The 57095-nt window shown below is 63.7% G+C and carries 51 protein-coding genes and 1 pseudogene (2 of these 52 cut by a window edge); 25 read left to right on the plus strand and 27 right to left on the minus strand.

Going from position 1 to position 57095, the window contains the following annotated elements:
• The 6 genes from NLY33_RS07065 to NLY33_RS07090 all read right to left on the minus strand — a co-directional run.
• Positions 1-1157: the 5' portion of a M3 family metallopeptidase gene (locus tag NLY33_RS07065; RefSeq protein WP_023688838.1), read on the minus strand. It extends 898 nt beyond the left edge of the window; 1157 of the gene's 2055 nt are visible here — the first part of the coding sequence; the start codon lies at positions 1155-1157; its stop codon lies beyond the left edge, outside the window.
• A gap of 88 nt (positions 1158-1245) precedes the next feature.
• Positions 1246-1659 carry a hypothetical protein gene (locus tag NLY33_RS07070; RefSeq protein WP_023688839.1) on the minus strand — a complete coding sequence of 138 codons (414 nt, stop codon included), beginning with the start codon at positions 1657-1659 and terminating at the stop codon, positions 1246-1248.
• Between the two features lie 67 nt (positions 1660-1726).
• Positions 1727-2371, minus strand: a complete 645-nt coding sequence (locus NLY33_RS07075) for a carbonic anhydrase (RefSeq protein ID WP_023668613.1) — start codon at positions 2369-2371, stop codon at positions 1727-1729.
• Positions 2372-2518: 147 nt separating this feature from the next.
• On the minus strand, positions 2519-3283 hold the full coding sequence (locus NLY33_RS07080; RefSeq protein WP_023693218.1) for a DUF429 domain-containing protein: 765 nt from the start codon (positions 3281-3283) through the stop codon (positions 2519-2521).
• Positions 3280-4164, minus strand: coding sequence for a pyridoxal kinase PdxY (gene pdxY, locus NLY33_RS07085; protein WP_023688841.1), 885 nt, complete (start codon positions 4162-4164; stop codon positions 3280-3282). The genes NLY33_RS07080 and pdxY overlap by 4 nt, the downstream gene beginning before the upstream one ends.
• 133 nt (positions 4165-4297) lie before the next feature.
• A complete protein-coding gene (locus tag NLY33_RS07090; protein ID WP_023693217.1) occupies positions 4298-4549 on the minus strand; it encodes a hypothetical protein in 252 nt (83 codons plus the stop codon).
• A gap of 163 nt (positions 4550-4712) precedes the next feature.
• On the opposite strand from NLY33_RS07090, the gene NLY33_RS07095 reads away from it, so the two are divergent.
• The 7 genes and pseudogenes from NLY33_RS07095 (at position 4713) to ppa (ending at position 9761) form a co-directional block, all read left to right on the plus strand.
• Positions 4713-5345: a LemA family protein gene (locus NLY33_RS07095; protein ID WP_023681434.1), complete on the plus strand. Its 633-nt coding sequence runs from the start codon at positions 4713-4715 to the stop codon at positions 5343-5345.
• Between the two features lie 239 nt (positions 5346-5584).
• The gene (locus NLY33_RS07100; RefSeq protein ID WP_198020358.1) at positions 5585-6355 is read left to right on the plus strand and encodes a TPM domain-containing protein; all 771 of its coding nucleotides are present in this window, start codon (positions 5585-5587) and stop codon (positions 6353-6355) included.
• A gap of 49 nt (positions 6356-6404) precedes the next feature.
• A pseudogene (locus NLY33_RS07105) lies at positions 6405-6860 on the plus strand (TPM domain-containing protein); the annotation flags it as partial.
• Positions 6861-6895: 35 nt separating this feature from the next.
• The gene (locus NLY33_RS07110; RefSeq protein ID WP_023704974.1) at positions 6896-7786 is read left to right on the plus strand and encodes a TPM domain-containing protein; all 891 of its coding nucleotides are present in this window, start codon (positions 6896-6898) and stop codon (positions 7784-7786) included.
• 6 nt (positions 7787-7792) lie between these two features.
• The gene (locus NLY33_RS07115) at positions 7793-8431 is read left to right on the plus strand and encodes a TPM domain-containing protein (RefSeq protein ID WP_023704973.1); all 639 of its coding nucleotides are present in this window, start codon (positions 7793-7795) and stop codon (positions 8429-8431) included.
• Positions 8432-8598: 167 nt separating this feature from the next.
• Positions 8599-9105 (plus strand): GNAT family N-acetyltransferase, encoded by a 507-nt coding sequence (locus tag NLY33_RS07120; protein WP_023668622.1) that lies wholly within the window; start codon positions 8599-8601, stop codon positions 9103-9105.
• Positions 9106-9227: 122 nt separating this feature from the next.
• Positions 9228-9761, plus strand: coding sequence for an inorganic diphosphatase (gene ppa, locus NLY33_RS07125; protein ID WP_023668623.1), 534 nt, complete (start codon positions 9228-9230; stop codon positions 9759-9761).
• Between the two features lie 218 nt (positions 9762-9979).
• On the opposite strand, the gene NLY33_RS07130 is transcribed toward ppa, so the two are convergent.
• Together NLY33_RS07130 and NLY33_RS07135 are read right to left on the minus strand one after the other, a co-directional pair.
• Positions 9980-10576, minus strand: a complete 597-nt coding sequence (locus tag NLY33_RS07130; protein ID WP_023704972.1) for a hypothetical protein — start codon at positions 10574-10576, stop codon at positions 9980-9982.
• Positions 10577-10831: 255 nt separating this feature from the next.
• A complete protein-coding gene (locus NLY33_RS07135) occupies positions 10832-11449 on the minus strand; it encodes a TetR/AcrR family transcriptional regulator (RefSeq protein WP_023698744.1) in 618 nt (205 codons plus the stop codon).
• A 73-nt stretch (positions 11450-11522) separates the two neighbouring features.
• Here NLY33_RS07135 and NLY33_RS07140 point away from each other — a divergent pair, with 73 nt between their 5' ends.
• Together NLY33_RS07140 and NLY33_RS07145 are read left to right on the plus strand one after the other, a co-directional pair.
• Entirely contained in the window at positions 11523-12806 is a 1284-nt protein-coding gene (locus tag NLY33_RS07140) for an MFS transporter (RefSeq protein WP_023835196.1), read from the plus strand.
• 273 nt (positions 12807-13079) lie between these two features.
• The gene (locus NLY33_RS07145) at positions 13080-14654 is read left to right on the plus strand and encodes an alkaline phosphatase D family protein (protein WP_023704969.1); all 1575 of its coding nucleotides are present in this window, start codon (positions 13080-13082) and stop codon (positions 14652-14654) included.
• A gap of 47 nt (positions 14655-14701) precedes the next feature.
• Here the strand turns inward: NLY33_RS07145 and NLY33_RS07150 are convergent, their stop codons facing one another.
• The gene (locus tag NLY33_RS07150; protein WP_245262865.1) at positions 14702-14980 is read right to left on the minus strand and encodes a hypothetical protein; all 279 of its coding nucleotides are present in this window, start codon (positions 14978-14980) and stop codon (positions 14702-14704) included.
• 197 nt (positions 14981-15177) lie between these two features.
• Between NLY33_RS07150 and typA the strand changes: the two genes are divergently transcribed.
• From typA to NLY33_RS07165, 3 genes are all read left to right on the plus strand, one after another.
• Positions 15178-17007 carry a translational GTPase TypA gene (gene typA, locus NLY33_RS07155; protein WP_023681424.1) on the plus strand — a complete coding sequence of 610 codons (1830 nt, stop codon included), beginning with the start codon at positions 15178-15180 and terminating at the stop codon, positions 17005-17007.
• Positions 17008-17250: 243 nt separating this feature from the next.
• Positions 17251-17997, plus strand: a complete 747-nt coding sequence (locus tag NLY33_RS07160; RefSeq protein ID WP_023704967.1) for a M48 family metalloprotease — start codon at positions 17251-17253, stop codon at positions 17995-17997.
• Positions 17998-18049: 52 nt separating this feature from the next.
• Complete coding sequence (locus NLY33_RS07165) at positions 18050-18256, plus strand: hypothetical protein (protein ID WP_023688850.1); 207 nt, start codon at positions 18050-18052, stop codon at positions 18254-18256.
• A gap of 17 nt (positions 18257-18273) precedes the next feature.
• On the opposite strand, the gene NLY33_RS29620 is transcribed toward NLY33_RS07165, so the two are convergent.
• The 3 genes from NLY33_RS29620 to NLY33_RS07175 all read right to left on the minus strand — a co-directional run bounded on the left by NLY33_RS29620 (position 18274) and on the right by NLY33_RS07175 (position 20276).
• Positions 18274-18621, minus strand: coding sequence for a DUF1062 domain-containing protein (locus tag NLY33_RS29620; protein ID WP_488473621.1), 348 nt, complete (start codon positions 18619-18621; stop codon positions 18274-18276).
• Positions 18506-18817 (minus strand): DUF1062 domain-containing protein, encoded by a 312-nt coding sequence (locus NLY33_RS29625; protein ID WP_488473744.1) that lies wholly within the window; start codon positions 18815-18817, stop codon positions 18506-18508. Before NLY33_RS29625 ends, NLY33_RS29620 begins: the two co-directional genes overlap by 116 nt.
• A 424-nt stretch (positions 18818-19241) precedes the next feature.
• Positions 19242-20276, minus strand: a complete 1035-nt coding sequence (locus NLY33_RS07175) for an L-idonate 5-dehydrogenase (protein ID WP_023704966.1) — start codon at positions 20274-20276, stop codon at positions 19242-19244.
• 143 nt (positions 20277-20419) lie between these two features.
• Here NLY33_RS07175 and NLY33_RS07180 point away from each other — a divergent pair, with 143 nt between their 5' ends.
• Complete coding sequence (locus NLY33_RS07180) at positions 20420-21031, plus strand: LysE family translocator (RefSeq protein ID WP_023681421.1); 612 nt, start codon at positions 20420-20422, stop codon at positions 21029-21031.
• Between the two features lie 26 nt (positions 21032-21057).
• Here NLY33_RS07180 and NLY33_RS07185 read toward each other — a convergent pair whose 3' ends face one another.
• A complete protein-coding gene (locus tag NLY33_RS07185) occupies positions 21058-21621 on the minus strand; it encodes a peroxidase-related enzyme (protein WP_023681420.1) in 564 nt (187 codons plus the stop codon).
• A gap of 131 nt (positions 21622-21752) precedes the next feature.
• On the opposite strand from NLY33_RS07185, the gene NLY33_RS07190 reads away from it, so the two are divergent.
• The gene (locus tag NLY33_RS07190; protein WP_023704965.1) at positions 21753-26540 is read left to right on the plus strand and encodes an NAD-glutamate dehydrogenase; all 4788 of its coding nucleotides are present in this window, start codon (positions 21753-21755) and stop codon (positions 26538-26540) included.
• A 262-nt stretch (positions 26541-26802) separates the two neighbouring features.
• Positions 26803-28182: an MFS transporter gene (locus NLY33_RS07195; RefSeq protein ID WP_031196429.1), complete on the plus strand. Its 1380-nt coding sequence runs from the start codon at positions 26803-26805 to the stop codon at positions 28180-28182.
• Between the two features lie 44 nt (positions 28183-28226).
• Here NLY33_RS07195 and purH read toward each other — a convergent pair whose 3' ends face one another.
• From purH to NLY33_RS07210, 3 genes are all read right to left on the minus strand, one after another.
• Positions 28227-29843 carry a bifunctional phosphoribosylaminoimidazolecarboxamide formyltransferase/IMP cyclohydrolase gene (gene purH, locus NLY33_RS07200; protein WP_023704964.1) on the minus strand — a complete coding sequence of 539 codons (1617 nt, stop codon included), beginning with the start codon at positions 29841-29843 and terminating at the stop codon, positions 28227-28229.
• A 106-nt stretch (positions 29844-29949) separates the two neighbouring features.
• Positions 29950-31674 carry a heparinase II/III family protein gene (locus NLY33_RS07205; protein ID WP_023704963.1) on the minus strand — a complete coding sequence of 575 codons (1725 nt, stop codon included), beginning with the start codon at positions 31672-31674 and terminating at the stop codon, positions 29950-29952.
• Positions 31675-31890: 216 nt separating this feature from the next.
• Positions 31891-32748 carry a helix-turn-helix transcriptional regulator gene (locus NLY33_RS07210; protein WP_488473620.1) on the minus strand — a complete coding sequence of 286 codons (858 nt, stop codon included), beginning with the start codon at positions 32746-32748 and terminating at the stop codon, positions 31891-31893.
• Between the two features lie 159 nt (positions 32749-32907).
• On the opposite strand from NLY33_RS07210, the gene NLY33_RS07215 reads away from it, so the two are divergent.
• Positions 32908-33759, plus strand: a complete 852-nt coding sequence (locus tag NLY33_RS07215) for a phytanoyl-CoA dioxygenase family protein (RefSeq protein ID WP_488473743.1) — start codon at positions 32908-32910, stop codon at positions 33757-33759.
• A 19-nt stretch (positions 33760-33778) separates the two neighbouring features.
• Here NLY33_RS07215 and NLY33_RS07220 read toward each other — a convergent pair whose 3' ends face one another.
• Both NLY33_RS07220 and htpX read right to left on the minus strand, forming a co-directional pair.
• Positions 33779-35164: an RsmB/NOP family class I SAM-dependent RNA methyltransferase gene (locus tag NLY33_RS07220; RefSeq protein WP_023704960.1), complete on the minus strand. Its 1386-nt coding sequence runs from the start codon at positions 35162-35164 to the stop codon at positions 33779-33781.
• Positions 35155-36180: a zinc metalloprotease HtpX gene (htpX, locus tag NLY33_RS07225; RefSeq protein ID WP_023704959.1), complete on the minus strand. Its 1026-nt coding sequence runs from the start codon at positions 36178-36180 to the stop codon at positions 35155-35157. Before htpX ends, NLY33_RS07220 begins: the two co-directional genes overlap by 10 nt.
• Before the next feature lie 105 nt (positions 36181-36285).
• Between htpX and NLY33_RS07230 the strand changes: the two genes are divergently transcribed.
• A complete protein-coding gene (locus tag NLY33_RS07230; RefSeq protein WP_023688862.1) occupies positions 36286-36492 on the plus strand; it encodes a DUF1674 domain-containing protein in 207 nt (68 codons plus the stop codon).
• 86 nt (positions 36493-36578) lie between these two features.
• Here NLY33_RS07230 and NLY33_RS07235 read toward each other — a convergent pair whose 3' ends face one another.
• Positions 36579-37244: an HAD-IA family hydrolase gene (locus tag NLY33_RS07235; protein WP_023704958.1), complete on the minus strand. Its 666-nt coding sequence runs from the start codon at positions 37242-37244 to the stop codon at positions 36579-36581.
• A 180-nt stretch (positions 37245-37424) separates the two neighbouring features.
• On the opposite strand from NLY33_RS07235, the gene NLY33_RS07240 reads away from it, so the two are divergent.
• Complete coding sequence (locus NLY33_RS07240; protein WP_023693194.1) at positions 37425-38294, plus strand: transglutaminase-like domain-containing protein; 870 nt, start codon at positions 37425-37427, stop codon at positions 38292-38294.
• Positions 38295-38681: 387 nt separating this feature from the next.
• Complete coding sequence (locus NLY33_RS07245; RefSeq protein ID WP_023704957.1) at positions 38682-39950, plus strand: class I SAM-dependent methyltransferase; 1269 nt, start codon at positions 38682-38684, stop codon at positions 39948-39950.
• A gap of 66 nt (positions 39951-40016) precedes the next feature.
• Here the strand turns inward: NLY33_RS07245 and NLY33_RS07250 are convergent, their stop codons facing one another.
• Both NLY33_RS07250 and acs read right to left on the minus strand, forming a co-directional pair.
• The gene (locus NLY33_RS07250) at positions 40017-40754 is read right to left on the minus strand and encodes an MOSC domain-containing protein (protein WP_023704956.1); all 738 of its coding nucleotides are present in this window, start codon (positions 40752-40754) and stop codon (positions 40017-40019) included.
• A 9-nt stretch (positions 40755-40763) separates the two neighbouring features.
• On the minus strand, positions 40764-42719 hold the full coding sequence (gene acs, locus NLY33_RS07255; protein ID WP_023704955.1) for an acetate--CoA ligase: 1956 nt from the start codon (positions 42717-42719) through the stop codon (positions 40764-40766).
• Between the two features lie 305 nt (positions 42720-43024).
• Between acs and NLY33_RS07260 the strand changes: the two genes are divergently transcribed.
• Entirely contained in the window at positions 43025-43297 is a 273-nt protein-coding gene (locus NLY33_RS07260) for an usg protein (RefSeq protein ID WP_023668649.1), read from the plus strand.
• A 181-nt stretch (positions 43298-43478) separates the two neighbouring features.
• On the opposite strand, the gene NLY33_RS07265 is transcribed toward NLY33_RS07260, so the two are convergent.
• On the minus strand, positions 43479-44513 hold the full coding sequence (locus NLY33_RS07265) for an aldo/keto reductase (RefSeq protein ID WP_023704954.1): 1035 nt from the start codon (positions 44511-44513) through the stop codon (positions 43479-43481).
• Positions 44514-44556: 43 nt separating this feature from the next.
• Positions 44557-45738: an MFS transporter gene (locus NLY33_RS07270; protein WP_286439538.1), complete on the minus strand. Its 1182-nt coding sequence runs from the start codon at positions 45736-45738 to the stop codon at positions 44557-44559.
• 123 nt (positions 45739-45861) lie between these two features.
• Between NLY33_RS07270 and NLY33_RS07275 the strand changes: the two genes are divergently transcribed.
• On the plus strand, positions 45862-46770 hold the full coding sequence (locus NLY33_RS07275) for a LysR family transcriptional regulator (protein ID WP_023704953.1): 909 nt from the start codon (positions 45862-45864) through the stop codon (positions 46768-46770).
• Positions 46771-46821: 51 nt separating this feature from the next.
• On the opposite strand, the gene NLY33_RS07280 is transcribed toward NLY33_RS07275, so the two are convergent.
• From NLY33_RS07280 to NLY33_RS07290, 3 genes are all read right to left on the minus strand, one after another.
• A complete protein-coding gene (locus tag NLY33_RS07280) occupies positions 46822-47871 on the minus strand; it encodes an aldo/keto reductase (RefSeq protein WP_023709697.1) in 1050 nt (349 codons plus the stop codon).
• A 144-nt stretch (positions 47872-48015) separates the two neighbouring features.
• On the minus strand, positions 48016-48270 hold the full coding sequence (locus NLY33_RS07285; protein WP_023704952.1) for a type II toxin-antitoxin system Phd/YefM family antitoxin: 255 nt from the start codon (positions 48268-48270) through the stop codon (positions 48016-48018).
• Positions 48271-48358: 88 nt separating this feature from the next.
• On the minus strand, positions 48359-49021 hold the full coding sequence (locus NLY33_RS07290; RefSeq protein WP_023704951.1) for a YggS family pyridoxal phosphate-dependent enzyme: 663 nt from the start codon (positions 49019-49021) through the stop codon (positions 48359-48361).
• A gap of 148 nt (positions 49022-49169) precedes the next feature.
• Between NLY33_RS07290 and leuS the strand changes: the two genes are divergently transcribed.
• Both leuS and NLY33_RS07300 read left to right on the plus strand, forming a co-directional pair.
• Complete coding sequence (gene leuS / locus NLY33_RS07295) at positions 49170-51812, plus strand: leucine--tRNA ligase (protein ID WP_023704950.1); 2643 nt, start codon at positions 49170-49172, stop codon at positions 51810-51812.
• Positions 51799-52395, plus strand: coding sequence for an LPS assembly lipoprotein LptE (locus tag NLY33_RS07300; RefSeq protein ID WP_023704949.1), 597 nt, complete (start codon positions 51799-51801; stop codon positions 52393-52395). The genes leuS and NLY33_RS07300 overlap by 14 nt, the downstream gene beginning before the upstream one ends.
• A gap of 89 nt (positions 52396-52484) precedes the next feature.
• Here NLY33_RS07300 and fsa read toward each other — a convergent pair whose 3' ends face one another.
• Positions 52485-53141: a fructose-6-phosphate aldolase gene (gene fsa, locus NLY33_RS07305; RefSeq protein ID WP_023684088.1), complete on the minus strand. Its 657-nt coding sequence runs from the start codon at positions 53139-53141 to the stop codon at positions 52485-52487.
• Between the two features lie 90 nt (positions 53142-53231).
• Between fsa and NLY33_RS07310 the strand changes: the two genes are divergently transcribed.
• Complete coding sequence (locus tag NLY33_RS07310) at positions 53232-55415, plus strand: primosomal protein N' (protein ID WP_023704948.1); 2184 nt, start codon at positions 53232-53234, stop codon at positions 55413-55415.
• A gap of 279 nt (positions 55416-55694) precedes the next feature.
• On the plus strand, positions 55695-57095 hold the 5' portion of the coding sequence (locus NLY33_RS07315) for a TonB-dependent receptor (RefSeq protein WP_023708218.1). It continues 804 nt past the right edge of the window; only the first 1401 of its 2205 coding nucleotides appear in the window; its start codon is at positions 55695-55697; its stop codon lies off the right edge, out of view.

Below are 57095 nucleotides of genomic sequence, written 5' to 3' on the forward strand. Positions count from 1 at the left end.
AAAGTGATGCCGAACAGTTTTGTGGCGACGTCGAAGCAGGCGTCGATGATGCGGTCGAGTTGCAGATAGGGTTTCAGTTCCGCCTCGTCGAAGGCGAATTTTTCGGCGCGCAATTTCTCCTGGTAGAAGCGCCAGTCCCAGGCGGCGAATTTTTCGTTGCTGCCTGCCTTGGTCGCCAGCCGCTCCAGCTCCTTCTGGTCGGCGGCGGCCTTCTCCAGCGCTTTCTCCCAGACCGGGTCGAGGAGGTCGTGCACCGCCTTCGGCGTCTTGGCCATGGTGTCGTCGAGTTTCAGCGCGGCGAACGAGGCATAGCCTAGCAGCCTGGCCTTTTCGGCGCGCAGTTTCAGCATGTCGCGCACCACTGCGGTGTTGTCGCTGGCGCCGCCATTCTGGCCGCGCATGGTGAAAGCGCGGAAGGCGCTCTCGCGCAGGTCGCGGCGTTCGGAGAAGGTCGTGAACGGCTCATAGATAGAGCGCGACAAGGTGACTGCGTAGCGGCCTTTCTGGCCGCGCGTCTCGGCGGCTTCGGCCATCGAACTCTTCACGAAGTCCGGCAGGCCCGCAAGATCAGCCTCGTCGAGGAAAAGCGCCCAGTCGCGCTCGTCGGCCAGCACGTTCTGGCCGAAGGTCGTGCCGAGCGAGGACAGCTCCTCGCTGATGTTGGCCAGCCGCTTCTTGCCGTCGGCGTCGAGTTTTGCGCCCGATCGCACAAAGCCTTTCCAGGTCTTCTCCAGCACCCGCAGCGTCTCGGCGTCGAGTTTGAGCGTCTCACGGCGCTGGTAGAGATCGTCGACGCGGGCAAACAATTTCTCGTTCATCGAGATCGCCGAGAAATGCCTCGACATTTTTGGCGAGATATCGCGCTCCAGCGCCTGGATCGCATCGTTGGTGTGGGCGCCGGCCCGGCACCAGAAGATCGACGAGACATGGTCGAGCGGCTCACCGGCGAGCTCGAGGGCTGCCAGCGTATTCTCGATGGTCGGCGCATCCTTGTTGCCGGCGATCGCATCGATTTCGGCCTCATGTGCCTTCAGCGCCGCGTCGAACACCGAGGAGAAATCGTCGTCGCCGATGCTGGCAAAATCCGGCAGGCCGAGCGGCCCTTGCCATTTGGTCAGCGGATGGGCGGCGAGATCGACGGTTTTCGTGGACGGCATGGGGGATCTTTCGATGATTGGCGGAGCTTGCTGACCGATGTAGGGCGATGACTGGCGCGGCGCAACAGCGCGGCCGTTCAAGCCCGCGTCAGAAGCCGTCGCAATTTTCCGCGATCGCCGCTTGCGAACTGGCGGTGATGCGGTTGCCGGTGACGGCGAACGTCTCCTGCATCAGCATGTCATTGTTGGGGAAATCATAGCAGGCGATGACAGTTGTGACGCCGGCCTCGCTCTTTTCGACGCGATGCCGGATTGCGGCGCCGGCGACCGCGCCCTTCCATTCGTCGATCGACGCGATGAACTCCTGCTTCGACTGTACGACGCCGAGATCGTCGAGCTTGATGCGGACATCGTCGGCGAGCAGGTCCGACAATTCGGTGCGATCGGCGACCAGCAGCGCCGAATACCAGCGGTCGATAATGGCGCCGTCATCGGAGCGGGCAGGGACGAGCGAAATCAGCAGCGCCGCTACGGCGAAAGCGATCGCAGGCCAAACCCGCATTCTTGCCTCCTCTTATTTGACCATGCCCTTATCCGAAAACCGGTTCCCACTTTTCGGGATCATGGGTCTACGTCAAATCCGGCCGCTCGAAGTCGCCGGTGTCCTTGTTCATCACCCAGAGCTCGCCGGTCGAGATGTCGAACCAGGCGCCATGCAGCGACAGCCGCCCCTTGCCTTCGAGGATGGAGACGCAAGGGAAGGTCCTGAGATTGGCGATCGAATAGCGGATGGAAATCCGCTCCAGCGCCGTCTGCCGTTCGGTTGTCGTCATGAACGTGCTGGACGAAACGGTTTCGGCCGCCGGCGCGATCAGGCTCATCCATTTGCCGATGAAGTCGCCGGGCGACAGCGGCGCCGAATTGGTGTCGAGCGCGGCGCGGATGCCGCCGCAGCGGCCATGGCCCATCACCACGATGTTTTTCACCTTCAGGCTCTGCACGGCGAATTCGAGCGCGGCCGAGGTCGAGTGGAACTCGCCGTCCGGCGCATAGGGCGGCACCAGATTGCCGACATTGCGCAGGACGAACAGTTCGCCCGGACCGGCGTCGAAGATCGCCTCGGGGGCAGAGCGGGAATCGCAGCAGGCAACGATCATGGTTTCGGGCGCCTGCCCCTCGCGGGCAAGCTCGCGATAGCGTCCGCTCTCGGTGAGATAGCGGCCATTCATGAAGTTGCGGTAGCCGGTCCAAAGATGTTCGGGGAGATGGGGCATGGGCTAGGGATGAAGCCTTTCGGGGTTAGCGACGGCAGCTCATTTCAAGTTAGAAAGGCTCTAACGGCAAATGCCCGTCGCGGGCAATGCCGAATTGCGGATGGCTTCGTCGCAAATCGCCATGCCGCACGCATGGCGCCGCTTGCCTCACGCCCAGATCGCCAGGGGAATGCCGAAACGGTCGGCAAGCGGCGGGTCGGGAAACGGCGTTGCCTCCCCGCCGGCAATGCGTCCGGCAATCAGCATCATCGCTGCGGCGTCGAGGAAATCGTCGGCGGCAGCACCGCGTTGCGGCGGCTGGTCAAGGAAAGCTCTGGTATAGCCGTGCCGGCAGAGCAGTGCCTTGCGTTCTTCCATCCCGGCCGGATTGACGGCGCCCTTGATCTTCTTCGGCAGTGTCATCGGTTTTTCGCCGTTCAGCCGGCAGAAGGCCACTTCGGGATGCGATTCGAAGACGCGGCGGCGCAGTTGCGGACGTGCGATCAGCAGCGCGTCGATCTCGCGTATCTTGGCAAAGATGCCGAAGGCCTGGATCGAGACGCCGCGTGGCGGATCGGAGGTCGCCTTGGCCACCTCGCTGGCGCGCCGATGTGCCTCATACCAGGCCTCGACCGTGGTGAAGCCGCTGGTGTCGGCGTAGAGGGCCGGGCGGGACGGGATAGAGAAGACGCTGGATTGCCGTGCTCCGAGCATTGGCCGTACCAAGGTCTCCGGCCCGCGCCCGCCTCTTTTCGAGACGTCCGGCAGGCCGATCGGCATGTCGACGACCACTGTCGCATCGGCGGGCAAGGCGTCGAGCAGGGTCGCAAAGCTGGGAAAGACGCGGACTGACGGCGCGGCATCCAGATCGCGGCGGACGGCGATCCAGCCGGCCTTGCAGCCGTCGACGCCGACGACCACGGTCGAGGTCACGCCCGGCGGTCCCGCCCCGGATGCGTGAGGTGGCGCAGTTGCACCATCGCCATCGGATGCGACAGGCTCTGGGCATCGGTTTCAAGCTGCAACTCGTCGCCGCCACGCTTGGCGGTTCGCGCCAGGATTTCGTAGACGGCGGCGGTGGTCGATTGCAGCGCCTTGATCGGCGGCTGCCCCGACAGGATGCGGGCGAGGTAGACGGCCGCAGTCAGGTCACCGAGGCCATTCGGCGGCTTGTCGATGAGGCGGTGTTCGGCCAGCAGCGCCTGGGTGCCGTCAAGCAGCAGATTGCCGGTGCCGCCGGTCATCATCGACTGTGCCGACGTCACCAGCATTGTTGACGGTCCGGCATGGAGGGCGGCCGAGATCACCGATTTCAGATCGGGCAAAGGCGCGCCGGCCATCCACTCCAGCTCATAGCGGTTGGGGGTGGCGATGTCGGCGATCGGCATCAGCCGGTCGCGCATCGCGGCGGCCGTCGGCTCGGGCACATAGAGCCCGCCGGAATCGCCCATCACCGGATCGCATATATAAATCGCGTCCGGCGTCTTGGCCTTGACCGCCGCAACCAGCGAGGCGACGGCCTCGGCCTGGCCGGCCTCGCCAAGATAGCCCGACAGCACCGCGCCGACCTCACCCAGCCAGGGCGCGCGCTCGAGATCGGCCATCAGCGCCTTGAACTGGTCGAGCGGCGGCACGATGCGCGTGGCGCGGCCATGGCCCGGATGCCAGGGCAAGATGACCGTCGGTACCGCCCACACGGGAAAGCCCAGCGTCTCCAGCGCAAACACGGCGGCGCGGTTGCCGACCGAGCCGCGGGCGACATGGCTGGAAATGACGATGACCGCGCGCGGCGCGTCGGCTTTTTCGCGGTTCATGGAAAATCCTAGATACGGATAATTTTTCGTTGAATCGTCATCCTGATCTATCTCTTTGGTTGGAGGATGATCTCCGGACAAAACGGTTCCCGTTTGTCCGAGAAAACCGGTTCCCACTTTTCAGGATCATGCTCTAGCTGCCCCGGGAGACGTAGTACACGAGCCAGATCAAAAGGCCGAGGGCGACGATGAGCCCAAGTGCGCGACCGATGCGGGTGCCCCAGACCTCGATCGGATCGGATCGGTCGGCCTCCGCTGCGGTAACATGATCGCGCGCGCCTTTCGCTGCCCGTGACACCAGCGATGCGCCGCCAAGGCCGCCCTCGTTCGCCACGCGCTCGATAATGCGGCGCGATTCGCTGTCATCGTCGTGGCGTTCCGCCATGATCCTGTCCTGTTTGCCGGCAACCATACCGTGTTCGCGCGATCAATCACAGGGCCTCGCCGGCGCATGAATGCGCGCCAGGAATGCGCGCCAGCGGCAGACATTTTCTTGAGCGCGGATTGTGCTAATGCTTCGCATGCAACTTCTGTCGAGGGACCTCACCATGTTTGCCCAGCGCCTTGCCTTCCCTTTCCGCAGTCTGCCGGCCGTGCTGATGATGGCCGTCGTGCTGCCTCTGCTCGCCGGCTGCGGCTTCAACACCATCCCGACGGCGGAGGAAAACGCCAAGGCGGCATGGAGCGAGGTGCTGAACCAGTATCAGCGTCGGTCCGACCTCATTCCCAATTTGGTCGAGACGGTGAAGGGCTATGCCTCGCATGAAAAGGACACGCTCGATGCGGTGGTCGAAGCGCGCGCCAAGGCGACGCAGATCACGGTGACGCCGGAAACGCTGAAGGACCCCGAAGCGCTCAAGAAGTTCCAGGATGCGCAATCAGGGCTGACCAGCGCGCTGTCGCGGCTGATCGCGGTGTCGGAGGCCTATCCCGACCTCAAGGCCAACCAGAATTTCCTGGCGCTGCAGGCGCAACTCGAAGGCACCGAGAACCGTATCGCCGTGGCGCGGCGCGACTACATCCTGGCGGTCAAGGATTACAATCTGACGCTGAGGACCTTTCCGTCGGTGCTATGGGCAACCTTCTGGTTCCGCAGCAACGAGCCCTTCGCCAACTTCACCGTCGAAGAAGACAAGATGCAGCCGCCGAAGGTCGATTTCGGCACGAAGCAGGGCGGGTGATGACGTCTGGGTGAGCTTGGCCTTTGCCAGCCTTGCGTTCCTTCACACCCCCCTCTGTCCTGCCGGACATCTCCCCCTCAAGGGGGGAGATCAGCTGTCTTCTGTCCTTGCGCCAAATATCAGCGTTGCCGGCTGAGCGTCGGCAGCGAGATTGCCAATCTCCCCCCTCGAGGGGGAGATGTCCGGCAGGACAGAGGGGGACGCGAAGGAACGCCAACCTTGGTGTTCTTCTCGCCTTTCTGGCCGTCTTCCTGCCCCTCACCGCCTTCGCCGCCGACCTCCCCGCGCTGACCGGCCGCGTCGTCGACAATGCCGGGATCATCGATGCAGGCACCAAAGCCGCGCTCACCCAGAAACTCGCCGACTTCGAGACCAGAGGCTCCGACCAGATCGTCGTCGCAACCATCCCCAGCCTCGACGGCGAGGAGATTGAGCCTTACGCCAACCGGCTGTTCCGCTTCTGGAAGCTCGGCCAGGCCAAGGAAAACAACGGCGTGCTGCTGCTGGTGGCGCCGAACGACCGCAAGATGCGCATCGAGGTCGGCTATGGGCTGGAAGGCACGCTGACCGATTTGCACACCAAGCTGATCATCGAAAACGACATGGTGCCGGCGTTCCGCGCCGGCGATTTCTCCGGGGGCATTTCCAAGGCCGTCGACGACATGGTGATGGTGCTGGAAGGCAATCCGGAGGAATTGGAGGCGCGCGGCGAGCGCAACCAGAAGCCGCCCATCAATACCGACAATCTGTTCTTCGGCGTCTTCATCAGCATCTGGGCAATCATCTTCTTCGGCAGCATGGCCGCCTCCATCCTGCCGCCGATCTTCGGCCAAAAACTCGGTCCCGGCCGCTATCGCTGGCTCGGCATGACATTCGAGCCGGGCCGGCGGTCGTCCAGCGGCGGCTGGTCTTCGGGCGGGGGCGGCTGGTCGTCGGGTTCAAGCGGTGGTGGCGGCTTTTCCGGCGGCGGCGGTTCGTCCGGCGGCGGCGGCTCCTCGGGAAGCTGGTGACGAGATGACAACACGCATCGCCAATCCCTGGCATGGCCGCTTCGCCACGATGACCGGCGCTGCCTTGCTGGTCTTGCTCGTCAGCTTCGCGGCGCTGGCGGCGGAACTGCCCGCCCTCACCGGTGGTGTCGTCGACAATGCAGGCATCATCGACGCTGCGACCGAGGCGGCGCTGACGCAGAAGCTGGCCGATTTCGAGACCAAAGGCTCCGACCAGATCGTCGTCGCGACGGTTCCCAGCCTCGACGGCGAGGAGATCGAGCCTTACGCCACCCGGCTGTTCAACGCCTGGAAGCTCGGCCAGAAGGCCAAGAACAATGGCGTGCTTCTGCTGGTGGCCGTGAACGACCGCAAGATGCGCATCGAGGTCGGCTACGGGCTGGAAGCCACGCTCACCAACCAGCACGCCACACGGATCATTGAAGGCATGGTGCCGGCCTTCCGCGCCGGGGATTTCTCCGGCGGTATTTCCAAAGCGGTCGACGACATGATCATGGTGATCGAGGACGGTCATGGTGGTTGAGGGGAGCTGGTGACGGCATGACAGTACGCGTCTTCAATCCGCCAAAACCTGGCCGCGCAGCCGCGACGATCGGCATCGCCTTGTTGACGATGCTCGCCATGCTGTTCGTAGCCTTGGCGGCAGACCTGCCGGCACTCACCGGGCGGGTGGTCGACAATGCCGGTATTATCGACGCCGCGACCAAGGCGGCACTAACGCAGAAGCTCGCGGATTTCGAGACCAAAGGCTCCGACCAGATCGTCGTCGCCACCATCCCCAGCCTGGACGGCGAGGAGATCGAACCCTACGCCAACCGGCTGTTCCGCTTCTGGAAACTCGGCCAGGCCGGCGAAAACAACGGCGTGCTTCTGCTGGTGGCCAAGAACGACCACAAGATGCGCATCGAGGTCGGCTACGGGCTGGAAGGCACGCTGACCGACCTGCACACCAAACTGATCATCGAAAATGACATGGTGCCGGCGTTCCGCGCCGGTGATTTCTCCGGCGGCATTTCCAAGGCCGTCGACGACATGGTCATGGTGCTGGAAGGCAACCCGGAAGAGCTGGAGGCGCGCGGCAAGCGCAACCCGGCCGACCACAGCACGCCCGTCGATCCTATAGTCGCGGTCTTCCTGATCCTGTGGGCGGCGATGTTCTTCGGCGGCCTGGCGATGGCCTTCCTGCCGCCGATCTTCGGCACCAAGCTGTCGCCGGGCGTGTATAAATGGCTGGGCATGACCTTTCGCTACGGCCAGGGGCCGAGCGGATCGTCCTCGGGCTCCAGCAGCTGGACAACAAGTTCGTCGTCGGGCAGCGGATGGTCATCGGGAAGTTCGGGCAGCAGCTGGTCTTCGGGCTCAAGCAGCGGCGGCGGGTTTTCAGGCGGCGGCGGTTCGTCTGGCGGTGGCGGGTCTTCAGGGAGCTGGTGAGAGAAGATGGCAACACGACCGATCAGCCCACAGGACCATGAGCGCATCGCCACCGCGATCCGCGCGGCCGAGGCCAAAACCGACGGCGAGATCTACTGCGTCGTTGCGCATGCCAGCGACGGCTATTTCTTTCCCGCCGCCTTCATGGCGACATCAGGCATGCTGATTGCCAGCCTCGCCGTCGCTTATGGGCTGGAAGCCTGGTGGCTGTCGATCCGGCTGCCGCATTTCGTCATTGTCCAACTGCTGGCACTGGCCTCGGTGTTGGTGCTTTTGTGGGCGCTGCCGGGCTTGCGCATCCATCTGGTGCCGCGCCGGCAGCGTTATCAGGCGGCACATCACAATGCGCTCAGGCAGTTCCTCGCCCGCAATGTCCACCGCACCACGGCGCGCACCGGCGTGTTGGTCTTCGTGTCGATCGCCGAGCGTTATGCCGAAGTGGTCGCCGATTCGGGCATCGACAGCAAGGTCGGCCAGCATGTCTGGGACGGCGTGCTGCGCGATCTCCTGCAGCATGCCGGTGACGACCGGCTCGCCGACGGCTTCGTCAAGGCGATCGGGCAGGTCGGCGCGGTGCTGGCCGAGCATTTCCCGGTGACGTCGGGCGATGCCAATGAACTGGACGATCATCTCGTCGAGATCTGAAAAGCCAGCACGCGCTACCCGGACGGACGCCTGACCGCGCCGGCTGGGTGCGTTTCCAGGCAGGCTTTGCCCATTGTCAGCAGTGTCGCGATCGGCTGTGAGAAAGCGGTCGGCGGGCTGACCTCGACTCTTGCAAATGGCCGATGCGGGTTTATGGTTAACAAATCATGAATACGCTGAGCATCGACATCAGGAAAGCCGAACCGCGCGACGCTGGCGCCATTGCGGACGTGCACCAGCAGGCTTGGGAGGGCGCCTATTCCGGCATCATCCCGCATCGCTCGCTGACCTCGATGATCAACCGCCGCGGCGCCGACTGGTGGGCCAACGCCATCCGCCGCGCCGCCACCGTTCTGGTGGTCGAGATCGGCGGCACCATCGCCGGCTATGCCACGATCGGCAAGAACCGCGCCCGCGAGCTGAAGCAACAGGGCGAAATCTACGAACTTTACCTGCGTCCGGAATATCAGGGCATCGGGCTCGGCAGCCGGCTGTTCAAGGCGGCGCGGGCGCGGCTTGCCGACCACGGGCTGAAGGGAATGGTGGTGTGGGCGCTGGAAGACAACCAGAACGCACTTTCCTTCTATGCCGGCGCGGGTGGCCGTGACGTCGCCGAAGGCGTCGAGATTTTCGAGCAGAGGGCGCTCAAGAAGGTCGCCTTCGTCTGGGAATGACCGGCTTCGGTTACAAATCATCATAAACCGTGCGCTTCCGTTAGCGCTTCGCACCAATCGCCGCATTGCACCATGCTGCGCCGCCCGCTATCGATCTTGGACATCGAGAGAGGGATTTAAGCATGCGAATCGAAGCCATTGCCATCGGAAAGAACCCGCCCGAGGACATCAACGTCATCATCGAGGTGCCGATCGGCGGCGAGCCGATCAAGTACGAGATGGACAAGGAGGCCGGCACGCTGTTCGTCGACCGTTTCCTGCACACCTCGATGCGCTACCCCGGCAATTACGGTTTCGTGCCGCACACGCTCTCGGGCGACGGCGACCCGATTGACGTTCTGGTCTGCAACACCCGCGCGCTGGTGCCGGGCTGCGTCATCAATGTGCGGCCGATCGGCGTGCTGGTGATGGAAGACAATGCCGGCCAGGACGAGAAGGTCATTGCCGTGCCGTCGCCGAAGCTGACGCTGCGCTACGAAAACGTCACCGAATACACGCAGCTGCCCGAGATCACCCGCGACCAGGTCCAGCACTTCTTCGAGCACTACAAGGATCTCGAGCCCGGCAAATGGGTCAAGATCGAAGGCTGGCACGATTCCAAATACGCCAAGAAGATGATTGTCGACGCGATCGCACGGGCGAAGGCGGCAAAGTAGCGCCGAGAGAGGCCTGCGTCTCGTTCAAGTAAGCGGCAAACGCCAGCGCGAGGCACCCCCCTCTGGCCTGCCGGCCATCTCCCCCTCAAGGGGGGAGTCGCAACGGCTTTCGTCAATTTTCAGCGCCGAAAGAAAAGCGCCGCCAGCGAAGCTGCCAATCTCCCCCTTGAGGGGGAGATGCCCGGCAGGGCAGAGGGGGGTGCCTTGCACCCACGTGACTAGTTATCCACCCGACCAAACGCCGGCACGTTGCCGATGACGGTGTGCTTGTCCTTGCCACAGGCGAAACTCTTCGCCTTTTCGTCGGCCAGCTTGCGCGCCTGGTCATTGGCCTGCGGGTTGCCGGTGGCCAGCACGAGGCCGATGGTGCAGCCGTCGCGGGCTTCCATCTGGGCGACCTTGGCGACGAGCAGCACTTCGGTCGGCTTGTTCTCGTCCTCGGGATTGCTGATCGAGCGGCGGTGGATGACGGCAAAGGGAACGGCAACGTCGCCCTTGGCCTCGATGCGCCACTCGACCTTGGCGCCGGACGAGTTGAAGCCGGAAAAGCTCTCCCAGACCGAGGTCATGTCGCCGCCGGGCGGAAATCCGTAGAACAGCGATTCACGGGCGTCGTCATAGGCGATCAGCACGGGATAGCCACGATAGCCGGAGCAGGCGAGTTCGGCCCATTCGCCGTCGCCTTCCTGCGCCTGCGCATAGGTGACGCAGTCCTTTTGCGAGTCGAGGTCGGTGTAAACGCTTGATATGCCGTCGGCATGGGCGGTTTGGGATAGGGCGGCGAGGGCGAATGGAACAAGCAGCAGGGTTCGCATGCGGACGTCTCCCGTGAAGTTCGCCCCAGCCTATCGCCAAATCTGCGGCCGGCCTAGCGTGCCAATCTCAACGTTGGCGCCGCCCAAATCGCCCTGCCGGGCAATTCTCCCCCTGAACGGGAGAAAGTGGCCGGCTGCGCCGCTGGCGACAACCTTGCAACGCTGGCAATTGGCGAAATCGTGATGAGAGCGTTCCTCGCCCCATTTCCGGGAAAGGATGCCGGCAGGTGAGGGGCGGCGCCAACGTTCGAAATGTTATTTCTTCAAGCTCGCCTCGATCAGCAGGTCGGCGTTGCGGGCGACCGCTGCCGCCGGGCCTCCGAGGCCGAAGAGCTGGCCGCTGATATAGGCGCCTTCGATCAACAGCAGCAGGCCGTCGCCGAGCGTGTCAGGGTCTTTAGCGCCCATCGCTGCGGCCATGGCGCGCAGGCGGTGGCGCAGCTCCTGCTTGTTGGCCTCGCTGACGACACGCGCCGGATGGCCATGTTCGGGATATTCCACCGCCGCGTTGGTCATGCCGCAGCCGCGATAGTCCGGCCTTTGCGTGCGCTTGCCGACGCGAGTCAGAAAAGCCCTGAGCTGTGCCCGCGGGTCGCCGGGATGGGCAGCCACGGCTTCGTCGAAACGCTCCCAATACTCACGGTCATATTGCCTGAGATAGGAAGCGGCGAGCTCGTCCTTGGAGGGAAAGCTGCGGTAGAGGCTGGGCTTGGTGACGCCGGCGCGCTTGACGATTTCGTCGACGCCGATCGCCCGGATGCCGCGGCGGTAGAACAGGTCGTAGGCCACGTCGAGGATTTTCTTGGCAGCCTTGGGCGGTGCGGCTGCATGACCGTCCTTGATGGTCAGTTCAATATTTTTGTCCGTTGGCATGGTATGACTCGATTGACGTGTTACCGATCGGTACGTATACATGTCCTCACCCTGCAACGTACCGGTCAGTAACATGATAGCTCAATCCCGTCCCTTTGGCCAGCGCTACGCTTTCGTCGTGGTTGGCGTCATCTTCCTTTGCCTGTTGATCGCGGCCGGGCTTCGTTCCGCACCCTCGGTGATGATGCTGCCGTTGGATAAAAGCTTCGGCTGGGGGCGCGATACGGTTTCGATTGCCGCTGCGATCGGCATCTTCCTTTACGGCCTGACCGGGCCGTTTGCCGCCGCATTGATGGAGCGTATCGGCTTGCGCCGAACGCTGCTTGCCTCGCTTGTGATCATGTCGGGCTCGACCGCGCTCAGCCTGCTGATGACCGAGCCATGGCACCTGTTCCTCACCTGGGGCGTGTTTTCCGGCATCGGCTCCGGCGCGGTCGCCACCGTGCTCGGCGCCACCATCGTCAACCGCTGGTTCAAGACCAATCGCGGCTTGGTGATGGGGCTGATGTCGGCCTCCAGCGCCACCGGCCTCTTGGTGTTCCTGCCGCTGCTGGCATCGCTCGCCCAGTCGGGCGGCTGGCAGCCCGTCGCTACCGCCGTCTCGATCGCCACCGCCTGTCTTCTGCCGCTGGTCTGGCTGTTGGTTCCGGAGCGTCCCGCTTCGATCGGCATGGTGCGCTATGGCGCCGGGGCCGATGACGTGCCGCCGGTATCGCCGGCATCGCAAGGCAATTTCCTGGCGCATACGCTCAACACGCTGCGCCGCGCTGCCGGCACCCGCGTCTTCTGGTATCTGTTCGCCACCTTCTTCATCTGCGGCTTCACCACCAACGGGCTGGTCGGCACGCATCTGATCTCCTTCTGCGGCGATATGGGCATCCCCGAGGTACAGGCCGCGGGCCTGCTGTCGCTTATGGGCATTTTCGACCTGATCGGGACGACGCTCTCGGGCTGGCTCACCGACCGTTTCGACCCGCGCAAGCTGCTCGGCGTCTACTACGGCATTCGCGGTCTGGCGCTGATCTATCTGCCCTATTCCGGCTTCTCGGCGACCAGCCTGATCATCTTCGCGGTGCTCTACGGTCTCGACTGGATCGCCACCGTGCCGCCGACGCTCAGGCTCGCCAACGAGGCCTTCGGTGACCGCAGCGGCCCGATCGTGTTCGGCTGGATCGTAGCCGGCCACCAAGTCGGCGCCGCCACCGCCGCCGCCTTCGGCGGCACCATGCGCGAATTGCAGGGCAATTACGAACTGGCCTTCCTGATCGCCGGCATGACGGCGATCGTGGCCGCGTGTCTGTCGCTGCTGATCAATACGAGCAGGCCGGCTTTCGATCCGGAGCCGCAAGCGGCGTAAGGCGCTGGGCGCTAATCTCCCCCCTTGAGGGGGAGATGGCCGCAAAGCGGCCAGAGGGGGTCGGTCCGACGGGGCTCAGCGTTCTTTGTGACGAAAGAGGAAGTCGGCGCTTCACGCGCGGCGACCCCCTCTGTCGCCTTCGGCGACATCTCCCCCTCAAGGGGGGAGATCACTCGCCTGTTCACTGTTATCAAAACTTCATCTTTCCGAGATGCGGCTGAAACATTGAAGCAGGACGCTGGTGGCGAACGTTCAAGCCATCAGGAGACAGCCATGAACAAGCTTTCGTTGACCCGCCGCGCTTTCGTCACCTCTGCCAGCGCCGCCGGTCTGCTCGGCGCATCGGGGCTCGCTTTGCCCTATTATTCGCGCGCCAGCCAGCGCCCGGCCTTCACCCATGGCGTCCAGTCCGGCGATGTCGATGCCTCGAGCGGCATGGTGTGGACGCGCACCGACCGGCCTTCGCGCGTCATGTTCGAAGTGTCGTCGACGGAAAACTTCGCCAATGCGACGCGGCTGGCGCCGCTCGATACCTCGCCGGCCAGCGACTTCACGGTCAAGCGCCTGCTTACCGAACTCGCCTCCGACCAGGATATCTTCTACCGGATGACTGCCGCCGACCTGTCGGATATCAACGCCGTTTCCGAACCGATCGTCGGCCGTTTCCGCACAGCACCCGCCTCGAAGCGCGACATAAAATTCGCCTGGTCGGGCGACACGGCCGGCCAGGGCTGGGGAATCGATGAGACCGGCATGAAAACCTACGCCACCATCGCCAGGCACACGCCGGATTTCTTCCTGCATTCCGGCGACACCATCTATGCCGATGGCGCCATGAAGGACGAGGTAGACCTGCCTGGCGGCGGCAAGTGGAAAAACGTCGTCCTGATCGACGGCAAGCGCAAGGTGGCCGAGACGCTGGATGAGTACCGCGACCAGTGGAAATACAACATGATGGACAAAAACGTTCTGGCCTTGAGCGCCATCTGCCCGACCTTCTACCAGTGGGACGATCACGAGGTGCTGAACAACTGGTCGGATTCGAAGAATCTCGGCGCCGACAGCCGCTACACCGAAAAATCCATCCATGTGCTCGCGGCGCGTGCGGCGCGCGCCTTCCATGAGATGACGACGATCCGCTACGAGCCGTCCGAGCCCGGCCGCGTCTACCGCAAGATCGCGCATGGGCCGCTGCTCGACGTGTTCTTCCTCGACATGCGCTCCTATCGCGGCCCGAACGGCGCCGACATGCAGGAGGACATGACGCCGCAGTCACGCATGCTGGGCGAACAGCAGACGAAATGGCTGAAGCGCGAGCTGACGAATTCCAGGGCGACCTGGAAGATCATTGCCGCCGACATGCCGCTCGGCCTCGTCGTCTGGGACGACGGCGCCAAGAAGGTCGGCGCGGAAGCCATCAGCAATGGCGACAATGGCCTGCCCAAAGGCCGCGAGCTCGAGATCGCCGACCTGTTGCGCTACATCAAGACTGCCGGCATCACCAACACGGTCTGGTTGACCGCCGATGTCCACTACACGGCGGCGCACTATTACAACCCCGACAAGGCGCGGTTCCAGGATTTCAATCCTTTCTGGGAATTCGTCTCGGGCCCGATCCACGCCGGTACCTTCGGTCCCAATGATTTCGACATGACCTTCGGCCCGGAGCTGAAATTCATCAAGGCGCCGACCACCGAACAGGGCCAGAACCTGCCACCCTCGGCCGGCCTGCAGTTCTTTGGCCTGGTGGACATTTCAGGGGCGACAGAGCAGCTGACCGTGCGGCTGATGGATCGCGACGACATCGAGCTTTACAAGGTGACGCTCGATCCGGTGCGGTCGGCGTAAGCCTTTGGGCCGGTGCGAAGGATCGCTATGCCTGGAATGGGCAGCCGTCAGTCCGGGTAGCAAACCGTCGGAATCTTCGGCCACACCGCGCTGTCGCAGCCTGCAACCCGCTGCCTCTGCTTGAAAGAGGCGCTGACCGGGCCGGTGACCACGGGGTCGACGCCATCAGGGGCGTCGGCAAACATCTGCTCGGCCGTCCGGTCGGGCGACGAAGCCGGATTGGCTTCCTTCACCGTGGCGGCCGATTGAGCGGCATTGGCCGCCAGCACGGCAGCGAATGCGACCGAAGCGATGAGGGGCCAAAATCGGTTGAGTTTGTCGGTCATGAATTTCGAACTACCCGGGCCCAGAAAGGTTCCCGCCTTGGTTAACAAAACCATCTCACACCGAGATGCTTAAGATTTGATGAGTATTTGGTGGTGCGCCTCCTCTTTCGCAATTGCGAAAAACCCTGTATGAGCCGCGCAACCGAAAGAGGCGGCGCCTTCTGGCCTGCTGCCTGCAACGCTCCCGAGACCACAAAATGAAAATTCGTAATATCGCGATCATCGCGCACGTCGACCATGGAAAAACCACCCTCGTCGACCAATTGCTGCGGCAATCCGGTTCCTTCCGCGACAATCAGCGCGTCGCCGAGCGCGCCATGGATTCCAACGACCTCGAAAAGGAACGCGGCATCACCATCCTGGCCAAGGCGACCTCGGTCGACTGGAAGGACACCCGCATCAACATCGTCGACACGCCCGGCCACGCCGATTTCGGCGGTGAGGTCGAGCGCATCCTGTCGATGGTGGATTCGGCGATCGTGCTGGTCGACGCCGCCGAAGGCCCCATGCCGCAGACCAAGTTCGTCGTCGGCAAGGCGCTCAAGGTCGGCCTGAAGCCGATCGTCGTCATCAACAAGATCGACCGTCCGGACGCCCGCCACGTCGAAGTGGTCAACGAGGTGTTCGACCTGTTTGCAGCGCTTGACGCCACCGACGAGCAGCTCGACTTCCCGATCCTCTACGGTTCTGGCCGCGATGGCTGGGTCTCGGAAAATCCGGAAGGCCCGAAGGACCAGGGCCTGGCGCCGCTGTTCGACCTCGTCATCAAGCATGTGCCGGAGCCGACCGTTCATCCCGGCCCGTTCCGCATGATCGGCACCATCCTGGAAGCCAATCCATTCCTCGGCCGCATCATTACCGGCCGTATCGAGAGCGGCACGCTGAAGTCCAACCAGGCGGTCAAGGTGCTGCACCATGACGGCACCCAGATCGAAACCGGCCGCATCTCCAAGATCCTCGCTTTCCGTGGCCTCGAGCGCCAGCCGATCGAAGAGGCGCAGGCGGGTGACATCGTCGCCATTGCCGGCCTGTCCAAAGGCACCGTCGCCGACACGTTCTGCGACCTGGCGGTGACCGAGGCGTTGCATGCGCAACCGATCGATCCGCCGACCGTGACCATGTCTTTCCTGGTCAATGATTCGCCGCTCGCCGGCACTGAAGGCGACAAGGTGACCAGCCGCGTCATCCGCGACCGCCTGCTGCGAGAAGCCGAAGGCAATGTCGCGCTCAAGATCGAGGAATCGCCCGACAAGGATTCGTTCTTCGTTTCCGGCCGCGGCGAATTGCAGCTGGCCGTGCTGATCGAGACGATGCGCCGCGAAGGCTTTGAAATCGCCGTGTCGCGTCCGCGCGTCGTCATGCAGAAGGGCGAGAACGGTGAATTGCTGGAGCCGGTCGAGGAAGTCGTCATCGACGTCGACGAGGAGCACGCCGGCATCGTCGTGCAGAAGATGTCGGAGCGCAAGGCCGAGATGGTCGAGCTGCGGCCTTCGGGCGGCAACCGTCAGCGCATCGTCTTCCACGCGCCGACGCGCGGACTGATCGGCTACCAGTCGGAACTGTTGACCGACACGCGCGGCACCGCCGTGATGAACCGGCTGTTCCACGCCTACCAGCCCTACAAGGGCGAACTGCCGGGCCGCACCAACGGCGTGCTGATCTCCAACGAACAGGGCGAGGCAGTGGCCTATGCCATGTGGAACCTCGAAGACCGCGGCCCGATGGTCATCGACCCGGGCGTCAAGGTCTATCAGGGCATGATCATCGGCATCCATAGCCGTGACAACGACCTCGAAGTGAACGTGCTGAAGGGCAAGAAGCTGACCAACATCCGCGCCGCCGGCAAGGACGAGGCGGTGAAGCTGACGCCGCCGATCCGCATGACGCTGGAGCGCGCGCTGGCCTGGATCCAGGACGACGAGCTGGTCGAGGTGACGCCGAAGACCATCCGCCTGCGCAAGCTCTATCTCGACCCGAACGAGCGCAAGCGCTTCGAGAAGTCGGCCAAAGTGGTCGGCGCGGCGTAACGGTTTTTGTTTTGGCGAGATGGGGACGACCCAACCCATCGTCTCGCCGAATGGGACAGGCTTCCCACTGGGAGCAGCCTGGCGCCCAGCCAGCCCAGCGGTGTCTCTTCAAAGGACCACAGCGGAAGCTCATAGTGTCATGATATTCTCATTCCTCTCACTCCTCCGCACGGTATGCTAGCTGTGGGTGGAGGCGAGGAAACGGGTGTGCGAAATGCCGTTCGGGATTTCGTGCGGAGTCTTATGCAAGACGACACGCGGCGAAGGCTCGCAGCCCACAAAAAGCTTGTTGGATTTGGCAACGCGGCACTGCCGGCGATCGAGTATGAGCTGGCAAAGATCGATCTGGGTAAGGTTTCCCATCGCGAAGTTTCAACGGTTGTGGCGGGCCTCGCTACTGCCCTGCACGATATTAACGAAGATGCATCTCGACGATATATTTCGGATTCGCTTGCAGGACCGATAACTCCCCTTATGCGCGCTGCGCTCCGCAGCATCGTTCGCTTTGCGATGGACGACTGGCTGCGGTCTTCAGTTGGCGACATCACTGTTCTGGAGCATGGCAAGCTCGACAGTGGTTTGGAGGCGGCGCGGCACATTGGCCACTGGCTTGCAAATGTACCTGCAGCCGATCTGATTGGCATTTCGCGAATCTATATAATCCCGGAAATCCCCGAACCCGAGTTCGCCGGCACTTACCTCCAGACAGTATCGGTCATCGAGATTGTCTGGCGACGCCCATCCAAACATTGGATTGGCAACGCATTTCGCAGATTCATGATCGAGAAAACGCTCTATCACGAAATAGGCCACCATGCGCTGCAGCATGTCGAAATGGGACAAGACCCCGATCAGGAAAAGCAGGCAGACCGCTACGCATGGAAAATGATGCGCAGGGCACATCCCAATCTATGGATGCTTACTTTTCCTCTGCGGTTCCTTGGCGCGTCTGAACGACGGAAAAATGCCAAGGAGTTGGAAGCCGTATAGGATGCGTTTCGAAAGGTCGGCCAAGGTGGTCGGTGCAGCTTAAGGGCGCGCAATGAGCGACAAACTGGTCACGGCTGCGGTATTCGACAATCGGCCCGAGGCCGCGGTCTGCATATCGATGCTTCAAGCCTACGGGATTTATGCATTTTCGGCGCATCTCGATACGAGCGGGCAAAGCCTGACCCATGTGCAGGTCGCCGACAGCGATCTCGAAGCGGCCAAGGGTTTGATCGCTTCGACCTCTGAAGAGAGCGATTAACCCCTGGCCGCAGCGGCTCATCCTCCGGCCGCCGAGATGATGACTTCGCGATCCGCTTCGCCGGCTAGGTCGATGCGGATGGTCGTCCCCTCGCGAGCCGGCTTGCGCAAAGCCTTGGCTCCCTCCGGAAAGACGATCAACACCAGCTTCTCCTCCAGTGCCTGAAGCCGCGACCGCGAGATGCCGAGTTCGCCGGCGAGCAGACGGTCGAGCCGCAGCGATGTCGGCATTTCCAGCCCAAGCCTGATTTCAAGCGCGGCTGCGGGTCGGCCTTCGCCGCCGAGCCGGTGTTTGTGAACGGCGACATCGGGAAACTCCTCGACGCGGCCGACCCGGTTTCGCAAAGCCACGACATCGAAGGACATGGCGGCGGGCGAGGGCCGGATCGTTGCTTTCGAGCGCTGCCAGCAGCGCGGGTTCGATGTCGCGGCGGTTGCAGCGTTCGAAAATGCCGAAATTCCACGAATTGTCGCAGTCGATGCAGCGATAGATCAGCCAGACATCAATGCGTTTGCCATTGGCGTTGACGCGGAATTTGTCGCTGCAGCGATAGGCTTTCACGGCGCCGCAGCGGTTGCAGTGGATCAGGGGTCGAGGTGCGATTTCGGGCGTGATTGCCCAGTGGATAGCGAGATGTTGGGACAAGCCGGAAGACCTTCCAGTGTGGAAGTTCTTCAGGTCGGCAATGGCGAGATGCCCATGCGGGCACGGCGTGGCGAGAGCTAGCTATGTCGGAAATCAGCTGTCACGGGCGGCAAAGCGCGCGACAACGGTTCAGCAGTGCCAAACCGGTCTCGAACCGCCGCCTGAGGAACACGTGAAATGGAGCAGGCACCGCTTAATGCGGCGCCCTGCCAAGTGTGATCAGGGGAGTTGGCGAGACCGGCGGTTACTGAGGCAAAATGAAGCTCGAAATGAATGTCGGGACGGTTCTTCTAGCGGCAAGACGCCGAGCGGGCAAGGTTCATAGGGTGTCTCGCCCTGCTCAGGCGAAGGCGATCTGTACCTTCATCGATTTGTTGCGGTCGCCGGCGATCTCGAAAGCCGCAACCGCCTCGTCCATCGGATAGATGCCGGTCAGCAGCGGCTTGACGTCGACGCGACGGTTGTTGATCAGATCGACGGCCAGCGCGAACTCGTCGTGGAAACGGAAGGAGCCGCGCATTTCGATCTCCTTGGCGACGATGAGATTCTGAGGCAGCGACATGTCGCCGCCTAGGCCGAGCTGCACGAGCACCCCGCGCGGCTTCAGCACATCGAGCCCGGCTCGCACCGCGCGCTCATCGCCGGAGCATTCGAACATGACGTCGAAACTGCCCTTCTCGACATTGTAGCCAGCGAGCTTGTCGGCATCTGTGGCGACATTGATGGTGCGGTCGGCGCCGATCTCGTTGGCCTTGGCCAGAACCGCGTCCATGACATCGGTGACGACGATCTCACGCGCGCCGTGGACACGTGCGGCAAGGATGCTGAGCGCACCGATCGGCCCGCAGCCGGTGACCAAGACCCGCTTGCCGAGCAGCGAGCCGGCGCGGTTGACGGCATGCAGCGTTACCGCGAACGGCTCGGCAAAGGCGGCTTCGTTGATGGAGACATGGTCGGCGATCTTGTGGCACTGCCAGGCCTCGGCGGCGAGGCACTGGCGGAAGGCGCCCTGTATATGTGGCATCGGCATGGCGCTGCCGTAGAATCGCATGTTGAGGCATTGGTTCTGCACGCCCTGCAGGCAGTACCGGCACGCATTGCAGGGCCGGCTGGGCGAAATCGCGACGCGGTCGCCGACGGCAAGGCTGGAAACGCCGGCGCCAAGTGCCTTCACCGTGCCAGCGACCTCATGTCCCAGAATCATCGGCTCGCGCAGGCGCACCACGCCGAAGCCGCCATGATTGTAATAGTGCAGGTCCGAGCCGCAGATGCCGCCGGCCTCGACCGATATTTCGACCTGTCCGGTGCCCAGCACGCCCGGATCGGACTCTTCGATGCGCAGGTCTTTTGCCGCGTGGATGACGATTGATTTCATAGCCGCGATCCTTTCTCAAACCACTGGCGCGGGCAAGGTCCGGCCGCTGAAATTTGCCGCGTCGGCTGGCCCATCAGGCTGCAGGATGCCAAATCGCCAGCGATCGGATATCCTTTGCCACCCAACGCTCGAAGGGCTCCGTCATGCACCTCACCTCGCTCCTGATCTTCGCCGCCGCTCTCTTCGTTGCCGCCGGCTCGCCCGGCCCATCGATCGCCGCACTGGTTGCCCGCGTCATCTCGAAGGGCTTTCGTGACGTGTTTCCGTTCCTGCTCGCCATGTGGATCGGCGAGGCCATCTGGCTGTCGCTGGCGGTGTTCGGGCTGGCGGTCGTGGCGCAGACCTTCCATTTCGCCTTCGTCGTCGTGAAATGGATCGGCGTCGCTTACCTCGCCTACCTCGCCTTCAAGATGTGGACCGCACCTGTCGACGCAAAAGAAGGCGAGATGCCGCGCGAGGATTCGCCGGCAAAACTGTTCTTTGCCGGCATGGCGGTGACGCTCGGCAATCCCAAGATCATGATGTTCTATCTGGCGCTGCTGCCGACGATCATCGACCTCGCTTCGGTGAGTGTCATCGGCTGGGTCGAACTGACGGCGACGATGGCGGTGGTTCTGATCGCCATCGATCTCGCCTGGGTCGTCGCGGCCTCACAGGCGCGCAAGCTGCTCAAAAGCAGGCGCGCCATGAAGATCGCCAACCGAATCAGCGCCACGACGATGGCCGGCGCTGCCGGGGCCATCGCGGCGCGTTGACCTCTCCTACGAGGAGAAGGAAACTTTCACCTCGCCATGGCGTGGTATTCGTCGTTCGGCCGCATGTCGATGGCCGCCGCCACGCGGTTCGACATGTTGAAGAAGGCGGCGGTCGAGGCGATGTCCCAGATGTCGCGGTTGGTGAAGCCGGCGTTGCGCAGTGCTTCCCTGTCCGCCTCGACGATCTTTGCCGGCTCTTCCGTCAGCTTGACGGCGAATTCGAGCATCGCCGTCTGTTTCGGTGAAAGATTGGCAGCGCGGAAGTTCATCACCATCATCTCGCCGAGAGCCGGATCGCCGGAGAGCTGGCGCACCGCCGCGCCATGCGCGGTCAGGCAATAATAGCAATGGTTGATCGAGGAGACGACGACCGCGATCATCTCCCGCTCCAGCTTCGACAGGCCGGATTCACCCAGCATCAGATCATTGTAGGTGTCGGTAAAGGCGCGCAGCTTCTTCTCGTCGAAGGCATAGGCAAGAAGCACGTTGGGAACCAGGCCGAGCTTTTCCTCGCATTTGGCGAAATAGGCTTTTGTCGCCTCGCTCAGCTCCGCGATACCGAGGTCAAGTGCGCTGATTTTGCCGGACATGGGGTCTTCCTCCTGGTTCACCGCCGCCTGACCGTCGAATTCCTGTAATTCTTATCGAGCCGTCAAACCTTTGTCGCCAAACAGCGGTCATCTGCTACCATAGTCGTAAAAGCATGTGACGTGAGGACAACATGGCGAGCGTGAAATCCGCAGCTAAGCCGAGGAAAACAGCCACTGCCGGGGTGAAACCCGACGGGAAGCCGGCCAGGCTCGCCGACTATTTGCTGGCCCGCGCGCCGGCCGAAGACATCGCCGCCTATGACGCCGCCGACCTGGAGCGCGCCTCCGACCTGGCAGGACGTGCGGTCGCCGCCCACAAGAAGGGCCAAAGTGTCGTCGCCGTCGATGCCGGGTCGGGCGTATCCCGCGAGGGCCGCCCGATGACGATCATCACCGTCGTCAACGACAACATGCCGTTCCTGTTCGATTCGATCCTCGGCGAGATCACAGAAACTGCCGGCGAACCGACTTTGGTCACCCATCCGGTCATCGTCGTGCGCCACGGCAAGGCCGGCGTCGACGAGATCCTCGGCGACGGCAGCGCCCTCAAGGACGATGGCAATCACGACCGGCTGAGCGTCGTCCATGTCCATATTCCGCGCCTGACGGCGGAGCAGGCCGACGCGCTGGCCGACCGCCTGCGCAAGATGCTCAACCAGGTGCGCGCCGCCGTCAGCGACTGGAAGCCGATGCTCGCCCGTCTCGACCAGGCGATTTCCGAATTCCGCTATTCCGCCGTGCCGCTCGACAAGAAGAGCGTTGCCGAGGCCATCGCCTTCCTTGAATGGCTGCGCGACGACAATTTCACTTTCCTTGGCATGCGCGAGTTCAAATATTCCGGCGGCACGGAGAGCGGCAATCTGGAGCGCGCCGACAAGCCCGGTCTCGGCATCCTCGCCGACCCGGATGTGCTGGTGCTCCGGCGCGGCACCGAGGCGGTGACGACGACGCCCGAAATCCGCGCCTTCCTGCATGGGCCGGAGCCGCTGATCGTTACCAAGGCCAACGCCAAGTCGCTGGTGCACCGCCGCATTTATCTCGATTATATCGGCGTCAAAACCTACACCGCCAAGGGCACGCTTGCCGGCGAGTTGCGCATGGTCGGCCTGTTCACCTCGACTGCCTACACGCGCTCGGTGATGAAAATCCCGTATCTGAGGTCAAAGGCCGAGACCATCATCGCCAAGTCCGGCTTCGACCGGCACGACCATTCCGGCAAGGCACTGATCAACGTTCTGGAGAGCTATCCGCGCGACGAACTGTTCCAGGTGCCGGTGCCGATCCTGAAGAAGCACGCCGCGGCCATTCTCGGCCTGGTCGAGCGGCCGCGGGTGCGGGCGCTGGTGCGCGCCGACCAGTTCGACCGCTTCGTCTCGATCCTCGTCTTCGTGCCGCGCGACCGCTATGACAGCGTCGTGCGCGAGAAGATCGGCACCTATCTCAAGACCGTCTTCGAGGGCCGTTTGTCGGCTTATTATCCGGCGTTTCCGGAGGGCGGGCTGGCGCGTGTGCATTTCATCATCGGCCGCTCGGGCGGCAAGACGCCGAAGGTCGAGCAGGCGGCGATCGAAGCGGCGATCCGCGATATCGTGCGAACCTGGGACGACGCGCTGGCCGAAGCCGCGGAAGCCGTCGGCGGCGATCCATCGCTGAAGGCGATCGCCGCGCGTCTGCCTGAGAGCTATCGCGATTCCTTCAGCGCGGCCATCGCGCTGAAGGATGCGGGGCGCATCGCCGGCATCAGCACCGCCAACCCGATCGCCATCGACTATTACCGCCATGCCGAGCAGAAACCGCATCAGGCAGCGCTGAAGATCTACCACCACGGCAGCCCGGTAGCGCTGTCGCGTCGCGTGCCGGTGCTGGAAAACATCGGCTTCCGCGTCATCAGCGAGCGCACCTTCGAGGTTGGCGAGGACGGCGGCGACACCGTCTTCGTCCACGACATGGAGCTGGAGAACAGCTACGGCAAGCCGATCGACCTCAGCGATGGCGGCGCGCTGTTCGAGGACGCTTTCCTGTCGGTCTGGCGCGGCGACATCGACAATGACAGCTATAACGGGCTTGCCCAGACCGCCGGCCTGTGGTCGGGCGAAGTCAGCATTCTGCGCGCCTATGGCCGCTACCTGCAGCAAGCCGGTATCCCGCAGAGCCAGGATTTCATCGCGGCCGCGCTCAACCGCTATCCCGACATTGCGCGCGGCCTGCATGCACTGTTCGTCGCTCGTCTCGGCCCGACCGCCGAGACGGAAGGCGTCGTCGCCGCCAAGCACCTCAAGGCCAAGATCAAGGACGCGCTGGAGGAAGTCCCCAACATTGATGACGACACCATCATCCGCCGCTATCTCAACCTGATCGAAGCCTCGTTGCGCACCAATCATTTCGTTGCGGGAACGAAGGCGCGGGGCCAGTCGCTGGCGATCAAGCTGGACTCGCAAGCGGTCGATGGCCTGCCGGCGCCGAGGCCGTGGCGCGAGATCTTCGTCTATGGGTCCGAGGTCGAGGGCGTGCATCTGCGCTTCGGCCCGGTTGCGCGCGGCGGCCTGCGCTGGTCGGACCGCGCCCAGGATTACCGCACCGAGGTGCTCGGCCTGGTCAAGGCGCAGCAGGTCAAGAACGCCGTCATAGTGCCGGTCGGCGCCAAGGGCGGCTTCTATCCGAAGAAGCTGCCGATGAGCGCCGGCCGCGACGCCATCTTCGAGGCCGGCACCTCGGCCTACAAGAACTTCGTTTCCAGCCTGCTGTCGATCACCGACAATATCGGCCTCGATGGCGTCATACCCCCAGCCGGCGTCGTCAGGCGCGATCCTGACGACCCCTACTTTGTCGTCGCCGCCGACAAGGGCACGGCAACCTTCTCCGACACCGCCAATGCCATTTCGGAGAAACACGGTTTCTGGCTCGACGATGCCTTCGCCAGCGGCGGCTCGGCCGGTTACGACCACAAGAAGATGGGCATCACCGCCAAAGGCGCCTGGGAAGCGGTCAAGCGGCATTTCCGCGAGATCAACCGCGACATCCAGGCCACCCCCTTCACCGTCGTCGGCGTCGGCGACATGTCGGGAGACGTGTTCGGCAACGGCATGCTGCTGTCGCCGCAGACCAGGCTGATCGCCGCCTTCGACCATCGCGACATCTTCATCGATCCCGATCCAGACAGAGTGGCGTCGATGGCCGAGCGCGAGCGCATGTTCGCGCTGCCGCGTTCGTCCTGGCAGGACTATGACAAGACCAAGCTGTCGGAAGGCGGCGTCATCGTCTCGCGCAGCCAGAAGTCGATCACGCTGCCTGCGGCAGCGGCGGCGGCGATTGGCCTCGCCAAGATCACCGCGACCCCGGCCGAGATCATGACCGCTATCCTCAAGGCGAACGTCGACCTTCTGTGGTTCGGCGGCATCGGCACGTATTTACGGGCCTCGGGCGAAACCAATGCCGAAGTCGGCGACCGCGCCAACGACGCCATCCGCATCACCGCGCTCGATGTGCGGGCCAAAGTGATCGGCGAGGGCGCCAATCTCGGCGTCACGCAGCGCGCCCGCATCGAATTCGGCATGAATGGCGGCCGCTGCAACTCCGACGCCATCGACAATTCGGGCGGCGTCAACTGCTCCGACGTCGAGGTCAACATCAAGATCGCGCTGGCGTCCGCCATGCGCAAGGGGTCGCTGACCCGGCCGGCGCGCAACAAGCTGCTGGCCGAGATGACCGACGAGGTCGCCGGCCTCGTGCTGTCCAACAATTACGAACAGACGCTGGCGCTTTCCATCGCCCGCAAGCGCGGCCTTGCCGACATCGCGCACCAGAGCCGGTTCATGGCGGCGCTGGAGGCTCGGGGCCTGCTCGACCGCGCTGTCGAGACGCTGCCGTCGCCGGCCGCCCTTGCCGAGCGCGAGGCGCGTGGCGAGCCGCTGACCCGGGCGGAGCTTGGCGTGCTGCTCGCCTATGCCAAGATCGTGCTGTTTTCCGACATCGTCGCCAGCGACGTGCCTGACGACGCGCATTTCGACCGCGATCTGATGGCCTATTTCCCTGACCGGATGGCGAAGAAATATGCGGCCGAGATCCATGGCCACCGGCTGCGCCGCGAAATCATCGCCCGCGTCGTCGCCAACGATCTCGTCAATCGCGGCGGACCGTCCTTCGTCAACCGGCTGCAGGAAGCCACGGGGCGCAGCGCGGCCGACGTGGTGCGCACCTTCGCCGTGGTGCGCGACGGCTTCGCGTTGCCGGCGCTCTATCGGGAGATCGATGCGCTGGACAGCCACATCGACGGCCAGGCGCAGCTCGATCTCTACCAGTCCGTCAGCCGGCTTATCTTCGTGACCAGCGGCTGGTACCTGAAGAACGATGCCGGCACCGCTCTCGGCCAGCGCATTGCCGAACTGCAAGAGGCGCGCATGGCGCTGGAGCCGAAGCTGCTCTCGCTGCTGCCGGCCTTCTCCCGCGAGCGGGTCGAGGAGAGGCGGGATGGCCTGTTCAAGGCCGGCGCCCCGGAAAAGCTCGCCGGGCAGCTGGCAATGGCCGATGTGGCGGGACTGATCCCCGACATCGCACTGACGGCGCGCACGGCCAATGCCGACGTCGTCGCCTCGGCCAAGGCGTTCTTCGCCGTCAGCGATGCCTTCCGCATTCCGCGCGTCGAAGAGGCGGCGCGTTCAATCACGCCGTCGGACTATTACGACCAGCTGGCGCTGTCGCGCGCCACCGACACGATCGGCGCGGCGCGGCGCGGCATTGCGGTGGCGGCTCTCGCCGGCCATGCCGGGACGGCGGATCCTGTGGCGGCCTGGCTGGAAGCCGGAGGCGAGCGCGTGGCGCGCATCCGCGAGCGGCTGCAGGCGCTGACCGAAGGCGGGGATATCACCGTGTCCAGGCTGTCGGTGGCTTCGGGGCTGATGAGCGATCTGACGGGGATGTGAGGCTCGGGACTTTACCCTCCCCCTTGTGGGGAGGGTCGCTGCGAAGCAGCGGGGTGGGGGTGCGGCACCGACCCCCACCCGGACCTTCGGTCCGACCTCCCCACAAGGGGGAGGTAGGGGCGCGGCGCCTTTCTTCGCGTCTCTATGCAGGTAGACAGTGGCGACATCCAGGTGAGGGGCAGCGCGAATCTTTCGCGGTTTGCATGAGCATTCGAAACATGCAGACATGGCGCCCGACACGGGCGGTGCCGGGGGAATCATCATGGCGGCAGTAGAAACAGCGCAGCGGGCATCCGGGCGTGGCATCTGGGGGTGGATGTTCTTCGACTGGGCGGCGCAGCCGTTCTTCACCGTCGTCACCACTTTCATCTTCGGCCCTTATTTCGTCTCGCGCATGGCCAACGATCCGGTTTCGGGCCAGGCGGCCTGGGGCTACGGCATCGCTGTTGCGGGCCTGGTCATTGCCGTTTTGTCGCCCATCCTCGGCTCGATTGCCGACCAGACCGGGCCGCGCAAGCCGTGGATTGCGTTCTTCGCCTCGATCAAGATCATCAGCCTTTGCCTGCTATGGTTCGCCGCTCCCGGCTCGAACCTTTTCCTGGTGGTGCTGTTCTTTTCTCTCGCTTCGGTCGCGGCGGAATTCTCGACCGTGTTCAACGATTCGATGATGCCGCGCCTGGTGCCGAAGAGCGAGATCGGCCACGTCTCCAACATTGCCTGGGGACTTGGTTATCTCGGCGGCATGATCGCGCTGATCTTTGTCGTCGCCTGTCTGGCGGGTTCGCCGGAGACCGGCAAGACGATCATCGGCATCGACCCGCTCTTTGGGCTCGACCCGAATCTCGGCGAGGACGCGCGCGCCACCGGGCCGCTGTCGGCCGGCTGGTATTTCCTGTTCATCCTGCCGATGTTCTTCTTCACGCCAGACGCCATCAAAGGCATTCCGATCGGGCCGGCGGTGCGCGAGGGGCTGTCGGAACTGAAGTCGACGCTGACTGAAGTGCGCCGGCGCAAAGGCATCTTCCGCTTCCTTGTCGCCCGCATGATTTATCAGGACGGCGTCAATGCGCTGCTCGCTTTGGGCGGCACCTTTGCGGCAGCGATGTTCCATTGGTCGATCACCGAGATCGGCATGTTCGGCATTATTCTCAACGTCGTCGCCATCGTCGGCTGCCTGGTTGCCGCATGGCTGGACACCGCGCTTGGCTCCAAGACCATCGTGATGATTTCGCTCGTCCTGCTCAGCATCGCCACCATCGGCATCGTTTCGACCGGGCCAGGCTACACGCTGTTCGGCGCCTGGATGATGCCGGGAGCCGATAGTGGCGGCCTGTTCGGCACGGCGGCGGAAAAGGCCTACATTTTCTATGGCCTGTTGATCGGGCTGGCGTTCGGACCGGTGCAGGCGTCGTCACGCTCCTACATGGCGCGCAGCGTGACCGCGGCCGAATCCGGCCGCTATTTCGGCATCTATGCGCTGGCCGGAAGGGCGACGAGTTTCCTGGCGCCGTTCATGGTGGCGTCGATCACGCTCGCCAGCGGCTCGGCGCGGCTCGGCATGGCGGCCATCGTGCTGTTCCTGGGCGTTGGGATCGCGATATTGATCTGGACGCCGTACCCGGCGGATCAGCCAGTGGAATAGCGCCGCACTTTTCCTTCTCCCCTTGTGGGAAAAGGCAGAGGCGCTCAATGCCTGAAATGCCTCACGCCGGTAAACACCATGGCGATGCCATGCGCGTCGGCAGCGGCGATAACGTCGTCGTCGCGCATCGAGCCGCCGGGCTGGATCACCGCCGTGGCGCCGGCTTCGATCGCGGATATGAGCCCGTCGGCGAAAGGGAAGAAAGCGTCGGAGGCGACCACCGAGCCCTTGGTCAACGGCTCCGCGAGGCCAGCTGCTTCCGCCGCGTCGAGGGCCTTGCGGGCGGCGATGCGCGAGGAATCGACGCGGCTCATCTGGCCGGCGCCGATGCCGACGGTAGCGCCGTCTTTTGCATAGACGATGGCGTTCGACTTGACGTGCTTAGCGATGCGGAAAGCGAATTTGAGGTCGGCCATCTCGGCCGCCGTCGGCGCGCGCCTGGTCACCACCTTCAGTTCGAAATCGTCGACCACCGCGTTGTCGCGGCCCTGGACGAGCATGCCGCCAGCGACGGATTTCACAGTGATGCCGCCGGCGTGCGGATCGGGCAGACCGCCGGTGACCAGCAGTCGCAAATTCTTTTTGGCGGCGATGATGCGGACAGCGTCCTCCGAAGCGTTCGGCGCGATGATCACCTCGGTGAAGGTTTTTACGATCTCCTGAGCCGCTTCGGCATCAAGGATGCGGTTCATGGCGATGATACCGCCGAAGGCCGAGACCGGGTCGCAGGCCAGCGCCCTGGCATAGGCAGCCGACAGCGAAGCGCCCTCGGCGACGCCGCACGGGTTGGCGTGCTTGATGATGGCAACGGCGGCGCAGCGGTTGGGGTCGAACTCGCCAACCAGCTCGAAGGCGGCGTCGGTGTCATTGATGTTGTTGTAGGACAGCTGCTTCCCCTGCAGCTGGCGGGCCGTGGCGACCCCCGGCCGCTTGTCGCCATTGACGTAGAAGCCGGCGCTCTGATGCGGGTTCTCGCCATAGCGCATGACGCTTTCCAGCCTGCCGCCGAAGGCGCGCCAGGTCGGGTGCTCGATCTCAAGCGTTTCGGCGAACCAGCCGGAGATCGCCGCATCGTAGCTGGCGGTGCGGGCAAAGGCCTTGGCCGCCAGCTTCTGGCGGAAATCCAGCGACAGCGAGCCGATGTTCATCTCCAGCGCGTTCAGCACCGAGGCGTAGTCGCCGGGATCGGTGACGATGGCGACATAGGCGTGATTCTTGGCCGAAGCGCGGATCATCGCCGGGCCGCCAATGTCGATGTTCTCGACAACAGCGGCATAGTCGGCGCCGGAACGGCGGACCTCCTCGAACGGGTAGAGATTGGAGACGAGCAGATCGATCGGCTCGATACCGTGATCGTGCATCGCCTTGGCGTGTTCGGGATCGTCGCGCACGCCGAGCAGCGCGCCATGCACCGACGGGTGCAGCGTCTTGACGCGGCCGTCCATGATCTCGGGAAAGCCGGTCAGTTCGGAAACGTCGCGCACGGCAAGGCCAGCTTCGGCGATCGCCTTTGCCGTGCCTCCGGTCGACACCAGCTCGACGCCGGCCGCGACCAGCCCTTTGGCGAAGTCGATCAGGCCGGTCTTGTCGAAGACGGAAAGCAGGGCGCGGCGGACCGGAACGAGGTCGGGTGCCGGAATGTTCTTGGCGGCGACGGCCATGGGCTGGCGGCCTTTCAGGGCTGATTGGAGAGCGTTGCCGGGCCGTAGCACATGAGGTCAGGAAATCAAGCCGGAAGCTCGATCAAGCCGGCGCCGGCAACGACGCTCAGCTGTTCTCGGGATAGCCGGCGATGCCGGTGCGCGTGAGCTGCCAATGCACCTCGGCGATCTCCGAGGCCTTGAAGGCGAGCACGATCTGGCGGCTGCGGCGCGGGCCGCCAAGGCCGGCGAAATAGATCGATTCCTCGACCTCCGGCACCACTTCGGTGCAGGTGAACACCCAGGTGTCGGCCTGGTCGGCGGTCAGCACCAGGCGGTCATGCTCGTCCTGCAAAAGGTTGATATCAGGGTGGATGTGGAAGCGCACCACGACGAAGTCGCGGCCATTGTTGCGGATCGCCGCACCGCCCGGGCGGAGGAAGCGATCCCTGCCGGCGAGCACATTGCCCTCGCTCGACAGTTTCAGCTCGCGCTCATGCAGGAAGCCAAAGCGCTGCATATAGCCGTCATGGCGGGCGATGAAGCCTTGCGTGCCCTTCTGGTCGATGCGCTTGCAAGGCACATGCTGCGGGCCGCCGAGCAAGGGTGAGCCGAGCAGGTCGTTGACGCGCAGCGAATGGGAAAACCGCGCCGACGAAGTGTCGTTGATGGTGGCGGTCGAATGCGCCGCGGTGGCACGGGCCAGCGGCCGGAACTCGGCGGCGCCATAGGTGTCGATGCCGGCATTGACGATATAATGCTGGCGGCCGGACGAGAGTTCGAAGGCCAGGCACCCGGCATGCGCGGCGTTGGACACATCGACGGCCGGCGACGGGCCGGTATCGGCAATCACCGTAACGCCGCCCATACACAGCCGCTCATAGCCGGAATGCGGCGCGTGCAGCAGCGGCGCGCCGGCGGTGTCGTCGTGGCGCAAGATGGTGGCAATGCGGTCGTGGATGGTCGCGCCCATGCCGTTGAAGCGGGCCAGGCTGCCATCCTGATGGCGGAAGAAACGGAGCGCCGGCAGCATGCGGTCGATGGCGCCCATCAGGGCTGCCGGTGGCGTTTCGGCCTGATTGGCATAGGTCTGACGCAGCGGCAGGAGATCGGCGAGCAGTTCGAGCACCGCCATCGGGTTGCGCGAAATATGGCCGCCATCGGGAAGGATCTGGCGGTCGAGTTCTTCCGCCAGGTTGCGGGTGGCGCCGCGCAGTGCGGAGGCCGGCGCCGGCAGCGACAGCGCGGCGAAGGCAAGCGCGATGCGAGCGCGCAGCCTGTCCTTGCCGTCCGGCATTTCGCGCGCCATCGAGCGGAGATAGCGGATCTGCACGGCGAGCGATTTCAGGAAGGCGCGATAGAACGGAAATTCGGCCCCTTGTAGGACAACCGACGAGTGTTGCAACCAGGCAATGACGCGCTTGGCGGTGGTGCCGGGCTCCCAGGCTATGCCGGAAATCTGGTTGCCATGCATGGCGACCCAGTCGGAGACAAGCGCGCGTGCATTGGCGGCGGCCAGCTCGGTGCCGGCGGCGCGCATATGGCGCAGCCAACGAAAGCCGTGCAGCGTCTTCACCCAGCCGCGATTGGCGACATCGATCTGGAATGGCGATTTGCCGCCGGTCTCGACGAGGTGTCCCGACAGCGGATAGCGGCCATAGTAGATCTCGAGCGCGATCTGCGGATCGGCGAGCCTGAGGTCGGGCGGTGCAATCAGGACGCGTTCGGGCGTGCGCCCGGAATAGCGCCAGCGATAGACTGGCCCTGCGCGAAGGCGCCGGCGCGTCTTGCGCCAAAACTCCTTAGCGACAAGCGTCCACAGACGTGTCGTGCTGCCGGCAGCCAGTGCCAAAACCCCTCCTCGTCGCCTGGAGATAGAGCATGCTGTCGCCCGAAAACCGCGTCACACTTTTCGGCATCATGTTCCGGTACCCCAGCGAAGCTTATATGATTCAAGAACTTGTGCGAAGTCGAATTCCGCCGACGTGAAGCGCCTCACGCTGCCGGCCACCGACCCGCCCCGAAAAAAGTCAAGCGCTTCGCGGGTTTATGCCCGGCAATCCGGCACTCACTTGCGGTTGTGGCGAGACCGAAATTCGCTGGGCGAACAGTTTTCCCGGTCGCGAAACAGACGGGAGAAATAGAAGGCGTCGTGGATGCCGACGGCGGCCGCAATGGACTCGATGGGCGAATCGGAGGCGGCCAGCATCTGTTTGGCGCGGTCGAGCCTCGTGCGCAGTTGGAAGGCCTTGGGCGACATGCCGGCTGCCCGCGCAAATCTGCGCCGCAAGGTTGCCGGCGACATCGAGAATTTCGCGGCGAAGGCATCGAGATCGACCGGGTCGCACGCGCAGCGGCGCAATTCGTCGACGATGGGCTGCATGTCGGCGGCATCCTGGAGGCTGTGGTTTCGTTGACGGCTGTTCCAATCCATTGCCTGGCGGGCAGCACGCACGACGATGCGATGCATCGTGGCGGCGGCTTCTGCCTGGCTCAGCATCGTATCGAGCGACAGCTCACCATGCAGCCTGTCGAACAGCCGCTGCATTTTGCCGAGGTCGCGCAAGGGGACGACAGGGGCGTCCTCGGCAATCAGCCGCAGCCGGGTGAAATCGCGTATCAAGGCGCCGTCGAAGAGCGCCCAGCGTTCGAGCCAGCCCGATGCGTCCGGCCCGTAGGAATGCATCCTCCCGGGAAGCAGCCAGAACAGGGCCGGCGCTTGGATCGTCTGCATGCCGGCAGTCCTGGTTTCAAGCCAGCCTTGACCGTTCTCAATCAGCACCACGGCGAATTCCGGCAATTTGCGCGCTTGGATCGCCTGCGTGACGCGATGCCGACCAATCCCTGTAACCGACAGGCCGCCGGCCGCGGCCGGTGCGGATCTGTAGAGTGCGTAAGAGAGATCGTTCATGAGCGAAAAGTCCATGGCTTCGTTCCGTCCATGGGCGAGTGTGCAAACAGTATGGCATTTCCAGCTAAGGATGGAAAATCGCAGGTGGCTGAAATGTCTAGCTCAACAGGTGGCATGCAACGACGGAGTCCTGTTGCGTCAATCGATCTGAACGCCAACGGCAAGACATTATCGATGGCGCCGAACCGGTTGGGTCATCTCGTGCCGACCGACGCCGGGATCGGCATCGATGCCATTCGAGGCCTCCTTGCCGAGCAAGGCTATGTCTGGCTGAAAGGTATGCTGCCGCGCCGCGACGTCATGGATTTTCGCGGCTGGGTGTTTTCGTATCTGGCCGACACCGGCTTGCTGCAGCCCGGGTCCGATCCCGCGCTTGGCCTGGCGGCCGGCACGTTCGACCGTCAGCTCGCCGATCGCCGGTTGATGGCGCTGGTTCGCTCCACCGCCTATGAAGGGTTCTGCGCACAGCCCCTGATGGCTCGGCTAATGGATGCGTTCGTCGGCGGGCTGTCCTATTTGCACAAGCGCAAGATCATGCGTTTCACCCAACCGGGCACCACTGTGGCGACGCCGGCGCATTACGACCTCGTCTATCTGCGCGGCGGCACTAGCCGCATCGTCACTGCCTGGATCCCGATCGGCGACGTTCCCGTCGACATGGGCGGCCTGGTCTATCTCGAGGGATCGCACGCCATCGGCCTCGACATGGAGGCCCGGTTCGCCAGGGACAATGCCGGGCTGAGCCCGCAGGAGCGCATCAGCGCCTACAACAGGAACATGAGCGAGGGCGGCTGGGTGTCGAAGGACCTGCCCGACATGGCGGAGCGGTTCGATACACGCTGGCTGATCGCGGATTTCGAGGCCGGCGATGTCGTCCTCCACTCGCCCTACATGATCCACGCCTCGACAACCAACCAGAGCGCGGAGGGGCGTATCCGGCTCTCCACCGATATCCGCTACCAGAATATCGATGATGAGATCGATGCAAGGTGGGGGAAGCACTGGTCCTTGGACGACATGCTTTAGGCATGTCGTCGCGTCGGAGTCAGGCCAGTCGTCGCATGCGGGCGGCGAAGAAGCCGTCCAGGCCGGAAACCCCTGGCGAACCAAGGTCAAGATCGGCGGGTGTGGTGCGCAGCGTGCCTTGCGGGGTCAGGAAGGCGTCGATGCCGGCGATTTCGCCGGGCTGCAGCGGATCGTCGGCGACGGTCTTGCTGCCGGCCAGAAAGGCGCGATACAGATCCTCGCCTTCGATCGGGTCCAGCGAACAGTTGGAAAAAACAATCCGGCCGCCCGGTTTGACCAAAGTGACGGCGCGGGCGAGCAGCTTTGCTTGCAGATCGGCTAGCTTTTCGACGTCGGCTGCCGTCTTGGTCCATGGCACGTCCGGGTGGCGCCGAACCGTGCCGGTGGAAGAGCAGGGCGCGTCGAGCAGGACGGCGTCGAAAAGCTCCGCCGGCTGGTATTTCAGCAGATCGGCCTGCACGATCTCGGCGGACAGCCCAAGCCGTTCGAGGTTCTGCGTCAGCCGCGCCAGCCGGTTCTTCGAGGTGTCCAAGGCGGTGACTTTGGCGCCGGCAAGGATAAGCTGAGCGGTCTTGCCGCCGGGGGCGGCGCAGAGGTCGGCGACGCGTAATCCTTTGACATCGCCGAACAGCCGCGCCGGAAAACTGGCGGCGGCGTCCTGGACCCACCATGCGCCTTCGCTGAAGCCCGGCAGTTCGGTGACGGAGGCGCTGAGCTTTTCCACTCGCACCGTGCCGGTCGGCAGCACGATGCCGCCGAGCTTTTCGGCCCACAATTCGGGATCGGCCTTGACCGTGAAATCCACCGGCGCCTCAACGCGATGCGCCGCCAGGATCTGTCTGGTCATCTCGGCGCCATAGGCAGCCTTCAGCCGGTCGGAGAACCATTTTGGCGCCTCATCGGTGGCGGCAAGAGCGGCAGGCAGTTCGGTCTCCTTGGCGCGCGCCAAAGTGCGCAGCACGCCGTTGACGAGGCCGGAAAAGCGCTGCGTGCGTGGGTCCGACTTGGCGTGGGTCACAGCCAAATCGACGGCGGCGCTGTCGGGGATGTCGAGGAACAGGATCTGCGCCGCCGCAACATGCAGGATGTGCAACAAAGCTGTGGCGTTGGGCGGCAGCGGCTTTTCAAGGCGGCGGGCGAGGAGCCCGGCAATGGTCATGCGGTAGCGCAGCGCGGTCACCAGTATGGCGCGCACCAGGCCGCGGTCGCGCAGGTCGAGCACTTTGTATTGCGGATGGCCGTTCTCGTGGTCGGTCAGCCCGTCGAGCGGCGTCTTGGCGTCGATAACGGCGGACAGGAGCCGCGCCGCTGCCTTGCGCGCGGCGAGGCCGGCGACGAATTCGTCCGAGCTGTTTTCGCGAACGCCTGAATGTGCGAGCCGGGGTTTGGCGCCGCTCACGACCACGGACCTTTGGGTCCGGTCGGGTTGCGGCCCCACGGATTGGCTTTCGGCTTGGCCGGTTTGGTCGGCGGCGTGGGCCGTGCTGCCTTGCCCCACGGACCTTGCTCGGCATCGGCCGGCAATTCTTCGATCGGCTCTGGCGTCGGCGCCTGGCGCGGCGCCGGCTGGCGGCCTGCCATGTCGCGCGCCATCGCCTGCAGCGCGGCGATGCGGTTGTCGGTGTTCGGGTGGGTCGAAAACAGGCTGTCCATGCGCTCGCCGTGAAGAGGATTGATGATGAAGAGATGCGCGGTCGCGGGATTGCGTTCGGCATCCGGGTTGCGGATGCGTTCGGCGCCGCGGGCGATCTTGTCAAGCGCCGATGCCAGCCAAAGCGGATTTCCAACGATTTCGGCGCCGCGCCGGTCGGCCTCGTATTCGCGGGTGCGGCTGACCGCCATCTGCACGATCATGGCGGCGAAGGGCGCGACAAGCATCGCCACCAGCACGCCGACAAAGCCGAACGGGTTGTTGTTGTCGCGGCTGCCGCCGAAGAAGAAGGCGAAATTGCCGAGCATCGAGATGGCGCCGGCGAGTGTCGCGACAATGGTCATGGTCAGCGTGTCGCGATGCTGGATGTGGGCCAGCTCATGCGCCATGACTGCCGCCACCTCCTCATGCGAAAGGCGCTCCAGCAGCCCGGTCGAGGCCGCGACCGCGGCGTTCTCTGGATTGCGGCCGGTGGCGAAGGCGTTCGGCTGCGGATTGTCGATCAGATAGGTCTTGGGCATCGGCAGGCCGGCCTGCTTGGCCAGCGCCTCGACGATGGCGTGGAATTCGGGTGCGTTCCTGGCATCGACCTCGACGGCGCGGTTCATCGACAGCACCATCTTGTCGGCATTCCAGTAGCTGAACAGATTGGTGCCCGCGGCGACCAGGAAGGCGATCATCATGCCGCCGGTGCCGCCGATCAGAAAACCGACGCCCATGAACAGCGCCGTCATCGCGGCCAGGAGCATGGTGGTGCGTAGCGTGCTCATCATCTGCTCCCTGTGCGGCCGTGGCAAAAAAAGGTCGATCGGGGTGAACTCATGGCTATATGATGGGAAACGCCGCCCTTCGTTTCAATCCGCCCGGACTATCGCATGACCGACCAACCCAGCAAAGCTGATGCCGACCGGGAGAAGGACCTGACGCCGGCGGCCAGCCGGGCGCTGGCTGAAGCCGAGGCGCGCCGTGAAGCGTATCGCCAGAAGGAAGCTGCGTTGCCGAAGGAAATCGGCGGCCGCGGCGGCAAGGAACCCGGCCGCTACGGCGACTGGGAAGTGAAGGGACTGGCTAGCGATTTCTAGGGGTTCAGGAACGGAAGAACTGGGGAACTGGTGAACTGAAGAGTTGAAGAAAAAGGCGCATAGCAGTCCTCCAGTCCTCCAGTTCCTCAGGCCGCGCTGCGCTGTGCCCCCAGCGTCATCCAGCCGCTGTCATCGATGGCGATGGAGACGGTTTCGTAGCCGCCAATCGAGTTGTGCTGAGTCGTCATTGGATGCTGGTGAGTGGCGCTGATCACCATCACCGACGCGCCCGCTGCTTCCGCCGCCGCGATACCGGCCGGTGCGTCCTCGAAGACCAGACAGTCGCCGATATCGACGCCGAGCCGTTTTGCCGCCAGCAGGAAACAGTCGGGCGCCGGCTTGCCGTGCGACACATCCTCGGCCGCGACCACCAAGGCGGGAACCGGGATGCCGGCGGCCCGCATGCGCAGCAGCGCCAACGGGCGCGGCGCCGAGGTGACGATCGCCCAGCGCTCTGGCGGCAAAGCGTTGAGGAACGGCACGGCGCCGGCGATCGGCAGCACGCCTTCGACATCGTCCGACTCGGCCTGCAACAGCACAAACGCCTCATGAACAGGGTCGAGGCCGGGAAGCGCCAGCCTGGTGATGGTCTCGACCGCCCGCACGCCATGGATCGTCGGCAGGAAGGCTTCGACGTCGAGACCGTGCTTAAGCGCCCACGCCGCCCAGACGCGCTCGGCCGAGGCGATCGAATTGAGCACCGTGCCATCCATATCGAACAGGAACGCGGCGAATTTTCTGCCTGCAAACATCAGATTTTCCACGGGGTTAGGGATCGTTTCGGGAGGGTCGAAACATGTCGTGCGACCGTAACGTCGCCACGCCTGCCTGGGAAGCCGCGGGAGAGCCTTTTCGATAGTTCCAGGGAACCATGGTCCCGCCTCTGGCGTTTTGAGCATACTGTTTTCCACGGGATCGAAGGGGCAATCATTGTGCTGATCCGGCTCGGCTACGAAATCGCCATTGAATGCGTCGGCGCCACGCCGGTCATCTCGCTGCTTGATATCCACAGGGATCGTCAGGCCGACATCAAACGGCAGACGCGCGTGCTGACGTCGCCTTCAGTGCCGAGCAAGGTCTATCACGATCTGTTCGGCAATACCTGCCGCCGCTTCACCGCACCCGCCGGCAGTTTCCGCATTCTCTATGACGCAGCCGTCGAGGACAGCGGGGAGCCTGACGCGGTCAACACGCTGGCCAGGGAAGTGCCGGTGGCGGAACTGCCGGACGATGTGCTCGGCTACCTCCTCGGCAGCCGCTATTGCGAGACCGATCATCTGAGCAGTCTGGCCTGGCAGCTTTTCGGCCATGTTCCCTCCGGCTGGGCGCGGGTGCAGGCGATCGTCGACTATGTCCACAACCGGCTGTCCTTCGGCTATGGCTATGCGCGGTCGACGCGCACCGCAGCCCAAGCGCATGAGGAGCAGGTTGGTGTATGCCGCGACTTCGCCCATCTGGCGATCACGCTCTGCCGCTGCATGAACATCCCGGCCCGCTATGTGAACGGTTATCTCGGCGACATCGGCGTACCGGCCGACCCGGCGCCGATGGATTTTTCGGCCTGGATGGAAGTGTTCCTCGACGGCAAATGGTACACGTTCGACCCGCGTCATAATCGTCCGAGGATAGGCCGCGTCGTCATCGCGCGCGGTCGTGATGCCACGGACGTGCCACTGCTGCACAGCTTCGGGCCGCATCAGCTCTCGCTGTTCAAGGTCTGGACCTACGAGCAGGAAGGCAATCTGTTCAACCCGCCCTATCACGGCGTCGACAAGACGGTGAGCGCGCGGATGCTGGCGTGACCGGATTCTGATCCGCTTCGACACACAATCCGGAAATGGAAAAGGCCGCCGCTTCTTGACGAAGCCGGCGGCCTTCCGTGTTTCCGTCCGTGGCGCGGCCAATGGCGGCGACCGAGGTCACCCGCCGCGCTTATCGCGCCTTAACGGGAAGACTGCTTCCCGAAAGTGCAATCCGCTGAGGCCACGTTCTGGAAAACGAAATCACTCGACATCGGATCACCTCCTTTCGATTTGTTGAACACGTACAGATGATGGGGTGCGTTGCAGCAAAAAACAAGATGCCGATTTGAGATAGCTGGCGAGCCGCCTTTTGCGCCGGGTTGCGAAGAGCCGCGAGGGCGGGCAAAATCCATGCAAGGTGGATTGTCAGGACTCGGGAGGATTGCCATGGAGGCAGCCGAGAAGGCCGCGCGCATCGTGCGAACGGTGATCGAAACGCTGAAGCCGGGTTTTGCGGTCAAGCTGTGGACCGGCGAGCGGATCGGTCCCGCCACCGGGCCCGTGCTCACCATCAACGACCAGGACATCGTCTGGCAGGTGGTGAAGCGGCCATCACTGTCGACGCTGATCGAGATGTGGATTTCCAAGACGATAGACATCGAAGACGGGACGATTTTCGATTTTTATGCACTGCCGTCGCAAGGCAAGCTCAGGACCAAGCTCAAGTCGCTGCCGAAGCTGGCGATCCTGCGCGACCTGCCGGCGGTGCTCCTGTCACGCAAGCAGATGAGTGCACGCACCGATCTGTCGGGTCGCAACCCCTATGTCAGCGGGTCGAGCCAGGAGGCGATCCAGCATCACTACGACATTTCGAATGCCTTCTACCGGCTCTTCCTCGACGAGCGCATGGTCTACAGCTGCGGCTATTTCACGGATTTCGCCAATGGCATCGACCAGGCGCAGGCCGACAAGCTCGACCATATCTGCCGCAAGCTGCGGCTGAAGCCGGGCGAAAAGCTGCTCGACATCGGCTGCGGCTGGGGCGCCATGCTGATCCACGCGGCCAAAAATTATGGCGTCGTCGGCCATGGCGTGTCGCTGTCGCAGGCGCAGACCGATCTCGCCCGCGAGCGCATCCGCGCCGAAGGGCTGCAGGACCGCATCACCATCGAGATCAAATCCTATGCGGAACTCAAAGGCTCCTTCGACAAGATATCGTCGATCGGCATGTTCGAGCATCTCGGCCTCGCCAACCACGCCAGCTATTTCAAGACCATCCATCGCTTGCTGAAGCCCGGCGGCATCTATCTGCACCACGCCATCACCAGGCGAAGCAAGGGCGACTTGAAGAAAACCTTGCGCAAGGGGCCGGAGTTCAAGGCGCTGCTCAAATACATTTTCCCCGGCGGGGAACTCGACACGATCGGCATGACGCTGGGCAATCTGGAGGCGCATGGCTTCCTGGTCTACGACGTCGAGAATCTGCGCGAGCACTATGCGCGCACCTGCCGGCTGTGGGCCCAGCGGCTGCAGGCTCGCTTCGACGAGGCGGTCGCCGAAGTCGGCGAGGCCAAGGCACGGCTGTGGCTGCTTTATCTCACCGGCTGCTCGATCACCTTCGAGCGCGCCTCGGCGCAGATTTTTCAGACCGTCGTCACCAAACGCGCACGCGGCCCGAGCGGGCTGCCGCCGACACGGGCGGATCTGTATCGGTAGAGATAGGATTCGGGGCCGAACCCCACGCTTTCCAAGGTCTGCGATTCGCTGCCTCGCGGTAGAGGCCTACACGAACCGCATCGGCGCGCCGATCTCGACGCGGGCAGGCCTGTCCACAGTGCAATAGACGCCGAGATTATGGGCGTTGTGGCGGACCAGATTGCGCAGGATGCCGGGATCGTGGTCGAAGCCGTCCTGGCTGATGATGGTGAAGCCGCAGCGGCGGCACGGCTCCGAGACGGTCACCAGCAGGTCGCCGATGGCAAGCTTGCGGCCAATCCATTCGGTCTCGGGAAACGAGCCTTCGACCGCCGCCATGTCGACGACGATGTTGGGGCGGAAGCGGCGCGGATCGGGAATGCCTTCGGGGTGCAGCGCCTTGAGCCGGGCCAGCGATGCGGTGGTCAAGAGATGGATCGGCGCTTTGCGGTAGCGCGCCGCGGTCAGCGGCCCGGTGTAGCCGGAAGCGTCGTCCTGGCTGAACGGCCGGATCGAGGCGGCGAAGCCGAGATAGGTCGAGACGGCGCTGTCGCATTCAGCGCCCGGCGCTACCAGCCAGTCGCCGTCGGGAACGGCGATCTCCAGCTTGCGGTCCTTGCTCAGCCGGGTGCGGATGCGCGGCACCTTGTGCCACTTGGCGTCGCGGTCGGGCCGCGCGATCTCATTGTCCGAGACATCGACAAGGCCGAACAGCCGGTCGCCGTCGATGGTTTCAAGGCCGACCGAAATGGCGTCCCGGCGTTCGCCGGCAAGCGAACTTGCAGGGTAACGCCAGAGCTCCGTGACTGCGCCCAGTGCAGCCATCAAATCCCCTCAGCCCTTCTTGTTCTGGCGGTTGGCGATCAGATCATCGACCACGGCCGGATCGGCCAGTGTCGAGGTATCGCCGAGTGCGGAAAAATCGTCCTCGGCGATCTTGCGCAGGATACGGCGCATGATCTTGCCGGAGCGGGTTTTCGGCAGTCCGGGCGCGAACTGCATCTTGTCGGGCGAGGCGATGGCGCCGATCTCCTTGCGGACATGGGCCACGAGCTCCTTGCGCAGTTCCTCGCTCGGCTCCACGCCTTTCATCAAGGTAACGTAGCTGTAGATGCCCTGGCCCTTGATGTCGTGGGGATAGCCGACGACAGCTGCTTCCGACACTTTCTCGTGGCTGACGAGCGCCGATTCGACCTCGGCCGTTCCCATGCGGTGGCCGGAAACGTTGATGACGTCGTCGACGCGGCCGGTGATCCAGTAATAGCCGTCGGCGTCGCGGCGACAGCCGTCTCCGGTGAAGTATTTGCCCTTGTAGGTGGAGAAATAGGTCTGCACGAAGCGGTCGTGATCGCCATAGACCGTGCGCATCTGGCCGGGCCAGGAATCGGCGATGCAGAGATTGCCGTCGGCCGCCCCTTCCAGCACCTTGCCTTCGCCGTCGACCAGTTGCGGTTTGATGCCGAAGAAGGGCCGCGTCGCCGAACCGGCCTTGAGGTCGGTGGCGCCGGGCAGCGGCGTGATCAGGATGCCGCCGGTCTCGGTCTGCCACCAGGTGTCGACGATCGGCACCTTGCCGTTGCCGACGACGTTGAAATACCACTCCCATGCTTCCGGATTGATCGGTTCGCCGACCGAGCCCAGCACGCGCAGCGACTTGCGCGAGGTCTTCTTCACCGGTTCGTCGCCGGCGCCCATCAGCGCGCGCAGTGCCGTCGGCGCAGTGTAGAAGATGTTGACCTTGTGCTTGTCGATGACTTCCCAGAAGCGCGACTGCGAGGGGTAGTTCGGCACGCCCTCGAACATCAGCGTGGTGGCGCCGTTGGCGAGCGGGCCATAGACGATATAGCTGTGGCCGGTGACCCAACCGACATCGGCGGTGCACCAGTAGATATCGCCATCATGGTAGTCGAAGACATATTGGTGGGTCATCGAGACATAGACGAGATAGCCGGCGGTGGTGTGCAGCACGCCCTTCGGCTTGCCGGTCGAGCCTGAGGTATAGAGGATGAACAGCGGATCCTCGGCCTTCATCTTCTCCGGCTTGCAGTCGCCTTTCACCGTGGCGATCTCGTCATGGTACCAGATGTCGCGTCCCTGGACCCAGCCGGTCTTGCCGCCGCTGCGGCGAACGACGACCACTTTTTCGACCTTGGTGCCGGCCTTGGCGGCGATTTCGATCGCTCTGTCGGTGTTTTCCTTCAGCGGGATCGGCTTGCCGCCGCGCAAGCCCTCGTCGGCCGTGATGACGAAGGTCGACTTGCAGTCATCGATGCGGCCGGCCAAGGCGTCCGGTGAAAAGCCGCCGAAGACGATCGAGTGAATGGCGCCGATGCGGGTGCAAGCCAGCATCGCGTAGGCGGCTTCCGGGATCATCGGCATGTAGATGGTGACGCGGTCGCCCTTCCTGACGCCGTGCTTCTTCATCACATTGGCGAGCCGGCAGACATGCTCGTAGAGCTCGTTATAGGTGATCTTCTTGTCGTCGTAGGGATTGTCGCCTTCCCAGATGATGGCTGTCTGGTTGCCGCGCTTCTTCAAATGGCGGTCGATGCAGTTGTAGGAGACGTTGGTTTCGCCGTCCTCGAACCATTTGATCGAGACCTTGCCCTCGAAGGAGGTGTTCTTGACCTTGCTGAACGGCTTGAACCAGTCGATGCGCTTGCCGTGCTTGCCCCAGAACTTGTCCGGATTCTTCACGCTGTCTTTATACCATTTGAGGTAGGTGTCGTTGTCGATCAGCGCATTCTTCTTCCACGCCGGCTGGACGCGGTGGATCTTCACCTCGGACATGTCTTCACTTTCCTCCCAAACCACCCCGCCGGCTTGACCACAGCCAGGATCACGGCGACGCAGCCGCGAATTCGGCGGCATTATTAACAGTTCCGCGCTGACGACAACATTAGACGTTGGATTCGCGTGGCGGGATGCCGCAGCTCCCGTCTCGGTTGTATCAGCACTCGGCAGCGGTCGCTGCTAACTGCATGTTTTCGTGCATAAAACCCGACTGGGATCAGGAAAATCATAGACAGTTAAGGAACGGCGCGCACAATTCGGTGTTGGGAGGAATGGAGAATCAACTAGGCCAAGGGGCTGTCATGCGCGATCATTCCGAAATGGACCTGATGCTCAAGGGGTATGGCCTGACCACGGCCAAGATTCTATACCATTTTCCCGACCACCCGCATCTGCTGCAGAGCTTCATCTGGCAGGATTACGATCTGGCGCCGAAGTTTCCGGTGCTGATCAAGTTCATCGAGTTTTGGAAGGCCAGGCTCGACGGGCCGCTGCATTCGATCAGCTACACGCACCAGAAGCTGATCGCGCCGAACGAATGGCGGAAGGTGGATGGGGAGTTCGTGCTGCACTGAGCGGCGCGCTTGATCTCCCCCCTTGAGGGGGAGATGGCCGCAAAGCGGCCAGAGGGGGTCGGTTCGACCGGACGCGACCCTCCTGCGGCAGATGGGGGCTAGCGCTCCACGCGCGGCGACCCCCTCTGTCGCCTTCGGCGACATCTCCCCCTCGAGGGGGGAGATTTGGCAGCGTCGGCGATCACACCGCAGGCGGGTTCAGCCGGGCGAAACCTTCCTGGCGGTGATAGGGGAAGTACGGGTAGGGCGCGGTCACTTCGCTTGCCTTGTCGAGCTTTTTGACCTGCTCCGGCGTCAACGCCCAGCCGACGGCGCCGAGGTTCTGGCGCAGCTGTTCCTCGTTGCGGGCGCCGATGATGACCGAGGACACGGTCGGGCGCCGCAACAGCCAGTTGATGGCGATCTGCGGCACGGTCTTGCCGGTCTCTTCAGCCATCGCATCAAGCGCATCCATGACCCGGTAGAGATGTTCGTCCGCGACCGGCGGGCCGAAATCGGCGGTGTCGTGCAGCCGGCTCTTTTCCGGCAGGGGCTGGCCGCGGCGGATCTTGCCGGTCAGGCGGCCCCAGCCGAGCGGGCTCCACACCAGCGCGCCGATGCCCTGGTCGATACCGAGCGGCATCAGCTCCCATTCATAGTCGCGGCCGACCAGCGAATAATAGACTTGGTGCGCGACGTAGCGCGCATGGCCATGCTTGTCGGCTTCAGCCAGCGATTTCATCACCTGCCAGCCGGAGAAGTTCGACACGCCGACATAGCGCAGCTTGCCGGCGCGCACGAGGTCGTCCAGCGTCGACAGCACCTCCTCGACCGGCGTGCCGGCATCGAAGGCGTGCAGCTGCAACAGGTCGATGTAATCGGTGCCCATGCGCTTCAGGGCGGCGTCGACGGCTTTGATCAGCCGCGAGCGCGACGAGCCGTAGTCGGCCGGTCTGTCGCCCATCGGCAGCGAAGTCTTGGTCGAGATCAGCATCGCGTCGCGGCGGCCTTTGATGGCTTCGCCAAGCACTTCCTCGGAGGCGCCGTTCGAATAGACATCGGCGGTGTCGAACAGATTGACGCCGGCCTCGAGGCAGATGTCGATCAGCCGCCGCGCTTCCTTGGCGTCGCTGTTGCCCCACGCCCCGAACAGCGGCCCGGAGCCGCCGAAAGTGCCGGCGCCGAAAGAGAGTGCGGGCACTTTCAGGCCCGATGCGCCGAGACGTCGATAATCCATTTTATGCTCCTTGATGATGTCGAAGAAGGATTGCGCGTGATGCTCATGACTGGGCGCAGACCGGCGCCCCTATTGTGGGGGCGCGATCGAGGCGCAGCGCCAGGGCAGCGACGCCAAGAGCCACGACCGGCAGCAAAGCGGCGATCCAGGTTAGTGAGCCGAGGCCGAGGCCACGGGCAATCACCGCGCCGCCAAGCCAAGCGCCGGCGGCATTGCCGAGGTTGAAGGCGGCGATGTTGAAGGAGGAGGCGAGGCTCTGGCCCGCGCCTTGCGCCTTTTCCAGCACCCACATCTGCAGCGGCGCCACGGTGGCGAAGGCGGCGGCTCCAAGCAGGCCGACATAGATGACGGCCAGGATTTGGCTGTGGACGGCGAAGGTCATTGTGGCCAGCACCAACGCCAGCACCACGAGGCTGCCGAGCACCGCCGGCACCAACCAGCGGTCCGCGACCTTGCCGCCAAGCAGGTTGCCGGCGATAAGACCGCCACCGAAGACGAGCAGGATCGGCGACACGGCGGCTTCCCCAAAACCGGTGATCTCGGTGAGCAGCGGGGCGATGTAGGTGAAGACGGCGAAGACGCCGGCATAGCCGAGCACGGTGGTGGCGAGGCCGAGCAACACCGGCGTGCGGCGCAGCACTGCGAGGTCGGCGCGCAGATTGGTCTTCTCGGGCGCTTCCTTGCTGCGCGGCACCAGAAGCAGGATGACGGCAAAGGCTGCCAAGCCGACCAGGGTTACGGCCCAGAAGGTGGCGCGCCAGCCGAAGGTCTGGCCGAGCCAAGTGCCGAAGGGCACGCCGAGGATGTTGGCGATAGTCAGGCCGGTGAACATCAGCGCGATCGCCGAGGCTTTCTTGTTGGGCGCGACCAGGCCGGTGGCGACCACCGAACCGACGCCAAAGAAAGTGCCATGGGCAAAGGCGGTGATGATGCGGGCGCCCATCAGCGTCCAGTAGTCGGGGGCGATCGCACAGGCGAGGTTGCCGAGCGTGAAGATCGCCATAAGGGCCAGAAGGACGGTCTTGCGGGGCCAGTTGCCGGTGGCGATGGTCAAAAGCGGCGCGCCGATGACGACGCCCAACGCGTAGCCCGAAATCAACTGGCCGGCGGCCGAGATCGAGACTCCGAGATCTTTGCTGACATCGATCAGCAGACCCATGATGACGAATTCGGTGACACCGATGCCGAAAGCGCCGGCAGCGAGGGCGTAGAGAGCAAGAGGCATGGCGGTTTCCAGTTCGAAGTCGATGAACGCGACCAGACCCGCGCCCCGACCGCAGAGATCGTGTTGCCATGCCTTGTGAACCAGACTTTCCTTGGGCACATTTCCTGTGAAATAGATTCACAGATGGTCAGACCCGATATCAACCGTTCCGGCGAGATCGAAGTGTTCGTCCGCGTCGTCGAGGCGAGCAGCTTCTCGGCTGCGGCTCGTTCGCTGCGTATGACACCGTCGGCGGTCAGCAAGCTGATCGCGCGACTGGAGGCAAGGCTCGGCGCGCGGCTGGTCACGCGCTCGACGCGCAAGCTGCAGCTGACGCCGGAAGGGACGGCGTTCTATGACAGCGGGGTGCGCATCCTGGCCGATATGGCGGCGGCCGAGCGCGAGGCGGCCGTGGGTGCCGCGCCGCGCGGACGGCTGCGCGTCAACTCCTATGTGCCCTTCGGGGTGCATCGGCTGATCCCGCTGCTGCCTGATTTCCTCGAACGCTATCCCGAGATTTCGGTCGATCTGGTGCTGACCGACAGCGTCATCGATTTGATGGCTGAGCGTGCCGACGTCGCCATCCGCGCCGGGCCGCTCGGCGAGTCGCGGCTGGTGGCGCGCAAGCTCGGGCAAAGCCGGATGACAGTCGTTGCCGCACCGTCCTATCTCAAGACGCATGGCACGCCGCTGGTTCCAGCAGATCTCGACCGGCACAATCGCATGGCTTTCGGCTTTGTCCGGCATGTCGATGGCTGGTCGTTTGTCGATGCAACCGGGAACGCCGTCATGGTGCCGATCACCGGAAACACGCTGGTCGGCGATGGCGAGTCGATGCGGTTGATGGCGGTCGGCGGCGCCGGCATCGCCCGGCTGGCACACTGGCATGTGGCCGATGACATCGCGGCGGGGCGGCTGACGGCGCTGCTGGAGGATTTCAATCCGGGCGACGAGGAGCCTACCCACGCCGTCTATGTCGGCCAGGGCCGGCATTTGCCCGCACGGGTGCGGGCGTTTCTCGACTTTCTGGTCGAGAGCGTGCGGATGAGCTGAAAAGACGTTGGGGAGCCAGATGACCCCCCAAGCATCAGGCGACAGCGATGACTATTTCTTCGGGGTGAACGGCGCCGGGCGGCGACCGGCGCCCTGACGCTCCAGCATCCAGCCGGGATATTCGGCCGGCAGCGCGCTGACCTCATCAAGTTTGGCGAGATCGTCGGCGTCGAGCTTCACCTCGGCCGCGGCAAGGTTCTGCTCGAGCTGCTCCATGCGGCTGGCGCCGATGATGACGCTCATGACGAAAGGTTTGGCCAGGACATAGCCGAGCGCCACCGTGGCGACGCTGACGCCGTGCTTCTGGGCGATCTCGCGCATCACGGCGACAGCCGCCCAGGCGCGGTCCTCATCGACCGGCGGGAAGTTGAAGGCGGCGCGGCGGCCTTCGCCATTGCCGGGCGCGCCGGGGCCGTATTTACCCGACAGCAGGCCGCCGGCCATTGGCGACCAGACCATCAGGCCGAGCTTTTCCTCGTTGATGAGCGGCACGATCTCGCGCTCGAGGTCGCGGCCGGCGATCGAGTAGTAGGACTGGATGGTCTCGAAGCGGGAAAACCCCTTGCGCTCGGCTATGCCGAGGGCCTTAGAGATGCGCCAAGCCGCCCAGTTGGAGACGCCGACATAGCGGACCTTACCGCTGGCAACGAGATCGTCGAGCGCCCGCAGCGTCTCGTCGATTGGCGTCACGGTGTCGGTGCCGTGCAGCTGGTAGAGATCGATATGGTCTAGCTGCAGCCGCTCCAGGCTCCCCTCGACCGAATCCATGATGTGGCCGCGCGAAGAGCCGCGCTCGTTCGGGCCCTGGCCCATGGCGCCATGCACCTTGGTGGCAATGACGACGTCCGAGCGCTTGACGCCAAGATCCTTGAGCGACTGGCCAAGCAGGCGTTCGGACTGGCCGAATGAATAGACGTCGGCCGTGTCGAAGAAATTGACGCCGGCGGCGATGGAACGGGCAACGATGTCGTTGACGCCCTTCTGGTCGAGGCTGGCGATCAGGCCCCATTGGGCATTCTCGCCGGCGGCGCCGAAGGTCATGGTGCCGAGGCACAGTTCGGAGACGAACATCCCCGTATTTCCGAGTTGATTGTAGCGCATGGTGGCGGCTCCAGCAGATGTGTGATGACGCCAAGCAAATAGGAACGGTGCGTTTCGTTTCCAGTGGTGGCACAATGGACCTAACGCAGTTGGCCCATAGAGCCCGTCAACCGTCGCGAGATGATCTTCATGCCGAAAAATCTATCAGAATTCCACGGGCCGGATGATCGTCTTTGAGCGGCGGTTGACCTCCTCGTCGAAATCGTCGTCCCACGCGGGACCGGAGAGAAGATATTCGGCAAGCGAAGGCTTTGCGCCGATCAGTTGGTCATAGTCATCAGGAGATAATACGACGGCAGCCGGCTTTCCGCGCAAGGTGATGGTTTGCGCCCCTTCTTCGTGCGCCTGTCGTACAAGCTTCGAAAGATTGTTTCTCGCGTCCCTGAGGTGCCAGTCCAAGAAGAATAGTCCTCGCTAACTCGCCGGATGTGCTCGAAACATTAGCTCGAATAGCCGGGGAACGACAGGTGTCTCACGAAGCCGAAGGCTACCGGCTTCCAAAAATCGCTGACCCGACGCGGACGCTGGTGGCGCCGAAGGCTATGGCGGTCTCGAAGTCGCCGGACATGCCCATCGACAGTTTTGCGACCCCGGCCTCTTTGCCGAGCTTTTCCAGCAAGGCGAAATGCGGGCCGGGGTTTTCGTCGGCCGGCGGGATGCACATCAGGCCTTCGATGGCGAGGCCATGGACATCGCGGCAGCGGGCGACGAAGGCGACGGCGTCGCGCGGCTCGATGCCGGCCTTTTGCGGCTCCGAGCCGGTATTGACCTGGACGTAGAGTTTCGGCGTGCGGCCCTGGCGCACGATTTCCTTGGCGAGTTCGGCGGCGAGCTTTTCGCGGTCGACGGTCTCGATGACGTCGGCGAGAGCGACGGCTTCCCTCGCCTTGTTCGACTGCAGCGGGCCGATCAGATGCAGTTCGATATTAGGGAATTCCGCTTTCAAGGCCGGCCATTTGCCTTGCGCTTCCTGCACGCGGTTTTCGCCGAAGACGCGCTGGCCAGCCTCGATGACCGGGCGGATGACGTCGGTCTCAAAAGTCTTCGACACCGCAACCAGCGTCACCGAACCGGCGTCACGGCCGGCCTCGCGCTCGGCGGCAGCGATCCTCGTCTTGACGGCGAAAAACTGTTCGACGGCGCTGGCCATGCCCATATCCTGCCTGTCTTTAATCGTCTTGGCCGGCTCGCCGCAGTTGACGGGTCCGGCAATCCATGGTGAACACCGCGACGACATTTACCTCGGCCACCGGGCCTTGTCCGGCGGTCTGCGCCTGCTTTTAAGTGAAAATCATCCGATGGCAACCGAACGATACAATCCGCGCGCGTCAGAGCCCAAATGGCAGAAGGCCTGGACCGAAAAGAAGCTGTTCGAAGCGCATAACGACGATCCGAAGCCGAAATACTACGTGCTGGAGATGTTCCCCTATCCCTCGGGGAAGATCCATATCGGCCACACCCGCAACTACACGATGGGCGACGTGGTGGCGCGCTACAAGCGGGCCAAGGGTTTCAACGTGCTGCACCCGATGGGCTGGGACGCTTTCGGCATGCCGGCCGAAAACGCGGCGATGCAGAACAAGGTCCATCCCAAGGAATGGACCTACGCCAACATCGCCGCCATGCGCGAGCAGCTCAAGATGATGGGCCTGTCGCTGGACTGGGCGCGCGAGTTCGCCACCTGCGACGTCGACTATTACCACCGCCAGCAGATGCTGTTCCTCGACTTCGTCGAAAAGGGGCTGGTGACGCGCAAATCCTCCAAGGTCAACTGGGACCCGGAGGATATGACGGTGCTCGCCAACGAGCAGGTCATCGACGGGCGCGGCTGGCGCTCGGGCGCGCTGGTCGAACAGCGTGAGTTGACGCAGTGGTTCTTCAAGATCACCGATTACGCGCAGGACTTGCTGGATTCGCTGAACGGTCTCGGCGAGTGGCCGGAAAAGGTCAAGCTGATGCAGCAGAACTGGATCGGCCGCTCGGAAGGGCTGCTGATCCGCTGGCCGCTGGCAGAGCCAAGTTCTAGCAAGATTGGTGGCGACACGAGCGAGCTGGAAGTCTACACGACCAGGCCCGACACCATTTTCGGCGCCTCCTTCATGGCGGTCGCCGCCGATCATCCGCTGGCCAGGAAGGCCGCCGAGAGCAATGTCGAACTGGCCAAGTTCATCGAAGAAATCAGACATATGGGCACGTCGGTGGCCGCACTGGAGACGGCCGAGAAGAAAGGTTTCGACACCGGCATCCGCGTCGTGCATCCGTTCGACGACTCGTGGACCCTGCCGGTCTACGTCGCGAATTTCGTTTTGATGGAATACGGCACCGGCGCCATATTCGGCTGCCCGTCGGGCGACCAGCGCGACCTCGATTTCGCCAACAGATACGGCCTGCCGGTGATCCCGGTGGTGATGCCGGAAGATGCCGACGCCAAAACCTTCCAGGTCACGGAAGACGCCTATGTCGATGACGGCGTGATGATCAATTCGCGTTTCCTCGACGGCATGAAGCCGGAGCAGGCGTTCGACGAGGTGGCAAAGCTCCTGGAGCAGAAAACCATAGGCGGGCGGCCAATGGCGGAGCGCAAGGTGAACTTCCGCTTGCGCGACTGGGGCATTTCGCGCCAGCGCTACTGGGGCTGTCCGATCCCCATGATCCATTGCGAGGATTGCGGCGTGGTTCCGGTGCCGAAAGCCGACCTGCCGGTCAAGCTGCCCGACGACATCGAGTTCGACCGTCCCGGCAATCCGCTCGACCGCCACCCGACCTGGCGGCATGTGAAGTGTCCGCAATGCGGCAAGGATGCGCGCCGCGAGACCGACACGATGGACACGTTCGTCGATTCGTCCTGGTATTTCGCGCGCTTTACAGCGCCCTGGGCCAATGAGCCGACGGAGCCGAAGGCTGCCGATGACTGGCTGGCCGTCGACCAGTATATTGGCGGCATCGAGCACGCGATCCTCCATCTGCTCTATTCGCGCTTCTTCACCCGCGCCATGCGCGCGACCGGGCATCTCGACCTGGCCGAGCCGTTCAAGGGCCTGTTCACGCAAGGCATGGTGGTGCATGAGACCTACCGCGTCGGCGGTGCGTCGAGCAATGGCCGCTGGCTGTCGCCGGCTGAGGTCAGGATCGAGGATGTCGGCGGCAAGCGCCGCGCCATCGAGATCGCCACCGGCGAAGAGGCGGCGATCGGCTCACTCGAAAAGATGTCGAAGTCGAAGAAGAATACGGTAAGCCCGGAAGACATCACCGATGGCTACGGCGCCGACACTGCGCGCTGGTTCATGCTGTCGGATTCGCCGCCCGAGCGCGACGTCGAATGGACCGACGACGGCGCGGCCGGCGCGCACCGCTTCATCCAGCGCATCTGGCGCCTGGTGTCGATCGCCGCCGAGACGCTCGACGGTGTCAAGCCGCAGGCGGCGAAGGAGGGCGAGGCGGGTGCCGTTTCCAAGGCCGCGAACAAGATCCTGAAGGCCATCGGCGAGGATATCGAGAAGCTCGGCTTCAACCGCGCCATCGCCCGCATCTACGAACTGGCCAATGCCTTGACCGCGCCGCTCAACGACGTCGCCGAGGGCAAGGCCGACGCGGCGCTGAAAGGCGCCTGCCGCGAGGCGGTGGAGATTCTTGTGCATGTGGTCGCGCCGGTCATGCCGCATTTGGCCGAAGAGTGCTGGCACACGCTGGGCGGCACCGATCTGGTCGCCGAACGGCCATGGCCGGTCTATGATCCGGCGCTGGTCGTCGACAACGAGATCGTGCTGCCGGTCCAGGTCAACGGCAAGAAGCGCGGCGATTTGACAATTGCCCGCGACGCGGACCAAGGTGCGGTCGAAAAAGCGGTTCTGGCTCTCGACTTCGTGCAGAAAGCGCTGGAAGGTAAGGCGCCCCGCAAGGTGATCATCGTGCCGCAGAGGATCGTCAATGTCGTTGCTTGACCTCAGAAGGATGGGGCCCGATCTGGAAAAGACGGCGCGCTTGCTGCGCCGCGCAGCGCTGTACGGCATGGTCGCTTCGATGGCGCTGGTTTCGGCCTGTACGGTCAGGCCGCTCTATTCCAGCGCGCCGTTGACGGCCGGCTCGACGCTCAGCGCTTCAGCGGAACTGGCGTCGGTCGCGGTCAAGCCGGTCAAGACCCGCTACGCCCAGCAGGTCCGCAACAATCTGATATTTGCCTTTGGTCAAGGCGCCGGCGAGCCGCCGGCGCCGGTCTACATGCTCGATCTCGGCGTCACCGAACTGGTCGAATCGGCCGCGGTGGTGCAGATCCAGACCGACGAAGACGAGCCGACGGCAGGCACGGTGACGCTGACCGCAAACTATGTGCTGACCGATGCCAGGACCGGCGTGGTGATCGCAACCGGCAAACGGTCGATCCCATCATCCTTCGACAAGCCGACGCAGGAGTTCGCCTCCTACCGGGCGCAGCTCGACGCCGAGAACCGCGCCGCGCGTGAACTGGCTGAAATGGTGAGCCTGTCGGTCGCCCAGGACTTGGTCAGGCACGGCAAGAAGGCCTGAGCATTCCCTGGCGCTGCCAACTAGACTTTTAGCAGTCCGCAACAAAAAGGCCGGTTTCCCGGCCTTTTTTCGTTTGTATCGAACCGATCTCAGCCGATCTTCTGGCCGGTCTTGGCCCAGTCGGCAGCGAACTGATCCAGGCCCTTGTCGGTCAACGGGTGCTTGACCAGCGCCTTCAGCGTCGCGGCCGGCGCGGTAACGACATCGGCGCCGATCAGGGCTGCCTGCTTGACGTGGTTCACGGTGCGAACCGAAGCGACGAGGATCTCGGTGTCGAAATCGTAATTGTCGTAGATCTGCCGGATCTCCTGGATCAGTTCCATGCCGTCCGCGCCGGTATCGTCGACGCGGCCGACGAAGGGCGAGATGAACGAGGCGCCGGCCTTGGCCGCCAGCAGCGCCTGGTTGGCCGAGAAGCACAGCGTTACATTGACCATGCGGTTCATCTCGGTGCGGATCGTCTTGCAGGCGCGCAGGCCGTCGAGCGTCAGCGGCACCTTGATGCAGACATTGTCGGCGATCTTGGCCAGGATGTTGGCCTCGGCCATCATGTCCTTGTATTCGATCGCAACGACCTCGGCCGAAACCGGGCCCTTGACGATGTCGCAGATCTGCTTGGTGACCTCGGCGATCTTGCCGCCGGATTTCAGGATCAGCGAGGGATTGGTGGTCACGCCGTCGAGCAGCCCCAGGTCGTTCAGTTCCTTGATGTCCTTGATGTCAGCGGTGTCGACAAAAAATTTCATGGGGGTCTCCTGAAAGATTTCCATGTGCATGCCATGCACATTCCGGGTTGCCCTTTGATCTAGACCAAAGTCGGGGCAAGGTCACGCCCGATGATCGAAGATTCGCCCTTTGTCGCAGCCGCGCCGGTGCTGGTGCCGATGCCGGCCGAACGGCCCTACACCTACGCTGTGCCTGCCGGCGTGCGCGTGGTGCCGGGCTCGATCGTGCGCGTGCCGCTCGGTCCGCGCCAGGTTGCCGGCATCGTCTGGGATGGTGCGGTCGAGAATATCGACGCCAAAAAGCTGCGCCCGATCGAACAGGTCTTCGACTGCCCGCCGATCGACCGCGGCATGCGCCGCTTTGTCGACTGGCTGGCGCAGTACACGCTGTCGCCGCCCGGCATGGTGGCGCGCATGCTGTTGCGCGCGCCGGAGGCGTTCGATCCCGAACCATGGATCGAGGGCCTGCAGCGGACCCTCGTCATGCCCGACCGGATGACGGATGCCAGGACGCGCGTGCTGGAGACGGCGGAAGGGGGGCTTGCCTGGACGCGATCCGGCCTGGCGCACGCGGCGGGCGTGTCGTCGACGGTGGTCGAGGGGCTCAAGGCGCAAGGCGTGTTCGAGACGGTGATGATCCCGCCTCGACCGGTGGTCGCCGCGCCCGATCCCTCCTACGCCATGCCGGAGCTGATGCCGGACCAGGCAGACGCGGCCGCCATGCTGCGCGCCAATGTCGCGGCCGCTGCTTTCAACGTCACGCTGCTCGACGGCGTCACCGGTTCAGGCAAGACGGAAGTTTATTTCGAGGCGGTGGCGGCAGCCCTCGACCAGGGCAGGCAGGTGTTGATCCTGCTGCCGGAGATCGCGCTGACGCATACCTTCCTCGAACGCTTCCAGCAGCGTTTCGGCGCCAAGCCGGCGGAATGGCATTCCGACCTGCCGCCCCGAATGCGCGAAAAGGTCTGGCGGCAGGTGGCGGAAGGCGGCGTGCGCGTCGTTGCCGGGGCGCGTTCGGCGCTGTTCCTGCCGTTCCGCGAGCTCGGGCTGATCGTCGTCGACGAGGAGCACGACCCCGCCTACAAGCAGGAGGATCGCGTCTTCTACAATGCGCGCGACATGGCGGTGGTGCGCGGCCATATCAGCGGCTTCCCGGTGGTGCTGGCGTCGGCGACGCCATCGGTCGAAAGCCGGGTCAATGCGCAGCAGGGCCGCTACAGCAGGGCGGTGCTGTCGGCGCGCTTTGCCGAAGCCGCGCTTCCCGATCTCAAGACGATCGACATGCGGCGCGCGCCGCCGGCCCGCGGCGGCTTTCTGTCGCCGCTGCTGATCGACCAGATGCAACGTACGCTGGAGAAGAAGGAGCAGTCGCTGCTGTTCCTCAACCGGCGCGGCTATGCGCCGCTGACGCTGTGCCGCGTCTGCGGCCACCGCTTCGGCTGCCCGGTTTGTTCGGCCTGGCTGGTCGAGCACCGCTTTCGCGGCCAACTCGTCTGCCATCATTGCGGGCACAATGAGAAGCGGCCGGAGGCTTGTCCGGAATGCGGCACGCTCGACCATCTGGTCGCCTGCGGGCCTGGCGTCGAGCGGATAGCTGAAGAAGTCGTGGCGCATTTCCCCGACGCGCGCACGATCGTCCTGTCGTCCGATTTGATGGGTGGAGTGCGCCGGCTGCGTCTGGAGCTCGAGGCCATTGCCAATGGCGAGGCCGACATCGTCATCGGCACGCAGCTGGTCGCCAAGGGCCATAACTTTCCCAACATGACGCTGGTCGGCGTCGTCGATGCCGATCTCGGCCTCGCCAATGGCGATCCGCGCGCCGCCGAACGGACCTTCCAATTGCTCAGCCAGGTGACTGGACGCGCCGGCCGCACCGGCAAGAAGAGCCTCGGCCTGCTGCAGACTTTCCAGCCGGACCATCCGGTGATGCGGGCGATCGTCTCGGGCGATGCCGAGGCCTTTTACGAACGCGAGATCACTGAGCGCGAACGGGCAGCCCTGCCGCCCTTCGGCAGGCTTGCCGGCGTCATCGTCAGTGCGGTGACGCGGGCCGAGGCCGAAGGCCACGCGCGCGGCCTGCGCCGTGCAGCACCCCAGGCCAGCGACCTGTTCGTGCTCGGCCCGGCCGAGGCGCCGCTGTCGCTGCTTGGTGGGCGCCATCGTTTCCGCTTGCTGATCCAGGGTGAAAAGCGCGCCGACATCCAAGGCTTCATCCGCACCATGCTGGCCGAAGGGCCGAAGCAGCGCGGCTCGGTTCGCGTGCAGGTCGACATCGATCCGCAGAGCTTCTTGTAAGCACAAAGGCTGACGACGCCGCCGGCTGCCCTATGCCGTTTTGTCAAGAAAGCTCAACATCTTAGCGCCGGCTAAAATGCGCGCCGTTCATGTACCCGGCTCCCATCCGTTCGCTGACTAATCCTGATTTGAAAAGCCACAAATAAATGTTGACTCGTTTTATCATGAATTATAACTGGGCCTTTCCGCTCTGGCGCTGGGGACCAGGGCATAGATGGGGACAGCATGCGCAGATTTTTCAGTACGCTTCTTTGGTCATCGGCTTTGGGTTCGTCGATTATGGCAGGCGCGGCATTTGCCCAGGAAGCCGCTCCGACGGACCAGCAGGGAGCCACCGTGCTCGATCAGATACTGGTCACCGGCCGCAATGAAAGGTCGATTTCCAGCGTCGCTCAGTCTGTCCAGGTCGTGGAACAGGAACAGGTCGAGGAAGCCGCGCAGGAAAATATCGACGCCGCGACCCTGATCAGCCGCATCGTCCCCGGCTACGCGCCACGCAACCAGACCATTTCCGGCGCTTCGGAAACCTTCCGCGGGCGCAGTCTTCTCATCATGGTCGACGGTGTGCCGCGCAACACACCGCTGCGGGACGTCTCACGCATCCTGTCGATGATCGACCTGAATTCGGTCGAGCGCATCGAAGTCATCAATGGCGCGTCCAGCCTTTATGGCGCCGGCGCCACCGGCGGCACGATCAACTTCATCACCAAGCGCGGCGACAGCGACAAGCCGAAGGTGACGGTGCGCACCGGCGTCACCGCCTTCACCGAAAACCCCGGCAAGTCGGCCGGGCCAAGCACCAGTGTCTCGGTCGAGGGCAAGAAAGGCGATTTCGACTATTTCTTCTCGGCGTCCGGTGATCTGTCGCGCCTCACCTATGACGGCCACGGCAACGAGATGGCTTCGGACGCCATGCTTGGCCAAGGCGGCGGCGACCGCACCGGCACGGGCAATCTCTTCGGCGTGGCCGGCTACCAGTTCGATTCCAGGCGCTTCGAGGCCAGCGTCGACTGGACCTATGGCAACCAGAAGCCGGACTGGTTCACCGATTACACGACCAATCCCGTCTCCCCGGATTTCGGCGATCCCTATGAAGGCAAGCCGCTGAAGGAAGATTCGAAATATCTGACCGCCAAATACACCGACAGCGACTTCGCGCTCGGAAACCTCGAGGTCAAGGCGTTCTACAACGACATCTTCAAGCAGTCGCCCTTTACCAAATTCTCGGCCGTCAACAGCCAGGTGTATTTACCGACCAACCCGACGCGGCCGGTGATCCTGCCGCCGGGTACGGACCCGACCGCCGACTTCAACCAGACGGCGCTGCAATCGCGGCGCAGCGGCGTCAACCTGACCGTCAACACGCCGATGGACTTTATCACTCAGGGCAGCACACTGACCTGGGGCGCCGACTACGTCTTCGATGCCACCGATCAGCAGCTGACCAACGGCCAGGACGCCATCTCGCCCACGACCCAGAACTCGGTTGCCTTGTTTGCGCAGGGCGAAATTCCGGTGACGGATCGCTTTCGCATCAGCGGCGGCGCGCGCTACGACCAGTTTTATCTCAACGTTGAAGACTTCACTCGGCCTGCCGCTGCCGTTCTGCTAGGCCGGAACATTATCGGCCTGCCGGCGATCCAGGTGACCGGCGGCTCGTTCGACTACGACGCCGTCACC

It is taken from the genome of Mesorhizobium sp. C432A (genome assembly GCF_030323145.1).
Classification (GTDB): Bacteria; Pseudomonadota; Alphaproteobacteria; order Rhizobiales; family Rhizobiaceae; genus Mesorhizobium.

What these genes read in the sequence shown, in the direction of transcription:
- NLY33_RS07070 (WP_023688839.1), bottom strand. Translation starts at nt 1,659, where the DNA reads ATGCGGGTTTGGCCTGCGATCGCTTTCGCCGTAGCGGCGCTGCTGATT.
- NLY33_RS07075 (WP_023668613.1), bottom strand. Translation starts at nt 2,371, where the DNA reads ATGCCCCATCTCCCCGAACATCTTTGGACCGGCTACCGCAACTTCATG.
- pdxY (WP_023688841.1), bottom strand. Translation starts at nt 4,164, where the DNA reads ATGAACCGCGAAAAAGCCGACGCGCCGCGCGCGGTCATCGTCATTTCC.
- NLY33_RS07090 (WP_023693217.1), bottom strand. Translation starts at nt 4,549, where the DNA reads ATGGCGGAACGCCACGACGATGACAGCGAATCGCGCCGCATTATCGAG.
- NLY33_RS07095 (WP_023681434.1), top strand. Translation starts at nt 4,713, where the DNA reads ATGTTTGCCCAGCGCCTTGCCTTCCCTTTCCGCAGTCTGCCGGCCGTG.
- NLY33_RS07110 (WP_023704974.1), top strand. Translation starts at nt 6,896, where the DNA reads ATGACAGTACGCGTCTTCAATCCGCCAAAACCTGGCCGCGCAGCCGCG.
- NLY33_RS07115 (WP_023704973.1), top strand. Translation starts at nt 7,793, where the DNA reads ATGGCAACACGACCGATCAGCCCACAGGACCATGAGCGCATCGCCACC.
- NLY33_RS07120 (WP_023668622.1), top strand. Translation starts at nt 8,599, where the DNA reads ATGAATACGCTGAGCATCGACATCAGGAAAGCCGAACCGCGCGACGCT.
- ppa (WP_023668623.1), top strand. Translation starts at nt 9,228, where the DNA reads ATGCGAATCGAAGCCATTGCCATCGGAAAGAACCCGCCCGAGGACATC.
- NLY33_RS07130 (WP_023704972.1), bottom strand. Translation starts at nt 10,576, where the DNA reads ATGCGAACCCTGCTGCTTGTTCCATTCGCCCTCGCCGCCCTATCCCAA.
- NLY33_RS07135 (WP_023698744.1), bottom strand. Translation starts at nt 11,449, where the DNA reads ATGCCAACGGACAAAAATATTGAACTGACCATCAAGGACGGTCATGCA.
- NLY33_RS07140 (WP_023835196.1), top strand. Translation starts at nt 11,523, where the DNA reads ATGATAGCTCAATCCCGTCCCTTTGGCCAGCGCTACGCTTTCGTCGTG.
- NLY33_RS07145 (WP_023704969.1), top strand. Translation starts at nt 13,080, where the DNA reads ATGAACAAGCTTTCGTTGACCCGCCGCGCTTTCGTCACCTCTGCCAGC.
- NLY33_RS07150 (WP_245262865.1), bottom strand. Translation starts at nt 14,980, where the DNA reads ATGACCGACAAACTCAACCGATTTTGGCCCCTCATCGCTTCGGTCGCA.
- typA (WP_023681424.1), top strand. Translation starts at nt 15,178, where the DNA reads ATGAAAATTCGTAATATCGCGATCATCGCGCACGTCGACCATGGAAAA.
- NLY33_RS07160 (WP_023704967.1), top strand. Translation starts at nt 17,251, where the DNA reads ATGCAAGACGACACGCGGCGAAGGCTCGCAGCCCACAAAAAGCTTGTT.
- NLY33_RS07165 (WP_023688850.1), top strand. Translation starts at nt 18,050, where the DNA reads ATGAGCGACAAACTGGTCACGGCTGCGGTATTCGACAATCGGCCCGAG.
- NLY33_RS29620 (WP_488473621.1), bottom strand. Translation starts at nt 18,621, where the DNA reads ATGTCCTTCGATGTCGTGGCTTTGCGAAACCGGGTCGGCCGCGTCGAG.
- NLY33_RS07175 (WP_023704966.1), bottom strand. Translation starts at nt 20,276, where the DNA reads ATGAAATCAATCGTCATCCACGCGGCAAAAGACCTGCGCATCGAAGAG.
- NLY33_RS07180 (WP_023681421.1), top strand. Translation starts at nt 20,420, where the DNA reads ATGCACCTCACCTCGCTCCTGATCTTCGCCGCCGCTCTCTTCGTTGCC.
- NLY33_RS07185 (WP_023681420.1), bottom strand. Translation starts at nt 21,621, where the DNA reads ATGTCCGGCAAAATCAGCGCACTTGACCTCGGTATCGCGGAGCTGAGC.
- NLY33_RS07190 (WP_023704965.1), top strand. Translation starts at nt 21,753, where the DNA reads ATGGCGAGCGTGAAATCCGCAGCTAAGCCGAGGAAAACAGCCACTGCC.
- NLY33_RS07195 (WP_031196429.1), top strand. Translation starts at nt 26,803, where the DNA reads ATGGCGGCAGTAGAAACAGCGCAGCGGGCATCCGGGCGTGGCATCTGG.
- purH (WP_023704964.1), bottom strand. Translation starts at nt 29,843, where the DNA reads ATGGCCGTCGCCGCCAAGAACATTCCGGCACCCGACCTCGTTCCGGTC.
- NLY33_RS07210 (WP_488473620.1), bottom strand. Translation starts at nt 32,748, where the DNA reads ATGGACTTTTCGCTCATGAACGATCTCTCTTACGCACTCTACAGATCC.
- NLY33_RS07215 (WP_488473743.1), top strand. Translation starts at nt 32,908, where the DNA reads ATGGCGCCGAACCGGTTGGGTCATCTCGTGCCGACCGACGCCGGGATC.
- htpX (WP_023704959.1), bottom strand. Translation starts at nt 36,180, where the DNA reads ATGAGCACGCTACGCACCACCATGCTCCTGGCCGCGATGACGGCGCTG.
- NLY33_RS07230 (WP_023688862.1), top strand. Translation starts at nt 36,286, where the DNA reads ATGACCGACCAACCCAGCAAAGCTGATGCCGACCGGGAGAAGGACCTG.
- NLY33_RS07235 (WP_023704958.1), bottom strand. Translation starts at nt 37,244, where the DNA reads ATGTTTGCAGGCAGAAAATTCGCCGCGTTCCTGTTCGATATGGATGGC.
- NLY33_RS07245 (WP_023704957.1), top strand. Translation starts at nt 38,682, where the DNA reads ATGGAGGCAGCCGAGAAGGCCGCGCGCATCGTGCGAACGGTGATCGAA.
- NLY33_RS07250 (WP_023704956.1), bottom strand. Translation starts at nt 40,754, where the DNA reads ATGGCTGCACTGGGCGCAGTCACGGAGCTCTGGCGTTACCCTGCAAGT.
- acs (WP_023704955.1), bottom strand. Translation starts at nt 42,719, where the DNA reads ATGTCCGAGGTGAAGATCCACCGCGTCCAGCCGGCGTGGAAGAAGAAT.
- NLY33_RS07260 (WP_023668649.1), top strand. Translation starts at nt 43,025, where the DNA reads ATGCGCGATCATTCCGAAATGGACCTGATGCTCAAGGGGTATGGCCTG.
- NLY33_RS07265 (WP_023704954.1), bottom strand. Translation starts at nt 44,513, where the DNA reads ATGGATTATCGACGTCTCGGCGCATCGGGCCTGAAAGTGCCCGCACTC.
- NLY33_RS07270 (WP_286439538.1), bottom strand. Translation starts at nt 45,738, where the DNA reads ATGCCTCTTGCTCTCTACGCCCTCGCTGCCGGCGCTTTCGGCATCGGT.
- NLY33_RS07275 (WP_023704953.1), top strand. Translation starts at nt 45,862, where the DNA reads ATGGTCAGACCCGATATCAACCGTTCCGGCGAGATCGAAGTGTTCGTC.
- NLY33_RS07280 (WP_023709697.1), bottom strand. Translation starts at nt 47,871, where the DNA reads ATGCGCTACAATCAACTCGGAAATACGGGGATGTTCGTCTCCGAACTG.
- NLY33_RS07290 (WP_023704951.1), bottom strand. Translation starts at nt 49,021, where the DNA reads ATGGCCAGCGCCGTCGAACAGTTTTTCGCCGTCAAGACGAGGATCGCT.
- leuS (WP_023704950.1), top strand. Translation starts at nt 49,170, where the DNA reads ATGGCAACCGAACGATACAATCCGCGCGCGTCAGAGCCCAAATGGCAG.
- NLY33_RS07300 (WP_023704949.1), top strand. Translation starts at nt 51,799, where the DNA reads ATGTCGTTGCTTGACCTCAGAAGGATGGGGCCCGATCTGGAAAAGACG.
- fsa (WP_023684088.1), bottom strand. Translation starts at nt 53,141, where the DNA reads ATGAAATTTTTTGTCGACACCGCTGACATCAAGGACATCAAGGAACTG.
- NLY33_RS07310 (WP_023704948.1), top strand. Translation starts at nt 53,232, where the DNA reads ATGATCGAAGATTCGCCCTTTGTCGCAGCCGCGCCGGTGCTGGTGCCG.